Source organism: Thalassolituus marinus, assembly GCF_020320395.1.
Taxonomy (GTDB): domain Bacteria; phylum Pseudomonadota; class Gammaproteobacteria; order Pseudomonadales; family Oceanobacteraceae; genus Venatoribacter; species Venatoribacter marinus.
The window spans coordinates 1-57,671 of sequence record NZ_JAEDAH010000002.1; the positions used below are offsets into that span (position 1 = coordinate 1).

At 54.0% G+C, this 57,671-nt stretch carries 47 protein-coding genes (1 of these 47 running past the window's edge); 25 read left to right on the forward strand and 22 right to left on the reverse strand.

The genetic code is table 11. The annotated features are described in order from the left end of the window. Window positions 1-290 precede the first annotated feature (290 nt). The 6 genes from I9W95_RS00375 to I9W95_RS00400 form a co-directional block, all read right to left on the reverse strand. The gene (locus I9W95_RS00375) at window positions 291-1,061 is read right to left on the reverse strand and encodes an SDR family oxidoreductase (protein ID WP_225670549.1); all 771 of its coding nucleotides are present in this window, start codon (window positions 1,059-1,061) and stop codon (window positions 291-293) included. A gap of 18 nt (window positions 1,062-1,079) precedes the next feature. Further along, window positions 1,080-1,772, reverse strand: coding sequence for a histidine phosphatase family protein (locus I9W95_RS00380; protein ID WP_225670551.1), 693 nt, complete (start codon window positions 1,770-1,772; stop codon window positions 1,080-1,082). Further along, window positions 1,772-2,869 (reverse strand): phosphotransferase family protein, encoded by a 1,098-nt coding sequence (locus tag I9W95_RS00385; RefSeq protein WP_225670553.1) that lies wholly within the window; start codon window positions 2,867-2,869, stop codon window positions 1,772-1,774. The genes I9W95_RS00380 and I9W95_RS00385 overlap by 1 nt, the downstream gene beginning before the upstream one ends. Before the next feature lies 1 nt (window position 2,870). Further along, complete coding sequence (locus I9W95_RS00390) at window positions 2,871-3,707, reverse strand: SDR family oxidoreductase (RefSeq protein WP_225670555.1); 837 nt, start codon at window positions 3,705-3,707, stop codon at window positions 2,871-2,873. Between the two features lie 148 nt (window positions 3,708-3,855). Next, window positions 3,856-5,079: an acyl-CoA dehydrogenase family protein gene (locus I9W95_RS00395; RefSeq protein WP_225670557.1), complete on the reverse strand. Its 1,224-nt coding sequence runs from the start codon at window positions 5,077-5,079 to the stop codon at window positions 3,856-3,858. Between the two features lie 99 nt (window positions 5,080-5,178). Next, window positions 5,179-6,837, reverse strand: coding sequence for a GGDEF domain-containing protein (locus I9W95_RS00400; protein ID WP_225670559.1), 1,659 nt, complete (start codon window positions 6,835-6,837; stop codon window positions 5,179-5,181). Window positions 6,838-7,152: 315 nt separating this feature from the next. Here I9W95_RS00400 and I9W95_RS00405 point away from each other — a divergent pair, with 315 nt between their 5' ends. Then, complete coding sequence (locus I9W95_RS00405; RefSeq protein ID WP_225670561.1) at window positions 7,153-9,069, forward strand: putative bifunctional diguanylate cyclase/phosphodiesterase; 1,917 nt, start codon at window positions 7,153-7,155, stop codon at window positions 9,067-9,069. 81 nt (window positions 9,070-9,150) lie between these two features. On the opposite strand, the gene katG is transcribed toward I9W95_RS00405, so the two are convergent. Then, window positions 9,151-11,364, reverse strand: a complete 2,214-nt coding sequence (gene katG, locus I9W95_RS00410; protein WP_225670563.1) for a catalase/peroxidase HPI — start codon at window positions 11,362-11,364, stop codon at window positions 9,151-9,153. A gap of 779 nt (window positions 11,365-12,143) precedes the next feature. On the opposite strand from katG, the gene urtA reads away from it, so the two are divergent. The 5 genes from urtA to urtE are packed head-to-tail and all read left to right on the forward strand — an operon-like array spanning window position 12,144 to window position 17,742. Next, on the forward strand, window positions 12,144-13,400 hold the full coding sequence (gene urtA / locus I9W95_RS00415; RefSeq protein WP_225670697.1) for an urea ABC transporter substrate-binding protein: 1,257 nt from the start codon (window positions 12,144-12,146) through the stop codon (window positions 13,398-13,400). Window positions 13,401-13,456: 56 nt separating this feature from the next. After that, on the forward strand, window positions 13,457-15,079 hold the full coding sequence (gene urtB / locus I9W95_RS00420) for an urea ABC transporter permease subunit UrtB (RefSeq protein ID WP_225670565.1): 1,623 nt from the start codon (window positions 13,457-13,459) through the stop codon (window positions 15,077-15,079). A gap of 9 nt (window positions 15,080-15,088) precedes the next feature. Then, complete coding sequence (urtC, locus tag I9W95_RS00425) at window positions 15,089-16,255, forward strand: urea ABC transporter permease subunit UrtC (protein ID WP_225670567.1); 1,167 nt, start codon at window positions 15,089-15,091, stop codon at window positions 16,253-16,255. After that, window positions 16,252-17,028 (forward strand): urea ABC transporter ATP-binding protein UrtD, encoded by a 777-nt coding sequence (gene urtD / locus I9W95_RS00430; RefSeq protein WP_225670569.1) that lies wholly within the window; start codon window positions 16,252-16,254, stop codon window positions 17,026-17,028. Before urtC ends, urtD begins: the two co-directional genes overlap by 4 nt. A gap of 15 nt (window positions 17,029-17,043) precedes the next feature. Further along, window positions 17,044-17,742: an urea ABC transporter ATP-binding subunit UrtE gene (gene urtE / locus I9W95_RS00435; RefSeq protein WP_225670571.1), complete on the forward strand. Its 699-nt coding sequence runs from the start codon at window positions 17,044-17,046 to the stop codon at window positions 17,740-17,742. A 48-nt stretch (window positions 17,743-17,790) separates the two neighbouring features. On the opposite strand, the gene I9W95_RS00440 is transcribed toward urtE, so the two are convergent. Next, window positions 17,791-18,030 (reverse strand): accessory factor UbiK family protein, encoded by a 240-nt coding sequence (locus tag I9W95_RS00440; RefSeq protein ID WP_225670573.1) that lies wholly within the window; start codon window positions 18,028-18,030, stop codon window positions 17,791-17,793. 360 nt (window positions 18,031-18,390) lie between these two features. Here I9W95_RS00440 and I9W95_RS00445 point away from each other — a divergent pair, with 360 nt between their 5' ends. From I9W95_RS00445 to I9W95_RS00465, 5 genes are all read left to right on the forward strand, one after another. Beyond that, window positions 18,391-19,032, forward strand: coding sequence for a TorF family putative porin (locus tag I9W95_RS00445; protein ID WP_225670575.1), 642 nt, complete (start codon window positions 18,391-18,393; stop codon window positions 19,030-19,032). Window positions 19,033-19,112: 80 nt separating this feature from the next. Then, a complete protein-coding gene (glnK, locus tag I9W95_RS00450; protein WP_225670585.1) occupies window positions 19,113-19,451 on the forward strand; it encodes a P-II family nitrogen regulator in 339 nt (112 codons plus the stop codon). Between the two features lie 44 nt (window positions 19,452-19,495). After that, entirely contained in the window at window positions 19,496-20,824 is a 1,329-nt protein-coding gene (locus I9W95_RS00455) for an ammonium transporter (RefSeq protein ID WP_225670587.1), read from the forward strand. A gap of 320 nt (window positions 20,825-21,144) precedes the next feature. Next, window positions 21,145-24,372, forward strand: a complete 3,228-nt coding sequence (locus I9W95_RS00460; protein ID WP_225670589.1) for a carboxypeptidase-like regulatory domain-containing protein — start codon at window positions 21,145-21,147, stop codon at window positions 24,370-24,372. A gap of 109 nt (window positions 24,373-24,481) precedes the next feature. After that, window positions 24,482-25,450, forward strand: coding sequence for a hypothetical protein (locus I9W95_RS00465; protein ID WP_225670591.1), 969 nt, complete (start codon window positions 24,482-24,484; stop codon window positions 25,448-25,450). A 48-nt stretch (window positions 25,451-25,498) separates the two neighbouring features. Here I9W95_RS00465 and I9W95_RS00470 read toward each other — a convergent pair whose 3' ends face one another. Both I9W95_RS00470 and I9W95_RS00475 read right to left on the reverse strand, forming a co-directional pair. Then, window positions 25,499-25,672, reverse strand: coding sequence for a PA3496 family putative envelope integrity protein (locus I9W95_RS00470; protein WP_225670593.1), 174 nt, complete (start codon window positions 25,670-25,672; stop codon window positions 25,499-25,501). A gap of 256 nt (window positions 25,673-25,928) precedes the next feature. Then, complete coding sequence (locus I9W95_RS00475; RefSeq protein WP_225670594.1) at window positions 25,929-26,792, reverse strand: SIS domain-containing protein; 864 nt, start codon at window positions 26,790-26,792, stop codon at window positions 25,929-25,931. A 145-nt stretch (window positions 26,793-26,937) separates the two neighbouring features. On the opposite strand from I9W95_RS00475, the gene uvrD reads away from it, so the two are divergent. Both uvrD and I9W95_RS00485 read left to right on the forward strand, forming a co-directional pair. Beyond that, the gene (gene uvrD, locus I9W95_RS00480; RefSeq protein ID WP_225670596.1) at window positions 26,938-29,136 is read left to right on the forward strand and encodes a DNA helicase II; all 2,199 of its coding nucleotides are present in this window, start codon (window positions 26,938-26,940) and stop codon (window positions 29,134-29,136) included. A 28-nt stretch (window positions 29,137-29,164) separates the two neighbouring features. Beyond that, the gene (locus I9W95_RS00485; RefSeq protein ID WP_225670605.1) at window positions 29,165-30,262 is read left to right on the forward strand and encodes a TRAP transporter substrate-binding protein; all 1,098 of its coding nucleotides are present in this window, start codon (window positions 29,165-29,167) and stop codon (window positions 30,260-30,262) included. A gap of 93 nt (window positions 30,263-30,355) precedes the next feature. Here I9W95_RS00485 and I9W95_RS00490 read toward each other — a convergent pair whose 3' ends face one another. Further along, window positions 30,356-31,234, reverse strand: coding sequence for an HDOD domain-containing protein (locus I9W95_RS00490; protein ID WP_225670607.1), 879 nt, complete (start codon window positions 31,232-31,234; stop codon window positions 30,356-30,358). 132 nt (window positions 31,235-31,366) lie between these two features. Between I9W95_RS00490 and I9W95_RS00495 the strand changes: the two genes are divergently transcribed. Next, window positions 31,367-32,563 (forward strand): class I SAM-dependent rRNA methyltransferase, encoded by a 1,197-nt coding sequence (locus I9W95_RS00495; RefSeq protein WP_225670609.1) that lies wholly within the window; start codon window positions 31,367-31,369, stop codon window positions 32,561-32,563. 8 nt (window positions 32,564-32,571) lie between these two features. Here the strand turns inward: I9W95_RS00495 and I9W95_RS00500 are convergent, their stop codons facing one another. Further along, complete coding sequence (locus tag I9W95_RS00500; RefSeq protein ID WP_225670611.1) at window positions 32,572-33,825, reverse strand: imelysin family protein; 1,254 nt, start codon at window positions 33,823-33,825, stop codon at window positions 32,572-32,574. A 15-nt stretch (window positions 33,826-33,840) separates the two neighbouring features. Beyond that, a complete protein-coding gene (locus tag I9W95_RS00505) occupies window positions 33,841-34,503 on the reverse strand; it encodes a histidinol-phosphatase (RefSeq protein ID WP_225670613.1) in 663 nt (220 codons plus the stop codon). 249 nt (window positions 34,504-34,752) lie between these two features. On the opposite strand from I9W95_RS00505, the gene rppH reads away from it, so the two are divergent. Then, the gene (gene rppH / locus I9W95_RS00510) at window positions 34,753-35,244 is read left to right on the forward strand and encodes an RNA pyrophosphohydrolase (protein ID WP_225670615.1); all 492 of its coding nucleotides are present in this window, start codon (window positions 34,753-34,755) and stop codon (window positions 35,242-35,244) included. A 6-nt stretch (window positions 35,245-35,250) separates the two neighbouring features. After that, window positions 35,251-37,527 carry a phosphoenolpyruvate--protein phosphotransferase gene (ptsP, locus tag I9W95_RS00515; protein ID WP_225670617.1) on the forward strand — a complete coding sequence of 759 codons (2,277 nt, stop codon included), beginning with the start codon at window positions 35,251-35,253 and terminating at the stop codon, window positions 37,525-37,527. 48 nt (window positions 37,528-37,575) lie between these two features. Here the strand turns inward: ptsP and I9W95_RS00520 are convergent, their stop codons facing one another. The 3 genes from I9W95_RS00520 to I9W95_RS00530 all read right to left on the reverse strand — a co-directional run bounded on the left by I9W95_RS00520 (window position 37,576) and on the right by I9W95_RS00530 (window position 41,055). Further along, on the reverse strand, window positions 37,576-38,127 hold the full coding sequence (locus I9W95_RS00520; RefSeq protein ID WP_225670619.1) for a DUF882 domain-containing protein: 552 nt from the start codon (window positions 38,125-38,127) through the stop codon (window positions 37,576-37,578). Window positions 38,128-38,302: 175 nt separating this feature from the next. Then, entirely contained in the window at window positions 38,303-40,102 is a 1,800-nt protein-coding gene (locus I9W95_RS00525) for a L,D-transpeptidase family protein (protein ID WP_225670621.1), read from the reverse strand. Window positions 40,103-40,269: 167 nt separating this feature from the next. After that, the gene (locus tag I9W95_RS00530; RefSeq protein WP_225670623.1) at window positions 40,270-41,055 is read right to left on the reverse strand and encodes an NRDE family protein; all 786 of its coding nucleotides are present in this window, start codon (window positions 41,053-41,055) and stop codon (window positions 40,270-40,272) included. 147 nt (window positions 41,056-41,202) lie between these two features. On the opposite strand from I9W95_RS00530, the gene I9W95_RS00535 reads away from it, so the two are divergent. The 6 genes from I9W95_RS00535 to I9W95_RS00560 all read left to right on the forward strand — a co-directional run bounded on the left by I9W95_RS00535 (window position 41,203) and on the right by I9W95_RS00560 (window position 47,242). Further along, the gene (locus tag I9W95_RS00535; RefSeq protein WP_225670624.1) at window positions 41,203-41,991 is read left to right on the forward strand and encodes a sulfite exporter TauE/SafE family protein; all 789 of its coding nucleotides are present in this window, start codon (window positions 41,203-41,205) and stop codon (window positions 41,989-41,991) included. A gap of 73 nt (window positions 41,992-42,064) precedes the next feature. Then, window positions 42,065-42,874, forward strand: a complete 810-nt coding sequence (lgt, locus tag I9W95_RS00540) for a prolipoprotein diacylglyceryl transferase (protein WP_225670626.1) — start codon at window positions 42,065-42,067, stop codon at window positions 42,872-42,874. Beyond that, the gene (gene thyA / locus I9W95_RS00545) at window positions 42,871-43,665 is read left to right on the forward strand and encodes a thymidylate synthase (protein WP_225670629.1); all 795 of its coding nucleotides are present in this window, start codon (window positions 42,871-42,873) and stop codon (window positions 43,663-43,665) included. The genes lgt and thyA overlap by 4 nt, the downstream gene beginning before the upstream one ends. A 172-nt stretch (window positions 43,666-43,837) precedes the next feature. Then, window positions 43,838-45,478: a putative bifunctional diguanylate cyclase/phosphodiesterase gene (locus I9W95_RS00550; RefSeq protein ID WP_225670706.1), complete on the forward strand. Its 1,641-nt coding sequence runs from the start codon at window positions 43,838-43,840 to the stop codon at window positions 45,476-45,478. Between the two features lie 49 nt (window positions 45,479-45,527). Next, a complete protein-coding gene (locus I9W95_RS00555) occupies window positions 45,528-46,043 on the forward strand; it encodes a dihydrofolate reductase (RefSeq protein WP_225670631.1) in 516 nt (171 codons plus the stop codon). 128 nt (window positions 46,044-46,171) lie between these two features. After that, window positions 46,172-47,242, forward strand: a complete 1,071-nt coding sequence (locus tag I9W95_RS00560; protein ID WP_225670632.1) for a patatin-like phospholipase family protein — start codon at window positions 46,172-46,174, stop codon at window positions 47,240-47,242. 5 nt (window positions 47,243-47,247) lie between these two features. Here the strand turns inward: I9W95_RS00560 and I9W95_RS00565 are convergent, their stop codons facing one another. The 5 genes from I9W95_RS00565 to argE all read right to left on the reverse strand — a co-directional run bounded on the left by I9W95_RS00565 (window position 47,248) and on the right by argE (window position 53,262). Continuing rightward, window positions 47,248-48,846 (reverse strand): TonB family protein, encoded by a 1,599-nt coding sequence (locus I9W95_RS00565; protein WP_225670634.1) that lies wholly within the window; start codon window positions 48,844-48,846, stop codon window positions 47,248-47,250. Window positions 48,847-48,963: 117 nt separating this feature from the next. Next, entirely contained in the window at window positions 48,964-49,842 is an 879-nt protein-coding gene (locus I9W95_RS00570; protein WP_225670636.1) for a bile acid:sodium symporter family protein, read from the reverse strand. 142 nt (window positions 49,843-49,984) lie between these two features. Continuing rightward, window positions 49,985-50,758, reverse strand: a complete 774-nt coding sequence (locus I9W95_RS00575; RefSeq protein ID WP_225670638.1) for a spermidine synthase — start codon at window positions 50,756-50,758, stop codon at window positions 49,985-49,987. Next, window positions 50,758-52,056, reverse strand: coding sequence for an amino-acid N-acetyltransferase (gene argA / locus I9W95_RS00580; RefSeq protein WP_225670640.1), 1,299 nt, complete (start codon window positions 52,054-52,056; stop codon window positions 50,758-50,760). Before argA ends, I9W95_RS00575 begins: the two co-directional genes overlap by 1 nt. 36 nt (window positions 52,057-52,092) lie before the next feature. Further along, window positions 52,093-53,262, reverse strand: a complete 1,170-nt coding sequence (argE, locus tag I9W95_RS00585) for an acetylornithine deacetylase (RefSeq protein WP_225670642.1) — start codon at window positions 53,260-53,262, stop codon at window positions 52,093-52,095. 43 nt (window positions 53,263-53,305) lie between these two features. Here argE and I9W95_RS00590 point away from each other — a divergent pair, with 43 nt between their 5' ends. The 3 genes from I9W95_RS00590 to I9W95_RS00600 all read left to right on the forward strand — a co-directional run bounded on the left by I9W95_RS00590 (window position 53,306) and on the right by I9W95_RS00600 (window position 57,112). Continuing rightward, complete coding sequence (locus I9W95_RS00590; RefSeq protein WP_225670644.1) at window positions 53,306-54,718, forward strand: CYTH domain-containing protein; 1,413 nt, start codon at window positions 53,306-53,308, stop codon at window positions 54,716-54,718. Window positions 54,719-54,746: 28 nt separating this feature from the next. Further along, on the forward strand, window positions 54,747-56,513 hold the full coding sequence (locus I9W95_RS00595; RefSeq protein ID WP_225670646.1) for a GspE/PulE family protein: 1,767 nt from the start codon (window positions 54,747-54,749) through the stop codon (window positions 56,511-56,513). Window positions 56,514-56,611: 98 nt separating this feature from the next. Continuing rightward, a complete protein-coding gene (locus I9W95_RS00600) occupies window positions 56,612-57,112 on the forward strand; it encodes a 3'-5' exonuclease (RefSeq protein WP_225670648.1) in 501 nt (166 codons plus the stop codon). Between the two features lie 48 nt (window positions 57,113-57,160). On the opposite strand, the gene lpxL is transcribed toward I9W95_RS00600, so the two are convergent. Then, window positions 57,161-57,671: the 3' portion of an LpxL/LpxP family Kdo(2)-lipid IV(A) lauroyl/palmitoleoyl acyltransferase gene (gene lpxL, locus I9W95_RS00605; RefSeq protein WP_225670650.1), read on the reverse strand. It continues 428 nt past the right edge of the window; the window shows 511 of its 939 coding nt (coding positions 429-939); its start codon lies beyond the right edge, outside the window; the stop codon is at window positions 57,161-57,163.

A 57,671-nucleotide genomic window follows, 5' to 3' on the forward strand; every position in this document is an offset into this window, starting at 1 on the left:
GGGTAAACGAGCCAGAACAGCGCGAAGCGGGGAGATAGCCCGTCCGGCGAGAGGGGTAAGGCCCCTCTATGAGGACAAGGGGCCAGGAATATCTCACAAAAGTTCAAATAAAAATTTGTGGGACAGCAGTGGCGCAGGTGCGGGAAATATCAGAGGAGGAGACGGCAATGGCCAGTTTGCTCTGTCCTGAGTGTCGTCCGCTTGGGAGGGGGCGGGCTCGGTGCAGCGAAGGGAAATAAAAAAGGCGGGCATGGCCCACCTTTCTGTCTTACGTTGGTGCGGCTGCTGGCTTACACCAGCAGATAACCACCGTCGACGTTGATAGCAGCACCAGTGGTGTAGCTGGATGCGTCAGACGCCAGATATAACACAGTGCCGGCCATTTCTTCCGGCATGGCTACGCGCTTCATCGGAATATGCATCATCGCCATTTTCAGGATAGCGTCGTTGCTGGTCAGGGTGCTGGCGAACTTGGTATCGGTCAGGCCTGGCAGCAGAGCATTCACGCGAATACCCAGTTGCGCACATTCTTTGGCAAAGGTCTTGGTCATAGCAATAACCGATGCCTTGGTGATGGAGTAAATACCCTGCATATCACCCGGAATCACGCCGTTAACAGACGCCACGTTGATAATGGAGCCACCACCGTTTTTCTTCATCAGTTTGGCGCCAGCGGAAGACATAAAGAAGTAACCACGGATGTTTACGTCGACAGTTTTCTGGAAGGCACCGAGGTCGGTATCCAGTACGTGGCCGAAGTAAGGGTTGGCCGCTGCGTTATTCACCAGAATATTCAGCTTGCCGTGTTTCTCTTCGATGGTTTTGAAACAGGCTTCGATCTGATCCATTTCACCAATGTGACAGGCCAGTGCTTCAGCACTGCCGCCAGCTTCTTTAATCTCATCCGCGACACGCTGACAGTCGTCTACTTTACGGCTGGATACGATCACGTGAGCACCGCTGGCAGCCAGCAGTTTGGCGATGGCTTCACCGATACCACGGCTGGCACCAGTCACCAGTGCAACTCGGCCGGACAGGTTAAACAGTTCTTGCGGGTTCATAAGGAAGCTCCTGATTTGTTATCGGTATGTCAGAAAATGTTTTCCGGCCTGAGCCAGATGTTGTTGTTCATTAAACGATGCCAGGCTGACCTTGCCACCGCTGTTGTATAACAGCTGGGTAATGCCGCCGTTCAGCAGCGTCCAGTTCATGTCGAAGGCTTTGTCATGGCTAAGACCGAGGCATTGCTGGGCAACGGCGGTAATCGGACCGCCGGAGGTAAATACCACCACATTTTTGCCATCGGCCCGTTGCAGCAATTCCGCCAGCGCCTGGGTTACCCGGCCGGTGAATGCAGTCCACGACTCGATGTAATCACTGTCGTTTTCGCCACGGGTCCAGCGCTCGACGGCGTTGGCGAATAACTCCTGAAACGCTTTGCGCTTGTTCGGCTGCGCCAGAATCCACGCGCCCAGAACCGCTTTGTTTTTAAACTGCGGATAAGCGCAGGCGATGACGTCGTCGGAATCAAATTCATTAAACCCGGCCATTTCGCTCACCGGTCCGAAAGCGTGCCAGTGTTTCTGTGCACCCTGCATGGTCTCGCGGTGACGCTGCATCGCGCCATGAACCACCATACCGGCTTCAACACCGCGCAGCGCCAGTGATTTGCCCACCAGTTCGCCCTGCAGGTGGCCGGTGTCCGACAGCTGATCGTAATTCAGCTTACCGAAGCCGGCCTGACCGTGGCGTACCAGATAAATGCTGGCCATTATTTAAAACCGTTGTTACGCGCATTTCTGATAATGCGGTTGCAGCGCCAGTTCAGGTAATGCACGAAGAACCAGAAATTTTTAAACGCCGGATTGTCGGTTTGCTTGTGGTGATAACGGTAGTAAATCTGCTGCACGATTACCGCTAAGCGGAACAGACCAAACACTTCGTAGAAAGGCCACAGCTTCGCATCAAGGCCCATCTTGTCGCAGTAATAGTCGACAATCTCCTGACGAGTCAGCATGCCCGGCAGATGACTTGGCTGACGACGGATAGAGCGCATTAAGGCATCGTCACCAGCTTCCACCCAGTACGCCAGCGCGCCGCCCAGGTCCATCAGCGGGTCACCGAGGGTGGCCATTTCCCAGTCCAGTATGCCGATGATCTCACCTGGGTTATCCGGGTTCAGTACCACGTTATCCATACGGTAATCGTTGTGGATAATGCAGGTTTTCACATCGGCAGGCATATTGCGCTGCAGCCACGCCATGGTCTTTTTAAAGCCCGGTACGTTCCAGGTTTTCGATTTGGTGTAACGACCGCTCCAGCCTTCGACCTGACGCTGAACATAGCCAGCACCTTTACCCAGATCATCCAGACCATTGGCCTGATAATCCACCTGATGCAGGTCGATAAGTTTGTCGAATACGGAAATGCACAGCTCGCGTGCCTGCTCTTTGCTGAGCGTCATGCCCTTTGGCAGGTTGCCGCGCGGAATAATGCCGCGCATACGTTCCATCACATAAAAGTCGCTGCCGACTACGCTCTGATCGTCACAGAAGGCGATCATTTTCGGTACGAACGGATACACCGGTTTGAGGCGCGCCATGATGCTGTATTCGCGTTTCATGTCGTGCGCACCAGCGGCTTTGTGGCCGGCGGGTGGACGACGCAGAATAAGATCGTTGTTGTCGTACTGGTCGGCGTACTTCAGGTGGTAGGTAAGGTTCGAGGCACCACCGGAAAATTGTTTTACTTCCGGCAGGTCGTCGCCGTAATCATTGCCCTGCGCTTTCAGCCAGTCGTGAACGGCCTGAATATCAAACGCGTCGCTGTCGCGCAGCGTTTTGGCCTGGTCAATAAACTGCTCGCTCATATCAGGCGTCCTTTCCTTCTTTAAAGGCTTTACGCTGATCTTCGCGTTTTTTCAGGCCCTGCGCCATCTGCATCATGCCTTTATCAAACAGGAATGGCAGATATTTCTTGAAGAAATACGCGCGACGGCCAGCGGGGTGCGGGTTGCAGATTTTCTGGTTTTTCTGCACGGCTTTGTAGGCGGCTTCGGCAATATCGTCGGCATCCAGTGCCGACGCTTCGAATACTTTATCCACAAACTTGAGCATATCCGGGTCGGAGGTTTTCATGCCGTGGTTAAGATTGGTGCGGAAGAACCCCGGGCACAGTGCTGTTACGCCAATACCATAAGGCTTCAGCTCGTAATGCATGGTTTCGGAGATCGCAACGACCGCTGCTTTGGTGGCGTTGTACGATGACATGGACGGCGCTTTCAGCAGGCCGGCCAGAGAGGCGACGTTAACAAACGAACCGCTGCCCTGTTGTTTCATCATAGGGGTGAAGGTACGACAACCCAGTGCCACGCCTTTCAAGTTAATGTCGATGATCCAGTCCCACCAGGCCCAGTCCCCCGCGTCGATGCGATCACCCGTGGCAACACCGGCATTATTAATGACGATGTCGATACCGCCCCAGCGGTTGTTAACTTCTTCACGCAATGCATTCCAGGCGTCTTCGCTGCGCACGTCCAGTTCATGGATCCAGCCTTTACCGCCGGCCTGCTCGACCATATTCAGGGTCTCGGCAGCGCCCCCCATGTTGATGTCGGCGATGCAGATATCAGCACCCTCACGGGCAAAGCGGATTGCCATGGCACGGCCAAGGCCGCTGGCGGCACCAGTAATCAGAACCTTCTTCATTGCGTAACCTCAAAAACGTAGAGAGCGGCTTATAAGACCGCTCAATTATTATCTTGTAACTATTGGCCTGTTAAGGGGCTATTGTGACAGGCGTCAGACGTCAGACGTCAGACGTCAGACGTCAGACGTCAGACGGCCGCAGGCAGCCTCATACGTCCTTCATATACTTCTTGTATTTCATCATCTCGATCTTAGCGATCAGGCCACGGTGTACTTCATCCGGACCATCAGCCAGGCGCAGAGCACGGGCGGCGGTAAACAGGCCAGTGAGCGGGAAGTCTTCCGACAGACCACCACCACCGTGCATCTGCATGGCGGCATCAATGATCTGCTGGGCCATGTTCGGTGCGATCACTTTGATCTGAGAAATTTCACTCATGGCACCCATGGCGCCCACTTTGTCGATCATCCACGCTGCTTTGAATACCAGCAGGCGCGCTTGTTCGATGTTCATGCGGGCATTGGCGATGATGTCGCGGTTGCCACCCAGGTTAACCAATGGCTTGTGGAAGGCGGTACGACCAGCGGCACGGATGCACATCAGTTCCAGCGCTTTTTCCGCCATGCCGATCAGACGCATGCAGTGGTGAATACGGCCAGGGCCAAGGCGTCCCTGAGCAATTTCGAAACCACGACCCGGACCGGCAATCATGTTGCTCAGCGGTACGCGCACGTTGTCGAAGCTGATTTCGCCGTGGCCGTATGGCTCGTCATAGAAACCGAACACCGGCAGCATGCGCTCAATTTTTACCCCCGGGGCATCCATCGGGAACAGCACCATGGAATGTTGCTGATGACGTGGTGCATCCGGGTTGGTCAGACCCATAAAAATACCGACTTTGCAGTTCGGGTGACCAATACCGGTGCTCCACCATTTGCGGCCGTTCAGTACCACTTCATCGCCTTCAACGATGGCGGTGGCTTCCATGTTGGTGGCATCGGAAGAGGCGACACCCGGTTCGGTCATGCAGAACGCAGAGCGGATTTCACCGGCCAGCAGTGGCTTCAGCCATTGTTCCTGCTGCTCTGGGGTGCCGTATTTTTCCAGCACTTCCATATTGCCGGTGTCTGGCGCATTACAGTTAAAGATTTCCGGAGCGATAAAAGAGCGGCCGGTCAGCTCGGCAATAGCAGCATATTCCAGCGTGCTCAGGCCTGCGCCGAAGTGCTCATCCGGCAGGAACATGTTCCACAGGCCGGCAGCTTTGGCTTTTGCTTTCAGCTCTTCAATGATTGGCAGCACAACCCATTTGTTGTCCAGGCTATGCAACTCGCGCAGGTAGTCTTCTTCTACCGGCTCGATTTCATTCTTCATGAACTCTTTAACGCGCTTGATGTATTCCTGCGCTTTAGGGGAATGCTGAAAATCCATAATGACCTCATTGGGTGACGTTATGGATCCAGTGTAGAGAGATCTTCTGTATCTATGAAATGAATGGTTTGAATACCAAACTATTATTCTTAGTTATGGTTAATCCGATTGGCGTGGCTCACCATCGTGCTCGCAACCGGGGCAGCTGTGGCAGCTTAAGCCCGGGTGGTACTGGTTACGGCCAGCACCTTTGGCAAAGTAGAGCGCCTTATCGGCGCAGGCGAGTAACTGATTCAGATCCATGTCACCACGCAGAATGCAGCTGCCTGCGCTGACAGTCAGATGATTCGGCTGTGGTAAGCCACTGACGTCAACCGCACGGATGCCTTCACACAGGCGCTGACCAAGGCCGTTGATAATGTCGGGCTGATCGGTGCGTACCAGAATAAGGAACTCGTCGCCGCCCCAGCGCGAGGCGTAGTCGTAAGTGCGCAGGCTGGCGCGAATGTGAGCCGCGGTGGCTTCCAGCGCACGGTCGCCGGTACCGTGACCAAAATCGTCGTTAACCAGTTTAAAGTCATCGAGATCGAGCCAGATAATACCGAACGTATCGCCTTCACGGCGATGGCGCTCCATTTCCAGCTCCAGCCGTTGCATCATACCGCGGCGATTGAGCAGCCCGGTCAATGGGTCAGTCTGGGTTTGTTCTTCCAGCTCCCGGGTTCGCTGACGAACCCGGGCTTCCAGCTCATCGTGGGATTGCTGTACCTGATCGGCCATGGACTGCATATGCCCCATAAGCCGGCCAATCTCATCGCGTCCCTGGTGTAAGCGCTCGTGAGTGGTGTTCTGTCCGGCCCGCAGATCATCCATGGTGGTCGACAGACGTGACAGTGGATAAAGAATGAAGCGGTTGATGGCGATGTTGTACGCCAGCAACGCGAACACCACGCACAGTCCGGCCAGAATGAACACCGGGACAAAGGCGTCGGTCGGCATCAGGGTGTCGAAGCCAACCAGGGTCAGCACATACCAGTCGATTTCCGGCAGATAAATGATGCCGGCGAGATGGTCATCACCGTCGGAGACCAGACGTAAACTGACAACATCCCCGGGCGTTTGCTGAGCGTGACTCATGGCTTGTTGCAGGTTCGCGGCATCCTCTCGGCTGAACATCTGCCAGATGGTTTTCTGCTCCGGAGCGGTTTTGGTAATGCTGGCAAAGTCGATCTGGCTTAGATCATTGGACACCTGCACGGCGCCCAGATGATCAATTAAAAAGTTATGTACACCGGGCTCCGGTGTGGTGGATATCTGGCGGATGTATTCAGTCAGCTCGAGTCCGGTGCCCACCACTCCCAGTATGCGGTCTCCATCGCGCAGCAACACATCAATCCACAGCTTGGTCACCTGCAACGGGATGTCCGGATTGACGTTGAGGTGCATATCGCGGTTCTGAGCAATGATGGAGTAGAACCACTGATCGTCCGGGTTATCTGCTTTCAGTGTGTAGCGGTACTCATTGCCGGCGTATTGGTTGCTGGCATTGTTGTGGAAGTAACGGCCAGAGCCGGCCAGTGCAACAAAGAAACTCTGGTCGGCAAAATTACTGCGGAAGGATTCCATTTCGGTCAGGGCGCGGGCGAGCTTTTCCGGATTATCTTCGTCCCGTGCCCAGTCGCGGATTATCTGTGATTCAGCGAACTGTCGGGCCAGCGCAACCTCACGAATGATGGGTTGCAGTGAGCGTTCTTTTTCCAGCCGCACCTGAGTGCTGAACTGACGGATGGCCCATTGTTCAGCGATGTTCAGTGTCACGCTGTGACCCACAAGCCAGATTCCCGAGCACGCCAGTGCCAGGAGGATCGATGTGAGCAGTAAAAATCGGGGTTTCAGATTCATTCTGGGGGCCTGTCCGTCGTCTCTTAATGATAGACGTGTTTAAAAAGAATGCACTGCCCTCAGAGTAATCCCTTACGAAAAATATTGTTATTGTGATCTTTATCGACAAAGAGTAGCGTTGTTGGGCCCGCTGGAGTGCATAAGCCATCCGTCGTAAGAAAATCAGTCTATGGTTATAGCTCCACAGGTTGAATTAACCCTGACGTTCCGACAGCAAGAATTACGGTAAGTATGGTTAAAGGAAAAGAAAGGTCACCTCTGCTCGAATATGACAATACGGCGCTCAAATCTCGTCGTCTGATGCAGATCAGTGGCATCACTCTGGTGGGGTTGTTGCTGATTATTCTGGTGGCAGACGACCGCATTCGCCCGTTCCTGATGCTTGGTGGGCTGACCCTGATTGCCGTGTTATGGCTGGCTGCACAGCGCAACCCGGAGAAAGCCGCATCGGTGTTTCTCTGGTGTCTGACCATGATGCTGTCGTCCATTGCCTGGGTGTCTGAGGGCGTACGCGATATGTCTCTGCTGGCCTACCCCAGCGTTTTGATTTTTGCTGCCATCCTTGGCTCTAAAGCCTTGTTCTTTTCGTTGCTGACGCTGATGGTTGGCTTTGCCACCATCGTGGGCTTGTTGTCGCTGAGTGGCTGGCACGAACCTTACTACTACGAACTCGCACCGCGCCATATTGTATTTACCGACGTTATTCTGATTCTCACTGGCTTCAGCGTCTACATGCTGCTGCGCGATCAACGTAAGCTGCTGGTCAATCTGAAAGAAGAAAACTTTCGGGTACGAGAGCGGGAGTTACTGATTGGCGATCTGGCGAATCAGGATCAGCTGACGGGGCTGTACAACCGTCGCTTTGCCGAGACCGTGTTCAGCGAGTTATCCGACCAGTGTCAGTGCGGTGACGGGCGTCTGGCGTTACTGTTTTTCGATCTCGATAACTTTAAGCCGGTAAACGATTCCCTCGGGCATGCTGCGGGTGACCTGTTGTTGCGGGAGTTGGCCGATCGTCTGAAAACCGTGGTGGCCAAAGACGATATTCTCTGCCGCTTTGGTGGCGACGAATTTCTGGTTCTGACCTGTTTCTCCAGCAACGATCAGGGCTACGTAACTAACCTCGCTGACCAGCTGATTGCCGCAGCATCGATACCGTTTTACATCCAGAGCACACGCATTGAGGTATCGGGTTCGATTGGTATTGCCATCGCTCCGGAGCATGGCGATGTCTTTTCCGAGTTATGTCGTCATGCAGACGCCGCTATGTATCAGGCGAAAGAAGATGGTCGTCATGTTTATCGCATTTATGACGACTCAATGAGCAAAGCCAGTGCGGCCAAGCTGAGTATGATGGCTGACCTGCGTGAAGCGCTGGTAAATAAAGAATTTCAGGTTTACTACCAACCGCAGATTGATCTGGCATCGCGCCAGGTGTGCGGCGCCGAAGCATTAATTCGCTGGCAACGTCGTGATGGTTCATTTGTACCGCCGGATGAATTTATTCCGCTGGCAGAGAGCAGCGGCATCATTGCCGATATCGGCTGCTGGGTTTTGCGCGAGGCCTGTCGTGATTGTGCGGGCTGGCGTCAGGCTGGTTTTACGCATATGTCAGTGTCGGTCAACCTGTCGTATGTGCAGTTCCGCGATGGTGAACTGGAATGTCGGGTGCGCAAAGCACTGGACAGAGTTGGTCTGCCAGCACAAGCACTGGAGCTGGAACTGACCGAGTCGATGCTGATTGGCGAAAGTCCGCACATTCAGAAGCAGATCGCTGCTATACGAGCAATGGGTGTGAATTTTGCCATCGATGATTTTGGTACCGGCTATTCCAATCTGGGTTATCTGCGTCGCTTCAGCGCCACTCGCCTGAAAATTGATAAATCCTTTGTTATGGATATGGGTGGTGCAGCTAAGGACAAACCGCTGGTGCGGGCGATTATTCAGATGTGCGACAGCCTCGGACTGGAAGCGGTGGCCGAAGGGGTGGAGGACAATGAAACGGTGCGTGAATTACTGGCGCTGGGATGCCATCAGGGGCAGGGTTATCTGTGGTCGAAAGCGATAACCAATGACGCCTTCCTGTGCTGGCTAAGCGAATATGGTAAGCAGGATTTATCCGACCCGTTTGATTACGCTCAGCTTTGACTTTGGCCGGTTAACCGAGCTGCATAAAAAAACGCTGCTGAGGCAGCGTTTTTTCGCTAAAGCGCTAACGCTTTGGCGTTATTAAAGCAGATCGAAACGGTCTGCGTTCATTACCTTAGTCCAGGCAGCAACGAAGTCATTTACGAACTTCTCTTTGCTGTCGTCAGAGGCGTAGAACTCAGCGATCGCACGCAGTTCAGAGTTAGAACCGAATACCAGATCAACCGGCGTTGCAGTCCATTTCACTTTACCGCTGTCGCGGTCACGACCTTCGTAAATACCGGCTGTACCAGACTTCTTCCACTCGGTAGACATATCTACCAGGTTAACGAAGAAGTCAGTGCTCAGCTGGCCAGGACGCGCAGTGAACACACCGTGCTGGCTGCCATCGTAGTTTGCACCCAGTACACGCATGCCACCTACCAGAGCCGTCATTTCCGGTACGGTCAGATCCAGCAGCGCTGCTTTCTCAATCAGGGCTTCCGCCGGTGGACGTGGGAAGCTGTCGCTCAGGTAATTACGGAAACCGTCGGCCTTTGGTTCCAGCAGAGCAAAGGATTTGGTGTCAGTCATTTCCTGAGTCGCATCGGTACGACCAGCAACGAATGGTACTTCTGCTTTAACGCCTGCATCCGCAGCGGCTTTTTCGACTGCAGCAGAACCGGCCAGTACAATCAGGTCAGCCATAGAAACGTTGGCTTTAGCTGATTTGTTGAACGACTTCTGGATGCTTTCCAGTTTGCTCAGCACTTTTTTCAGTTCAGCCGGCTGGTTAACTTCCCAGCTGTTCTGTGGTGCCAAGCGAATACGCGCACCGTTCGCACCACCGCGCATATCGGTTTCACGGAACGTAGAAGCTGAAGCCCAGGCTGTGGTTACCAGCTGCTGTACGCTCAGACCAGAAGACAGAATATCTTTCTTCAGTTTCTTCGCGTCTTTTTCTGAAATCAGCTTACCTTCAACCGCCGGAACCGGATCCTGCCAGATAAATTTCTGAGTTGGTTTCCAGTTGCCCAGATAACGGGAAGATGGGCCCATATCGCGGTGGGTCAGTTTGAACCAGGCGCGAGCGTAGGCGTCTTCAAATTTTTCCGGGTTGTTCAGCCAGTCCTGAGTGATCTTGCGGTACGCAGGATCGACTTTCAGTGCCAGGTCAGTGGTCAGCATCATCGGAGCGTGACGTTTGGACGGATCGTGAGCATCCGGCACCATACCGGCACCAGCACCATCTTTCGGTGTCCACTGTTTAGCGCCGGCAGGGCTCTTAGTCAGTTCCCATTCGAACGCGTACAGGTTCTGCAGGAAGTTGTGAGTCCATTGTGCCGGACTGACGGTCCATGCTCCTTCCAGTCCGGAGGTGGTGGTATCCACGCCATTACCTGTGCCGCATTTGTTCATCCAGCCCAGCCCCTGGGTTTCCAGGCCTGCTGCTTCGGGGTCAACGCCAACACACTTATTCACTTTACGTGCACCGTGTGCTTTACCAAAGGTATGGCCACCGGCGACCAGTGCGGCGGTTTCTTCATCGTTCATACCCATGCGGCCGAATGCTTCACGGATATCACGGGCTGCCAGCAGAGGATCCGGGTTGCCGTGGGGACCTTCCGGGTTCACGTAGATCAGACCCATTTCGGTAGCACCGAACGGACCTTTCAGGCTGCCGTCTTTAGCGCGACGAGCGTCGGTCAGCCATTCGCCTTCTGGCCCCCAGTTCACTTCTTCCGGTTCCCATTCATCGGCACGACCGAAGGCGAAACCAATGGTTTTAAAGCCCATGTCTTCCATGGCGACGGTGCCAGCCAGTACCAGCAGGTCAGCCCAGGACAGAGCGTTACCGTATTTCTGCTTAATAGGCAGCAGCAGGCGACGAGCTTTATCCAGGTTGGCGTTGTCTGGCCATGCATTCAGAGGAGCAAAGCGCTGCATACCGCCGTCTGCACCACCGCGACCATCGATTGCACGGTAAGTACCGGCAGCGTGCCAGGACATACGGATAAAGAACGGACCATAGTGACCGTAGTCGGCTGGCCACCATGGCTGTGAGGTTTTCATTGCATCAGCCAGATCTTTTTTCAGCGCGTCCAGATCCAGGTCTTTAAATGCATCGGCATAGCGGAAGTTGGCACCCATAGGGTCGGCGGATGCACTGGAATCACGCAGTGGTTCCAGACTCAGACGGTTTGGCCACCAGTAGTCGTTGTCGCGCATATCGTCGGCGCTGGCAAACGGAGCAACGCCCGCCGCGCACAGGGTCAGTACCGAAATGGCCTTACCCAGTTTGGTCATCTTTTTCATTGTGCAAGTCTCTTCAGGTTATTGTCTGTCAGCTGTCCGTTGTCCTTCCGGCAGCATCAGCGGGCCCGATTCCGACACTATAAGATCTGGTATAAATGAGACTAATTTAGATTTTTAACAGGGCCGATTGATTCTTTTAAATACGCAGCAGGCTCAGTTGCTGCTAGCTGATAATAAATATAACCGACTGATTTTATTGGTTTTTCTCATTTTATGCCTGTCGTATACGGCATTGGCAGGCGGAGTTGGCCGTCTCGGCGAGCACAAAGGTTAAGACGGTTGTCGCCCTGTTCTTGCTTCTATCCACTGGCTCCGAATGTCTGGCAGAGCACTATCGGCGACGGGCAGATTCAGTCAGGCAGTGAGATACAAATGCTTTGTGGATAAATCCTCATTACCGACAGCCTGGCCTTTGAATTGAATGCTTCGTGACATGCCTTTATGTGCATATTTAAACGACGAATTTATTTTCTGATTTTACCGAATTACGGTTCGGGGAGGATGCGCCCTCAATTGGTGCCTGGTGATTTATATCTGTGCAATTCGGGCGCGGCGATACAGGCCATACTGGCGCTTTTGCATGAGAACCGTGGGTAAAAAGCGGTTTTTATGCACTCTTTTCCAACTTGGTACACCCCTTGCTGAAAGCATGGTCGCAAGCTTCTTCAAATCCCCCAGACCTTGAGTGGCAGTGGGCATAACGATCATAAGTAAGAAGGAAAGACTCCATGAAAACATTCGGAAAAAACTCCCTGAGCAAAGCAGGAAAAGTACTGGCAATGACCGCACTGGCGGCGGGTGTCAGTCTCGCTAATGCAGCAGACACTATTAAAGTTGGTGTGCTGCACTCACTGTCAGGGACCATGGCTATTTCTGAAACCACGCTGAAAGACACCGTACTGATGATGGTGGAAGAGCAGAACAAGAAAGGTGGTCTGCTGGGTAAAAAACTGGAGCCGGTTGTGGTTGACCCTGCGTCTAACTGGCCACTGTTTGCAGAAAAAACCCGAGAGCTGCTGGAGAAAGATAAAGTCGACGTTATTTTCGGCTGCTGGACTTCTGTGTCCCGTAAGTCTGTTCTGCCGGTGATCGAAGAACTGAACGGTCTGATGTTCTACCCGGTTCAGTACGAAGGTGAAGAGTCTTCCTACAACGTTTTCTACACTGGTGCTGCGCCAAACCAGCAGGCCATTCCTGCGGTTGATTACCTGATGAACGAAGTAGGCGTTAAGCGCTGGGTGCTGGCGGGTACCGACTATGTTTATCCGCGTACCACCAACAAAATTCTGGAAAGCTATCTGAAGTCTAAAGGCGTTGCCGAAAAAGACATCATGATTAACTACACGCCTTTCGGTCACTCTGACTGGCAGACAATTGTGTCTGACATCAAGAAATTCGGTGGCGCTGGTGTGAAAACTGCCGTGGTTTCAACCATTAACGGTGATGCCAACGTACCTTTCTATAAGGAACTGGCGAACCAGGGTGTAAGCGCTGAAGACATTCCGGTGGTTGCATTCTCTGTTGGTGAAGAAGAGCTGTCTGGCTTTGACACCAAACCTCTGGTTGGTCACCTGGCTGCATGGAACTACTTTATGAGTGCCGACAGCAAGGAAAACGACGAGTTCATTAAAGCATGGCACGAGTTTACCAAGAGCGAAGATCGTGTAACCAACGACCCGATGGAAGCAACCTACATCGGTTTCGAAATGTGGGCGAAAGCCGTTGAAAAAGCCGGCACCACCGATGTAGCAAAAGTTGAAGCTGCGATGATCGGTATTGAGGTTCCTAACCTGACTGGCGGCATGGCGAAAATGAACAAAAACCACCACCTGAGCAAGCCGGTTCTGATCGGTGAAATTCAGGAAGATGGTCAGTTCGATATCGTATGGGAAACCGACGGTGTTGTGCCGGGTGATGCCTGGACAGACTTCCTGCCAGAAAGCAAAAACCTGATCTCTGACTGGACTGCCCCGGTAAGCTGCGGCAACTACAACGTAGTGACCAAAACCTGTGGCGGCGCGGTAGCGACCGAATAAGGTTGATCTGTCCCCCGCGTTCGCGGGGGATTTCTTTCCCAGATAGGATGTACCTCATGCGGATGTATTGCAGACAGATTTTTCTGGCTCTGGCCCTGCTCGTGTCGTTTACCGGGCAAGTGCTGGCGGCACAGGATGCAGACAATCTCAAAGCGCTGACGTCGCAATTGATTGCGGCAAATTATGCAGAAAAAGAACAACTGGCCGGCCAGATTGCAGCCCTTGATGATGAGCGGGTGTTGCCCATTTTATCGGCGCTGCTGGAAGGTGAGCTTTTCTATAAAAAAGATGATGAACAGATTCTGATTGTTAAGGGCGATGCCATTAACAATGCGTTTTCTGGCGACGCAGTTGATGTGCCCGGCAAACGCGATAAAAAGAAAATTGGTGTAAACAACTCCCTGCGTGGCGAGTTACGCAGCCTGATTGCTCGCGCGCAGATTAACTCGCGTAAAGAAAGTGTGCGCCTGGACGCTGCCGCTAATCTGCTGAAAAACAGTGCCGATGTTGAGCTGACGCTGGTGAACGAAGCGCTGGCGAAAGAAACCAGTAGCGATGTGAAAGATATTCTGTCGCTGGTGCGTGGCTTGATTTTATTAAAATCAGAAGATCAGGCTGAACGCATTACGGCACTTGAGTTGCTGGATGGTTCGCTTTATCCGGAGGTGCGTGCCAGCCTCAATCAATTCATTAGCGGATTCTCTGAAGAAGAAATTAAAACCAGGAAAACAGAATACACCGCCGCGACAAAATCACTGGCTTCTATTGAAACCCTGGTGGAAATGAACGGCTATATCGAAAACCTGTATTTCGGTTTAGCTCTGGGGGCGGTATTGCTGCTGGCTGCCATTGGTCTGGCCATCACCTTTGGTGTGATGGGCGTGATTAACATGGCTCATGGCGAAATGATTATGCTCGGCGCCTACACCACCTATGTGGTGCAACAATTAATGCCTGATCATACAGGCCTGTCGCTGGTGGTGTCGATTCCGGCAGCCTTCCTGGTGGCGGGGGCTGTGGGTGTCGCCATTGAGCGCGGTGTTATTCGTCATTTGTATGGCCGCCCGCTGGAAACACTGCTGGCGACTTTTGGTATCAGTTTAATTCTGCAGCAGGCTGTGCGTTCTGTTTTCAGCCCGCTGAACCGCGAGGTAGCAACGCCGGACTGGATGGCCGGAACCTTTATGCTGAACCCGGCACTGGAACTGACCTGGAACCGTCTGTACATCATTATCTTCAGTCTGCTGGTACTGGCGACGCTGGCGCTGGTGCTTAAGCGCACGCTGTTTGGTCTGCAGATGCGTGCTGTGACCATGAATCGTCCGATGGCGAGTTCTATGGGTATTCGTACCGGCTGGGTCGATGCGCTGACCTTTGGTCTGGGGTCGGGCATTGCTGGTATTGCCGGTGTGGCGTTATCACAGCTGACTAATGTAGGTCCGAACCTGGGTCAGGCCTACATTATCGACTCCTTTATGGTGGTGGTGTTCGGTGGTGTTGGTAATTTGTGGGGAACACTGGTTGCGGCTATGTCGCTGGGTGTTGCTAATAAAATTTTCGAACCCATCGCAGGTGCGGTACTGGCCAAAATTCTGGTGCTGGTATTCATCATTCTCTTTATTCAGAAACGACCACGCGGCCTGTTCGCGCTGAAAGGTCGTGCAGTTGAGAACGGGTAAGGAGGATTTATGACTCGTAATGACAACATGGGACCTCTGACCCGCCTGCTGATGAATGATGCGCAGGGACGCAAATTACTGATGGTGCTGGTAGCTCTGGCGGTGATTATTCCGTTCTGCAATCTGGTGTTTCCGCAGGATTCGTTCTTCCATATTTCTACTTACACTATGACGTTGCTGGGCAAGTATCTGTGCTATGCCTTGCTGGCCATTGCTGTCGATTTAATCTGGGGCTATTGCGGTATTTTAAGTCTGGGTCACGGCGCCTTCTTTGCACTTGGTGGTTACGCCATGGGTATGTACCTGATGCGTCAGATCGGCGATCGGGGTGTATACGGTAATGCCGAGCTGCCGGACTTTATGGTGTTCCTCAACTGGCAGGAATTACCCTGGTACTGGTTTGGCTTTGATCAGTTCTGGTTTGCCATGCTGATGGTGCTGCTGGCGCCGGGCATTCTGGCCTTTGTGTTTGGTTTCCTGGCATTCCGTTCGCGCGTAACCGGCGTTTATCTGTCTATTATTACTCAGGCCATGACCTACGCCCTGCTGCTGGCTTTCTTCCGTAACGATATGGGCTTTGGCGGTAACAACGGTCTGACTGATTTTAAAGATATTCTTGGCTATAGCCTGCAATCGGATAACACGCGCGCGGCGTTGTTTATTGCTTCTGTACTGGCGGTCATCATCGGTTATTTAATCAGCCGCTTTATTGTCACCTCGAAACTGGGGCGAGTACTGGTGGCCATTCGTGATGCGGAATCCCGCGCGCGTTTCCTCGGCTACCGTGTGGAATACTACAAGCTGTTTGTGTTTGTGGTGTCGTCCATGCTTGCTGGTGTCGCTGGTGCTTTGTATGTACCGCAGGTGGGCATTATTAATCCGGGTGAATTTGCACCGATTAATTCCATCGAAATTATTATCTGGGTGGCAGTTGGTGGTCGTGGCTCGTTGTACGGTGCTGTCATTGGTGCGGTGCTGGTGAACTACGCCAAAACCTATTTCACCGGAGCCTTTGCCGAACTCTGGCTGTTTATGCTCGGTGGTTTGTTTGTGCTGACTACCCTGTGGTTGCCTAAAGGTGTTGTTGGCCTGTGGGCGCAGATCAAAGAGAAACAGCAAATCCGCAAAGCAGGATCTGCCGCTGCTAATGCCAGTGCTCAGGGAGACGTATCATGAGCGCCATTCCAAAACATATTGAGAACCCATACGTCCTGTACATGGACGGAGTCAGTGTCAGCTTCGATGGCTTTAAGGCTCTGAACTCACTGTCGCTGGTTATTGCCCCGGGTGAGATGCGCGCCATTATCGGCCCCAACGGCGCCGGTAAAACCACCATGATGGATGTCATTACCGGAAAAACCAAACCCGATAGCGGCACCATCCTGTTCACTGATACTCATCAGCAGGAATACGATCTCACGCGCTTTGACGAAGCCGATGTGGCGAATCTGGGTGTGGGACGTAAATTTCAGAAGCCCAGCGTGATCGAAAGTCTGACGGTATTCGAAAATCTGGAAATGTCGTTAAAAGGCGGCCGCGGTTTGTGGGCAGCGTTAGTGCACAAGCTGACACCTGAACGTGCGGCCAAGCTCGATGAAATACTCGACATGATTGATTTGTCTGACAAGCGCGACTGGATGGCCGGCAGCTTATCGCACGGCCAGAAGCAGTGGCTGGAAATCGGCATGCTGCTCGGCCAGGAGCCGGATCTGCTATTAATCGATGAGCCGGCGGCAGGTATGACCGATGAGGAAACCATGAAAACCGCCGAGCTGTTTAAGCGCCTCGCGCAAAAACATTCACTGGTGGTGGTAGAGCACGATATGGACTTTATTGAAGCGCTCGATTGTAAGGTTACTGTGCTGCACGAAGGTCATGTGCTGGCCGAAGGTTCGCTGGCAACAGTGAAGGCTAATCAGCAGGTAATCGAAGTCTATCTGGGTCGCTGAGTCGGGAGAAATACGATGCTAAGTGTAAATCAACTCGATGTCGCCTACGGTGCCAGTCAGGCGCTGTACGGCGTATCGATGTCGGCTCAGCCGGGCAAGGTAACCTGTGTGCTGGGACGTAATGGCGTGGGTAAAACCACATTAATGAAAAGTCTGTCGGGCCATCTGGAACCCCGTGCTGGTGATATTCAGTGGCAGGGAAAAAGTCTTAAAGGCATGGCGCCCTATGATCGGGCGAAACAAGGCATTGCCTATGTCCCTCAGGGGCGGGATATCTTTGCCCAGCTGACGGTTGAGGAGAACCTGCAGACGGCCTTTTCGGCGCTGCCAAAGAGCCAGCGTTTTATCGACCCCGAGGTGTATTCTCTGTTCCCTGTGCTGCAAAAGATGCTGAAACGCCGTGGTGGTGATTTATCCGGAGGTCAGCAGCAGCAGCTGGCCATTGCGCGGGCGTTGCTGTTGCGACCGAAGGTGCTGATTCTGGATGAGCCAACCGAAGGTATTCAGCCGTCCATTATTAAGGACATTGGCAATGTTATTAAACTACTGCGAGACCGCGGTGATATGGCCATTGTTCTGGTAGAGCAGTATCTGGATTTTGCTGCCGAGCTGGCGGATGAGTTTGTGATTCTTGAGCGTGGGCGGGTGGTCGCCTCGGGTGAGGGGGCAGAACTCAAATCGTCGGAAGAAGCACGACGTTTACTCGCAATCTGAAACAAAAAAGGGCAGCACTGGCTGCCCTTTTTTACAGGTGCCGCTCAATCAATGCTGTGCGGCTTCCAGTCTGGCGACGATCGCCTCCAGTTCTGCCAGACGGGCAGTGGTGCGACGCAGTGCTTCGGCCTGCACTTCAAATTCTTCCCGGGTAACGATATCTGCACTGGTTAACAGGGCGTTGAGCTGGCTACGCATGGCCAGGCGCAGATCATCGGACAGGCCGGCAAAAGGCCCCTGTTGCAGCATCTGTTCAATTCGGGTGCGGATCTGATCGGGTTTTAGCATGGTCTTCTCCAGTCTCTGTTCGCACCATCTTATCACGTTCCTTTCCGCGTTCTGCAGCCGTTGAGAGCACGGCGCCCCAAAATCACGCCACTGCTTTAGTTGTGCCTCAGTGTGGTGCCTCATGTTTTTAGTGTGCGCCCTGGAAAGGTGCATTAAAGTGGTTTGTGCACCATAAAAAGCACGGTTTTTGGCGCCCGAATCCGCATATTTGGGCTAAGTGCATGAAAATCAGTGTTTTTTAAAAGTTGGCACAGGCAGTGCTATAGGTGAGTTACCAGGTTTCATCCGAAATAAAACAGTGCGTAGACACTTAAATCCGAAACCTGAAAAGCTTTCGCTAACTGATGAAGGAAAAGAACGATGAAAAAACTGACTAAAGCTATCGTTGTTGCTGGTGTTATGACTGCAGGCCTGGCTGGTATCCCAGCTGCACAGGCAGAAGTTTCCGCTTCCGCTTCTATCGCGTCTGAGTACCTGTGGCGTGGTACCACTCTGGGCAACGGCGACGCAGCTTTCTCCGGTAGCCTAGACTATTCACACGAGTCTGGCCTGTACGCAGGCACCTGGATTTCTTCCGGTGACTCAGGTCTGGGCACTGAGTACGACCTGTATGCAGGTTACGCTCTGGAAGCCGGTGATCTGGGTGTAGATCTGGGTTATGCAACCTACATCTACCCAGGTGCGGATGAAGATGGCATCGACGACGTTGCTGAATTCTACCTGGGTCTGTCTTACAAGGCAGGCAGCCTGTACGCGTACAAATCAAGCGATTCTGACGTAGATGGCATGTACCTGGTTGCGTCTGCTGACGTTTCTTCTTTCTCTGTAGCTGTAGGTACCTGGCTGGATACCGGCGGTGACTACACTCACCTGGACGTAACTTACGCCTTCAACGACAACGTAGCGTTCACTCTGAGCCAGATCGTTGACGAAGAAATCGAAGACTCCATGGATATGTCTCCGAAACTGGTTGTTTCTTACAGCCTGCCTATCGAGATGTAAAAAGCATACAATGGCCCATGCCCCCGCATGGGCCATTGTAAATAACACCTAATTCCTAGCGTTTAGAAAAGGGGTTTTCTATGAAACTCATTACTGCTGTGGTTAAGCCATTCAAACTGGATGACGTGCGTGAAGCACTGTCTGAGATTGGCGTTCAGGGCATCACAGTGACTGAAGTAAAAGGCTTTGGTCGTCAGAAAGGTCATACCGAACTGTACCGTGGTGCTGAATATGTGGTGGATTTTCTGCCAAAAGTAAAAATTGATGTGGCGGTTGCCGACGACCTGACTGAGAAGGTTATCGAAGCAATCACCAAAGCAGCGAACACTGGCAAGATCGGCGACGGCAAAATTTTCGTTACCAATCTGGAACAAATCATTCGTATCCGTACCGGTGAAACCGGCGCAGACGCGATCTGATTCTTTCACAGTAAATTACTCGAGCCTTATGCGGGGGGCTTAGAATGGAAAACAATATTTTTGAACTCCAGTACGCCATGGACACCTTTTATTTCCTGGTGTGTGGCGCATTAGTAATGTGGATGGCGGCTGGTTTCGCCATGCTGGAAGCGGGTCTGGTCCGCTCTAAAAACACTACTGAAATTCTGACTAAAAACGTTGCCCTGTTCGCGATTGCGTGCACCATGTACCTGGTATGTGGTTACCAGATCATGTACGGCGGCGGTTACTTCCTGGCGGGTATCACTGAAGTTGATTCCGCAGCTGTTCTGGCTGACTTTGCTGCTCGTGAAGACGGTTTCCAGGGCGGTTCTATCTACTCAGGTGCTTCTGACTTCTTCTTCCAGGTAGTGTTCGTAGCAACTGCTATGTCTATCGTATCTGGTGCGGTTGCTGAGCGTATGAAGCTGTGGGCTTTCCTGGCTTTCGCAGTAGTACTGACTGGCGTTATCTACCCACTGGAAGGTGCATGGACCTGGGGTAACGGTGTTGAAGGTTCTATGGGGGAGATGGGTGTATTTGGCCTGTACGCGTTGGGAGATGATATTAAAGATGAGGCTGATAAAGTAATTGTTGCTGGTTTTGGTTTCAAAGACTTCGCAGGTTCCGGCATCGTACACATGGCAGGTGCTGCTGCAGCTCTGGCTGGTGTGATTCTGCTGGGTGCCCGTAAAGGCAAATACGGCCCTAACGGTGAAGTTCGCGCTATCCCTGGTGCAAACCTGCCACTGGCTACCCTGGGTACTTTCATCCTGTGGATGGGCTGGTTCGGTTTCAACGGTGGTTCTGTACTGAAACTGGGTGATATCGCTAACGCTCACGCTGTAGCGGTTGTATTCACCAACACTAACGCAGCGGCTGCTGGTGGTCTGCTGGGTGCCCTGGTTCTGGCTTACATCCTGTTCCGCAAAGCGGACCTGACTATGGCTCTGAACGGTGCTCTGGCTGGTCTGGTAGCGATTACTGCTGAGCCTTCTACTCCTACTCCATTCGCAGCAACCATCATTGGTATGGTTGGTGGTCTGATCGTTGTTCTGTCTATCCTGACTCTGGATAAACTGAAAATCGATGATCCGGTAGGTGCGATCTCTGTTCACGGTGTTGTTGGTCTGTTCGGTGTACTGGTAGTACCAGTAACTAACGGCGATGCAAGCTTCGTAGGTCAGCTGGTTGGCGCAATCACTATCTTCGTATGGGTATTCGTAGCTTCCTTCATCGTATGGATGGTTCTGAAAGCTGTGATGGGCCTGCGTGTTTCCGAAGAGGAAGAGTACGAAGGTGTGGATCTGTCCGAATGTGGTATGGAAGCGTACCCAGAGTTCACCAATAAATAATTGGTCTCAGCCAAAGCTGAAATAAAAAAGCCGGCCCTGATGTGGGCCGGCTTTTTTGTTGGGAGCAATAAACCCGGACGAAAACAGAGTGTGAACTACATCAGACATTCTGTGACAAAAACTAATGCTAAAGTGCTGTATTTGGCATTTGGTATGTCGTAATCGTGACAGTCATTTGCAAGAATACCCGCTCTTGAGAACAGGGATGGTCTCTTTTGCTGCGCAATGGAATCTTCGCATCTGCGTACTCCAGCGTCCTTCCCTGATTTCATTCTGATTCGCCATACCCCATGGCTTACTCTCTGCTTAGGAAGGAACCGATGGAACATTCGATTTTTAAAAAAGCCAAGCTGGCTGCTGCTATTGCTCTTGTCTCCTCTACAACGCTGATGACAGGTTGTTTGGTCGATGGTGATAAATCTACAACAACATCAACTACCGTTCAGGAAGACGCCAGCCGCATTTCGGTTACCGATCAGGTGACCCCTCGAGCTGAAATTCTGGGTATCGTGCAGGATACCAACGGCAATCCTGTTGCGGGCGCCAGGGTAAGTATTGGTAGTGCATCTGCCATTTCAGATGCTAATGGTGCGTATTCGATTCCTAATGTAGCGGTAACAGGATTTACCGGTAATGCAGACACTGCTAATGCGCAGCCAATACAGGTTTCGATTGTGCCGGCTAATAGTGTTGAGGGTGTTAAATATTTAGCGGCAACGGTCTCTGTAACCCCACAGGCCAGCACTATTATTCAAACGGTTGATGGTGATCACACCAATACTGAAGACGCTCTGCTAGCTATTGTTACTACTGATGGCTTAGCAGTGTCTGCGGGTGTGACTGTTATTCCTGCCCTTGAATCCACAGTAACGGGTGTGTTACGTGATAATGCGACCGGTGAGGTTGTGGCGAACGCAGTTATTGGTCTGGAAGTTCTCGAAGTTAATGGTGTAAACCAGCAGCAAGTACAGAATAGTAATGGTGGTGGTACCAGTTACGGTGTAGGTATTTACCAGGCAGCAACTGATGCAGAAGGACGTTTCACATTTGAAAATCTGCCGGTTGATACGGATTTTGATATTGCTATTAACGGCTGGATACTTGATTCATTAACCGGTGGCAATGTCGGTAACAATAATAGCGGTGAGTTTGCCACAACCCCTGAAGTCGCTGTACAGAATATCGGTACTGTGTACGCGGATCTGATCACATCTCAGGATGATATTGAGCCATTTGTTACTTCTGTGACTGGCGTTGTGGTTAACGCAGTAACAGGTCTGTTGAATGATGATCTGGACGGTACTCAGGGCCTGACTGTACATTTCTCTGAGCCTCTGCAGAGCCTCGTCGACAGTAATTCAGTTTATGTTTATAACACGACTGCCAAGGCGGCAGTGGCGTTACAGGGCCAGCCGGTGCTGAGTGCAGATGGTCGTTCGGTTACCATTACTACTGCATCCCCCATTCCGGCTAATAACACCTTTGAAATCTATCTGAATAAAATGGATTTTCAGGACATTGCTGGTAATGCACTGGATGCTGGGGTGGTCGGAACCTTTAAAGGTCAGCCAACTCCCGCATATGATGCGAACGTAACCCTGGGCAACAGCAATTCGCTGAAACTGACCCTGAAAACTTTTGCCGACCCCATTACTGAGGCCGGTGCTGTGGTTGGCCTGACCCAGCAGCTGGAAGACGGTGGCGATAGCGCATTTGAAATTCTGCAGGGACTGAATTCGACCTTTATTGATGTCGATACAGGTACTCTGCGCAGCGGTGATGTCTCGATAGAACAACTGAATGAACCGGAAAGTGAAGACCGTCTCAAAGCATTATCAGATGCTACATACGGTGAAGCAGGCTTAGCTGGCGCCCCGGTTGCAGTGGCAGCCGATGTGGCTCGTGTGCAGTTCACTATTGATGGTACAACTGAGGCAAGTGCCTACAAGTTAGAACTGAAAAATGCCTTGGGCGTTGCTCAGTTCCTGACCCTGGATGTATCTCCGCTGGTCGGCACATTGGCCAACAATGGCACCACGGCAGTAACCCTGACTCTGAACGATGGCTTCCAGGGAGTGGTAGATCTGTTGGCAGAAAGTGTGGAGCCCGGCTGGACACTGAGCATCGCTTCGCTCACCGATTTTGGTTCTGAGGATGGTATTGCCTCTGTGGTTCTGACCGATCAGCTCGCACCGACCACTGTACTGCAAAACAGTTATGGTGCTGGTGATAGTACGACTTCTGTTGTGGGTCTGAATTATGGTAACGGTGGTGAGCTGTCTGACATCACTACGGCAACGGTTGGTACGCCGTTGTTGAATATTACCCCGCGTCTGTTAACGCCTCAGGTGGGTGAAACTCCGGCGCTACCGGTTGGTGATACCTGGACTGCTGTTCGCGATCTGATGGATATCGACTCAAATGGCAACGCTCAGGTCGATACTTCTGGCTTGCCGTTCGGTACCACTGCGTATGACGCCAAAGCGTTTGCTGCATGGGCTGTGGGTGATCGTAAGATTGGTATCGCCATGTCTGAAGATGTCACTCTGACAGGAACCCCGACTCATAATGCCAGCCAGTCTCTGTCGGATTGGAAAGTCCAGAATGATGTCGTCGTTAATGATCAGAATAATCCGGTAACGGCTGATCTGATTAATGTGACGGTTCCTGATGTCATTGCCTTTGCCAATACTGACCATGGCAGTGTGATCGACTTTACCGGTAATATCACCGACAACAGTGGTAATACTGCAACAGCAGCGAACAATCCGAAAGTGGTTGTAAACGATCTGATGCCACCGATGCCGGTATCTGCTGTCTATAACGGTGAGAAGATCATTCTGACTTATAACGAGAACGTATCGGTTGTTGATGGTACCGAGTTTATTCTTGATGGCTTATCAGGCGATAAAACCTTCACTGTTGATACCGCTGATGTCACGGTATCTGGTGCTACTGTTACAATTCCTCGCAGCGTCTTCGGTGATATCGACAGTGAACAACTGTTTGATCGTGGCACGTATGACCATGATGACGATAATACCAATGCAGATGCAGCTCACGGCGTTGTCCTGACTCGTGATGTAGAAGATTTGCGTGGTGTGTCCTGGGCGAACTGGGATGGTGGTGCCGGCTTGGTTGATATTCCGGGTATTGTGATCCGTGATGATGCAGGCGTTTTTGAAACTTCTACCCCGTTACCAACTGGTTTTGCCAACGCTGCAACAGGTTTCTCTGTTGTATATCGGTTCTCTCACCGTATTGATTTGCAGAACTCTTTCGGTGCCGCTTCTGCTTCATCTATGACCGGTGCAGAGGTTGACTTGGCGTTTACACTGACAACAGCTGGCACTGGAATTATTAATACAGCCAATGGGACTAGTGCTTCACTGGATCCAACTGGCCGTGTTTTAACGGTTACCGTTGCTGTGGTAGGCGACCCAATCGCGACTGGCGATACCTTTGGTTTGACTGGTGGAACTATCCAAAGCGAATGGGATAGCAATGATCCTGTCATTACTACACTGAATGACATTACTGCTCAGTAAGGGAGCTTATGAAAAGCGGTCTTTCAGACCGCTTTTCTATTTTTTGTAAAATATTTTTCAGAAGAATATTTTGCAAAGAATGGATATATAACGGAACAGGACTTTCAATATGCTAAGAATAGTGGCCTTAGTTGTGCTGATTTTTGGTTTTTCAGCCCAGGCAGAAATAATTACTAATGGTCACCTTACCATTACTATCAGAAATGATAATGGAGCAATAGATTCTTATGTAATGGATGGTGTGGATTATTTTGGGCAGGGAGCACATGTATCCGACTGGGGGGTTCAGATTGGCAGTGATACATCCACTTTCCGGATTAACTATACAAATGGCGGTACTGCTATTCCTGTATCGGTAACGAAGGTTTCTGCTAATCAGGTTGATGTTACCGGTATTATTAATTGGGCGGGGAAGAACGTTAGCTTCGTACGTTCAATAAAAGTGTCTGATAGCCAAAATGCGATGTTGTTTTCTTATGTTCTGACGAATAACGATCTTTTCGATCCTGTTGAAATATCCGTCTTTGAAACCTTCGACCCTGATCAGGGGATCGTTTCTGGTGGAGGATATGAAACTTATAATGATGTTGTGACATTTAGTGGACTTCGTGTAGCACAGGCTGTAAGTGAATCAGGTTTGACGTTTATGATTGGCACAACAGATTCTCGTATGACGCTTGCTGCAGGTAGCCCTTTCCGTATTAGTTCTGGAGCAGGATTAAACAGTTTTTTTGCTTCACCTTATGATGGTGAAGGCACGTTTGATGATGAAGGGGTTCATATTGGCTTGAGGGTGACACTTGAAGCTGGTGAAGAAACGACCAGCGTCGCTGCCGCAGGCTCTGCACAGAATACTGATGCGACGGTTGCCGGAGATGCTATTTCAGATATAGCGACAGGACTAGTTGCAGACATATTAGAAACAGATCTCGTTAACCGGATTATAAAAACTGTTCAGGATGAAGGTCCTTCAGTAACGACCCAGGAAGTAACAACAACAGACACTGGTGGTGCTGTTGAATATTCTTTCTTATTGGTCTTGTTTGCATTTGGATGGGGCATGAGGCGCTCGAAATAAAAAAGCCGGTCAGGAAACTGACCGGCTTTTTTATTGGATTTTTTTTAGTCAGATTTCTTCGGCGTAGAAATCTTCCAGATCGCGTTCCAGTCGCTTACGTTCCAGGTGGGCTTCAATAGCACGGCGTGCCATCAGTTTCTTTGACATCTGGGAGTCTTTATTAACAACGACTTTGCCTTCCTGATCAAAGGAGACAACTTCTTCGTGGGCTTCGAATTTCATTGCTGCTTCCATTATCTTTCCCTCTGGTTGATCACAGTAAATCCTGCTGCGATTTTTCTTTTTATTCGTTGCAAAAGAATGACACTTCGTAAGGTCTTAACCAAGATGCTTTCACTGGCCAGCAGATGCCGATGTCCGCCTGCAGGCCGCGAACTTTGTGCCGTGTGGCCGTATAGGACAATGTTGGCGATAAAATTAATAAAACTATCCATTGGCCAGAATGCTCTGATGGCGCAAATGGTCCGGTTACTTCAGACTAATTGTGCCGTCCGGAATCGACCCGCAGAGATTTAATGCTGCGCTTGATGGCATTGAGGTGCTCGGCAAACTCCGGTCCGCGACGCTGAGTGACGGCAACGGCCAGCATATCGATGACCATCAGGTGAGCGATGCGGGAAGTCATCGGCGTGAATTGCTCGGTGTCTTCTTCGATGTTAATGAAGATAGGCATATCGGCGGCCTGGCTCAGTGGCGTATTCGCTGGCGCCAGACTGACTACTTTTGCGCCGTGCTGTTGTGCGAACTCGACTGAATGCAGCAGATCTTTGGTGCGGCCACTCTGGGAGATCGCTACCACGACATCCTCATCGCTGAGTGTCACGGCAGACATGGCCTGCATATGCGGGTCGCTGTAGGCTGCGGTGGCCACCTGCAGACGGAAGAATTTGTGCTGAGCATCAATGGCCACAGCACCGGAGGCACCAAAGCCATAGAACTCTACCCGTCGGGCAGAGCTGATGGCGTTAGCAGCAGCAGCAACCTGAGCATAGCGCAGTTGTGTTTTCACCTGATGCAGGCGCTGAATGGTGGTGTCGGCAATCTTGTCGCAGATGTCTTCGATGCTGTCGTCTTCGGCGATAGCGAACTGACCAATGTTATTGGCAATGGCCATTTCCTGCGCGATACGGACCTTGAATTCCTGAAAGCCGTTGCAGCCAATGCCGCGACAGAAACGGACGATGGTGGGCTCACTGACCTGCGCTTCCTGAGCCAGGTCGACAATACGCATGTGCATAACCTGCTGTGGCGCCTTGAGTACATACTCGGCCACTTTAACTTCCGATTTGCGCAGGCCGGGAATGGCCGCAGCGATCTCGGAGAGAATAGGACTGTTTTTCACAGCAGGTTTCCTTGTGGGACACAGCCGCTGATTATAAAAGCGTTTTCATTGAGAAGGCCATCTCAGTCCTCGACTGGCCCGCTTTGCTGCTGACTACTGTACAAAAAAGCAGTCTTTTCCTGCGCCCTTTGGTAGACTGCGGCGCATGGATATTTCATTGCTTCTTGATCAACTGAATGATGGTCAGCGCAACGCCGTGGCGGCCAGTTCCCGTCATCAGTTGGTGCTGGCCGGGGCCGGTTCGGGTAAGACCCGTGTACTGGTGCATCGTATTGCCTGGCTGCTGCAGGTTGAGGGTGTGTCGCCCTTCGCGCTGATGGCGGTAACCTTTACCAATAAAGCGGCGAAAGAGATGAAAGGTCGTCTCGAACAGCTGCTGAATATTCCCGCCAATGGTATGTGGGTGGGGACGTTTCACGGTCTGGCCCATCGCTTTCTGAAACTACACTGGCGTGAAGCCGGTCTGCCGCAGCATTTCCAGATTCTCGACAGCGATGATCAGCTGCGCCTGATCAAGCGCGTAATGAAAGAAAACAACATCGACGACAGCCGTTATCCGCCAAAGCAGATTCAGTGGTACATCAGCGAGCAGAAAGACGAAGGCCGTCGTGCGGCGCACGTTATTCCATCCGCCGACCCGTTTGCCCGTACCCTGCGCGATGTTTACGAGCTGTATGAGCAGGCCTGTCAGCAGAATGGTCTGGTGGATTTCGGTGAAATTCTGCTGCGCTCCCATGAGCTGTGGCTCAATCATCCGGATCTGCTGGCGCACTATCAGCAGCGCTTCCGCCATATTCTGGTGGACGAGTTTCAGGACACCAACAATATTCAGTACGCCTGGATTCGTATGCTCGCGGGCCAGCATATTTCGGTGATGGCCGTAGGCGACGATGACCAGTCTATTTATGGCTGGCGCGGTGCCAACATCGGCAATATTCGTGATTTCCAGCAGGATTTTCCCGGCGCCGAATTGATTAAGCTTGAACAGAATTACCGCTCGACCAAAACCATTCTTGGTGCGGCTAACGCGGTGATTTCCAACAACGGTGGCCGCCTCGGTAAGAACCTGTTTACCGAAGGCACGGAAGGCGAAACCATCAGTCTGTACAGCGCCTTTAACGAGCAGGATGAAGCGCGTTATATCGCCGATCAGGTCGATGCCTGGGCGCGCGACGGACGCGAACGCCGGGAAATGGCCATTCTGTATCGCTCCAATGCACAGTCACGCACGCTGGAAGAAGCGTTACTGCGGGCGGGCATTCCTTACCGTATTTATGGCGGCCAGCGTTTCTACGAACGGCTGGAAATTAAAAATGCACTGGCCTATCTGCGCCTGCTGCTGAACCGCAATGACGACGGCTCGGTAGAGCGTGTGATAAACGTACCGGCGCGTGCTATCGGCGAAAAAACCGTCGACCTGCTGCGCACCTTTGCCCGTGATCAGGGTTGCTCCCTGTGGGACGCTGCGCACCTGGCGGTGCGCAATGGCGCACTACCGAAACGGGCAACCACCTCGGTGCAAAGCTTCCTCGATCTGGTTGATGAAATGAGTGTCGGCATCGACGAGCTTGAACTGCACGAGATTGTGAATCACGCCATCGAGCAAAGCGGCCTGATTGATCACCACCGTAAGGAAAAAGGTGAGAAAGGCCAGGCGCGCATCGACAACCTCGAAGAACTGGTAAACGCCGCGCGTCAGTTTGATGCGGATGAAGTGGCCGATGACGGTGACGACGAAGACAGCCCATTGTATGAACTGGCGATGTTCCTCGATCGTGCCGCACTGGATGCCGGTGACGCCCAGGCCGATGAATACGAAGATGCGGTGCAGTTAATGACCCTGCACTCGGCCAAGGGGCTGGAGTTTCCGCAGGTGGTTCTGGCGGGTCTGGAAGAAGGTTTATTCCCGCATAAAATGTCGATGGACGATGCCGATGGTCTGGAAGAAGAGCGTCGGCTGGCCTATGTCGGTATTACCCGGGCAATGGAAAAACTGATCATCACCTATGCTGAAAGCCGCCGTCTGCACGGTCAGGAAAACTTCAGTACACCATCGCGTTTTATCCGCGAAATTCCGTCGGAGCTGATCAGCGAAGTACGACTGAAAAACACCATCAGTCGCCCGCTTAGTGCGCGCACGACACCAAAGATTATGACTGGTCGTCAGCTGTTACAGGACAACGTGCCATATCAGCTGGGGCAGCGTGTGTATCACGAAATGTTTGGCGAAGGCACAGTGCTGCAATATGAAGGCCAGGGTAACGGCCTGCGTGTGCAGGTGAATTTCGATGACGCCGGCAGTAAATGGTTGGTGGCGAGCTTCGCAAAACTCGACGCTTTGTAATTACGTTAACAATAAAAAGGAACCTGAAATGAGACGTTTTTCACGCTGGCTGCTGGCTCTGACCGCCACCGCTATGCTGGCTGGTTGTCAGCAGGACTGTGATACCACCACCGCGACAGCAACGGCTGCTCCTGCGGAAACCATTAAATGGAAACTGGTGACTTCATGGCCGAAAAACTTTCCGGGTCTGGGCACCGCACCTGAGCGTTTCGCTACCCTGGTGAACGACATGTCCGGCGGTCGTCTGCAGATTAAAGTGTATGGAGCGGGCGAACTGGTACCGGCTCTGCAGGTGTTTGATGCAGTGTCACAGGGTACTGCTGAAATGGGCCACAGTGGTGCTTACTACTGGAAAGGTAAAACGGCAGCATCGCAGTTTTTTACCTCAGTTCCGTTCGGTCTGACCGCACAGGAAATGAATGGCTGGATGGAATACGGCGGCGGCCAGCAGTTGTGGGAAGAGGTGTACGCTCCGTTCAACCTGCTGCCAATGCCGGGTGGCAATACTGGCGTACAGATGGGCGGCTGGTTCAATAAAGAGATCAACAGCGTAGAAGATCTGAAAGGTCTGAAAATGCGTATTCCGGGTATTGGTGGTGAAGTGCTGGCGCGTGCTGGTGGCACACCGGTGACTCTGCCGGGCGGTGAAATTTTCACCTCACTGCAGACCGGTGCTATCGACGCCACCGAATGGGTTGGCCCATACAACGATCTCGCGTTTGGTCTGTATAAAGTGGCGAAGCATTACTACTACCCGGGTTGGCACGAGCCGGGCTCAATGATGGAATTCGTGATTAACAAACCGGCATTCGAAAAACTGCCAGCGGATCTGCAGGCCATCGTGAAAGTAGCGACCAAAGCGATCAATGAAGACATGCTGTCGGAGTTCACCATGCGTAACCAGAATGCACTGGTTGAACTGAAAGAAAAACACGGCGTGGACGTTCGTCCATTCCCGGATGAAGTGCTGAAGAAGCTGCAGATGCTGTCTGATGAAGTGGTGGCAGAAGTAGCACAAACCGATGACATGACACGCAAGGTGTATGAATCCTTCCGTACTTTCCGCGATAAAGTCCGCGCCTATCATGCGGTGAGCGAGCAGGCTTACATTAACGCCCGCGATTGATGTGGTGAACGTCTGACGTCGGAGGTCTGACGTCAGACGTTCAGCTTCCGACGTTCAGCTTCCGACATCCGACGTCCGACGTCCGACGTCCGACTAATACCGATAATTCTGATAGCCGATGCCCATTTCGGCGAAGTTCATTTCCATCTGTTCAATATCGTATTCACCCAGCCCCAGATAGGTCATTACCTCGGCACTGATGTTTTGCCACTCCAGATCTTCGGCCTGCTTGCCGAGAATACGGAAGTTGCCACAAATATGTTCAGCCAGTTTCAGAATTGCCAGCAGGGTTTTGCCTTCTGAGTCGCGATGATCGTTGGTGGCGAAGTAGCGGGTGGCGCTGTGGTGTTCGGCAATCACATCACACAGCAGCTTCGGCAGGTTCCAGGACTTGGCGGTGTAGTAGCCAATCACCGCATGGTTGGTGTTCATGCGCTGATTTTCGACATCGACCACACGCAACTCCGGGTGGGCGTAGGACTCTTCCATTATCTCGAGGTAATTATCGAAGCGCGCCATCAGTAGTGGAATGCCGCAGTTGTGAAACAGCCCCAGCAGATAGGCCATATCCGGGTTGGGGTAACCCACCTGTTTAGCAACCGACATAGACACCTGAGCAATGTCGTTGGCGGTGTCCCAGAAACGGTTCATGTTAACGATGGTTTCATCGCTCATCTGGCTCTTGATGGATAAGCCATTGATGATGTTAATGACACTGTTCAGCCCCATCAGACTGACCGCTTGCTGCACTGACGTAATACGGTTTTTCAGTGCGTAGAAGGGTGAGTTCACCACTTTCAGAATGGTACCGGCGAGGCCAACGTCCTGACTGATCAGTTTGGAGATCCGGTTCATATCCGGGTTCGGCATGATCTGCTCCATTTGCAGGTCCACCAGTATCTGTGGCTGCGGAGGGATCTTAATGCCCTGCAGGATGCGGTTTACCTGTTCTTCGGATAGCTCTTGAGTCATAGGCAGTCAGTTGGGTAGATAGCGGCCGGGTAATGAAAGCAACTCACTAAGAATAGCAGCTGATTTTCAGTATGCCGGGCGCATAATGCGTATAATGCGCTTCTTTTGTAACCATCCCCGGGGAATCTCCAGATGCTGCCTGTCCTGCGTTTAAAAGCCAAAGCCGAACGTCGCCTTAAAGGAGGGCACCTCTGGGTCTACAGCAATGAGGTGGATACCGCCCAGACGCCGCTGAAGAGCGTGTCGGCCGGCAGTGAAGTGATCATCGAAACGTCAGCCGGTAAAGCGCTGGGCGTGGCGGTTGCCAGCCCGGAACAGCTGATCTGCGCACGTCTGTTCAGTCGCGATGCCAGTGCTCGTCTGGATGGTTCGCAGATTGTTCACCGTCTGAAAATCGCCCTCAGCAGCCGGGAGCTGTGGTACCCGCATGGCTGCTACCGCTGGGTCTATGGCGATAGTGACGGCCTGCCGGGTCTGGTCATCGACCGTTTTGGTGATGTGGTGGTGGTTCAGATTTCCAGTGTGGCGATGGAGTTGCGCCGTCAGGACATCGCAGACGCCATCAATAAAGTGGTGAAACCTGAGTGCATTGTTTTCAAGAACGACGGCAAGTTACGGGCGGTGGAAGGTTTACCTGAGTACGTCGACGTTATTCAGGGGGAGCTTGAAGATGACTGCGCCCCACTGGTGGAAAACGATACGCGCTTTATGGCTCCGGTCATCCATGGTCAGAAGACCGGTTGGTTCTACGATCACCGCGAGAATCGTGCGCAGCTTAACCGCCTGGTAAAAGGTAAGCGTGTGCTGGACGTGTTCAGCTATATCGGTGGCTGGGGTGTACAGGCTGCCAATCACGGTGCTGCTGAAGTGCATTGTGTGGACGCGTCTGGCCAGGCGCTGGACTGGGTTGAGCAGAACGCGGCACTGAATGGCGTTGAGGAGAAAATGCACTGCTGGGAAGGTGATGCCTTCACCGCGTTGAAGCAGCTGCGCGATAACGGTGAACGTTTTGATGTCGTTGTCGTTGATCCGCCAGCCTTTATTCCTCGTCGTAAGGATATCAAGGCTGGTGAACAGGCGTACAAGCGCATCAATCAGATTGCTATGCGCTTATTGAGTAAGGACGGTCTGATCGTCAGTGGTTCCTGCTCGATGCACCTGGCGGAAGATCGTCTGCCGGATATGCTGCGTAATCTGGGACGAGAGCTGGATCGCGAAGTTCTGATTCAGCACGTGGGCAGTCAGGGGGCAGATCACCCTGTGATTCCGGCTATTCCGGAAACCCGCTACCTGAAAGCTGTCTTTGCCCGCGTACTGCCGACCCGTTAACGGCTGGCTCAGTCGCCAGCCAATGGGATATTCAGTTGGCTGGCGGTCTTCTTCACTACCGACATCAGCTCAATCAGACGCTCACGGCATTGCTGACGGTTGCTCTGATTGTCTTCTTCGCTCCAGGCCTGCAGAGCACTTTCGATCGCGACAAAACGGTCCTGCCATTCCTGCTGTAATGGCGCTCCGGCATCGTCTGGTAGTAACAGCGACAGGCCGGATGGCAGATCATCAGTGCTGGCCAGAAACAACTGACGAATGCCTTCAGTAAGGGCGCCAATATCCTGCGAGGTGGTCTGGCTGAACTCGCTGCTGTTTCCCTGCAGGCGTTTGCCCAGCAGTTCCTCTGACAGCAGTGACTGGGCTGCCATCAGGGTCGCGGCCACCACCTGTTGCGGCTCTGAGCGCTGTACCAGAGTGGCGTAGTAGCCATTGCTTGGTTCCCAGCGGCGCTGCAGGCGATGCAGGTGTTTCTGGACCTGCTCACTGATCAGCTGTGTGTACTGACGGCGGCGATTATGGTTCTGCACCTCGACGGTTAATGCGGCAGCAGCGGAATCAGCGACATCGCCTGACTCCCCTGCGGTTTGCTCTGCATCGTCTGCTATGTGGCCACCTTCGCTGGGAATGACCACAGGTGCGGAGTTTTCCTGCGGGAAGAAATCACGCGGTGAGCGTTTGCCATCGGCGCCCCACAGCATGAATTCGTAGGCGTGATAACCCAGGCTGGCGTAGCTCGGATCGGAAAAACCATGCTGGGCCAGCATTGACTCTTCATTCAGCTCAAGGGTCAGGTCATTGACGATGCCGCTGAACGGGTAGCCCGGCAGGTAATCAATGTAACCGCCTTCAATTGGCCAGCTGTCGAGCAGCACCAGAGTGTGCTGCAGATCGATGTTTTGCTTGAACCAGTCCGGTGGATCATTAATCGGCAGAAAGGTGAAAACCAGGGTGTGCAGATAGGCGCTGTAAGCGTCGCGCCAAGCCTGCTGCACTTCTGCCTGGGACATCGGGTTCGGGTGGTACAGGTAGGACTGCAAGCGACTGTCCAGAGCCTGAGCTTTCTGCGCCGCCGCTGAGTAACTGGTGTAAGCACGCAGGCCAAGCTGCGCGGTGTAGGCGCCAGCTTCATCGGAATCCAGCGCCGCAGTGGTTACCGGTGTCTTACTGCTGGTCGTGACCGGGGTCATCGTTTGCTTATTCTGGTCACAGGCCGTCAACGCCAGCAGTGCGGATAACAGAATAATGGATTGGTGCTTCACGCCAGCGTCTCCCTGTTACGCGTCGTCTCGCAATGAAATAACCGGCCAGCCTCGCTGTCCGGCAATCGTCCGCAACTTGTCATCCGGATCGACGGCGACCGGATGGTCGACGATCTCCAGCAGTGGCAGGTCGTTGTGCGAATCACTGTAAAACCAGCTGTCTTGCAACTCGTAGCCCTGCTCGCTTAACCAGTCATTGAGGCGAACTACTTTTCCACCCTGAAAGCTTGGGGTGCCGACGGTTTTACCGGTATAGCCACCATCAATGAATTCAGGGTGCGGAGCAATAATGTGATCGATACCCAGTAACTCAGCAATCGGATAGGTGACAAAGCCGTTGGTCGCAGTAATGATCAGCAGGGTATCGCCAAGGCGTTTGTGGTGCGCGATCAGATCACGGCTTTTCTGTGAAATCAGCGGGACAACACGCTGCTGCAGGAACTTCTCCCGTTCCGCCAGCATGGCTTCAAGTGAGTACTGTGTCAGTGGCTTCATAGCGAACTCCAGGTACTCATGAATATTGAGCGTGCCGGCTTTGTATTGTTCGTAGAAGTGGTCGTTACGGTGCTTGTGCACCTCAGCATCAACCAGACCAGCATCGACCAGATACTGCCCCCACGCATGATCGCTGTCGCCATCGAGCAGGGTGTGGTCAAGATCAAAAATCGCCAGTGCCACGGCAGTCCGCCTTAGTGTCAGAATCGTTAGAAATTTAGTCGCTATTCTAAGGGCAACAGCGCATACTTTCCTTATAATTCTGAGTTTTGACTACAGATAAAAAGCAGACGATTGGTTCTAAGTGCTAAGACCGGAAGCGTAACTTCCCGGCTGTGGACCAGTCAGACAGCCGCAGTGCGTTGCTGTCTGCTTGACCTTTTGCCTGAAATCGGCAAGGTTTGAACCAGAAACAAGTTAGTGGACGGCATTGTGATTGACGAACATGGTTACCGCCCCAACGTCGGAATCATCCTTTGTAATGACAAAGGACAGGTACTTTGGGCACGGCGGATTGGTCAGGATGCCTGGCAGTTCCCCCAGGGGGGAATCAAACAGGGGGAGTCCCCTGAGAAAGCTCTGTATCGCGAGCTGATGGAAGAAATCGGACTGGAAGCCAGGGATGTTCAGATCCTTGGCTGTACCCGTGGCTGGCTGCGTTATCGCTTGCCGCGGCGTATGATACGTCATGACAATAAGCCGGTTTGTATTGGTCAGAAACAGAAATGGTTTCTGCTCAGACTGGTCAGCGATGAGTCGCGGATTAATGTAAAAGCCAGTGATAAGCCGGAGTTTGATGGCTGGGACTGGGTAAGTTACTGGTTCCCGCTGGGTCGCGTAGTGGCTTTTAAGCGGGATGTATACCGTCGCGCCATGACTGAACTGGCACCTCGGATAGCGAAACTGCAACGAAGGGCGGGCTGATAACGAATGCTCGATATTCTCAGACGGATCGTACAGGAGGTCAGTGCTGCCACTGATCTCAGCGATGCACTTAAAGTGGTGGTGGCGCGTATTCGCGAAGCCATGGCCACTGAGGTGTGTTCGGTCTACCTGTACGATTCGGATGCCAAGCGCTATGTGCTGATGGCAACTGAGGGTCTTAAGCAGGAGGCTGTTGGCCGTGTGAGCCTCAGCTCTTCGCAGGGTCTGGTCGGTCTGGTCGGCTCCCGTGAAGAGCCTATTAACGTCGATAATGCGCCGGAGCACCCGCGTTTTCACTTCCTGTCAGAAACTGGCGAAGACCCGTTTCTCTCTTTCCTCGGTGTGCCCATTATTCATCACAAGCGTCTGATGGGCGTGATGGTTGTTCAGCAGCGTGACAGCCGCCAGTTTGATACTGGCGAAGAAGCGTTTCTGGTGACGATGTCGGCGCAGCTGGCGGGGGTTATTGCCCATGCTGAAGCGACCGGCAATATCCTCGAAATTCCTGAAACCACAGAGCGTAAAAAGAGCACCCGTTTTGCCGGTGCGCCGGGTTCCCCCGGAGTGGCACTGGGCCGCGCTTTTGTTATTACGCCAGCGGCCGATCTGGGGGCCGTCGTGGATAAAGAAGCCGAATCTATTGACGAAGAGATCGAGCGCTTTGAGGCCGCACTGGAAGCGGCGCGTAACGAGATTCGCGTACTGGGTAAAAAACTGTCCAGCGAACTGCGTCCGGAAGAAATGGCGCTGTTCGATGTTTACCTGAATATGCTCGATGATCAGGCGCTGGGCGCGGAAGTGCGGGCACGGATCGAAGAAGGCAACTGGGCACAGGGTGCGTTGCGTCAGGTGGTGATGCAGTACGTTGGGCATTTCCAGATGATGGAAGACGTCTATCTACGTGAGCGTGCCACCGACATTATTGACCTCGGTACGCGTATTCTGGCGCACCTGCAGGGCAATGATGAGGTCGCTGAGGAGTATGACTTTCCCGACGACACTATCCTCATCAGTGAGGAGCTGACACCGGCGATGCTGGGTGAAGTGCCGCCGCAGAAACTGCGTGGCCTGATCTCGGTGAAAGGTTCGTCTAACTCCCACGTTGCCATTCTGGCACGGGCGATGGGTATCCCGACGGTTATGGGGGTGGTCGACGTCCCGTATGCGCAGTTACACGGCCTGGATATCATTGTTGATGGCTATCGCGGGCACATGTATTCAAGCCCGAATGATGAGTTGCGAGAGCAGTATCAGGCGATTTACGAAGAAGAACAGGCGCTGCAGAAAGATCTTGAGGGCCTGCGTAACCTGCCGGCAGAAACATCCGATGGTCACCGTATCCCACTGTGGGTAAATACCGGCCTGATCACCGATGCGGTGCGCAGTCTTGAGCGCGGTGCCGAGGGCGTAGGCCTGTACCGCACCGAAGTGCCGTTCATGATGCAGGATCGTTTTCCCAGTGAAAGCGAGCAACAGAATATTTACCGTATCCAGCTGGAGACCTTTGCACCGGCACCGGTGACCATGCGCACCCTGGATATTGGTGGTGACAAAGCCCTGACTTACTTCCCGATCAGCGAAGCGAACCCATTCCTTGGCTGGCGTGGTATTCGTGTCACCCTGGATCACCCGGAAATTTTCCTGGTGCAGGTGAGGGCGATGATGAAAGCCAGTGAGGGTCTTAACAACCTGCGCATTATGCTGCCGATGATCACCAGCGTTGGTGAGGTCGATGAGGCATTGCATCTGGTTTATCGTGCCCATGCGGAGCTGCTGGAAGACGGATATAAGATTGAAATGCCTCAGGTCGGGGTGATGATTGAAGTCCCTGCGGCGGTATATCAGATCCGTGATCTCGGTCAGCGCGTAGATTTTCTGTCCGTTGGCAGTAACGACCTGACTCAGTACCTGCTGGCGGTAGATCGCAATAACCCTCGCGTAGCTGACCTCTATCAGGCATTCCACCCGGCGGTACTTAATGCACTGAAGATGATTGCCGATGCTGCCAGCAGCATCGGTAAACCGGTGAGTGTCTGTGGCGAACTGGCGGGTAATCCGCTGGGAGCGGTACTCTTGATGGGGATGGGCTACGACATGCTGTCGATGAATGCCACCAACCTGCCAAAAGTGAAGTCAGTGATTCGCGGCGTCAGCCAGCAGTGGGCAGAGACGCTGGTGGATGATGTGTTGCGTATCGACAGTGCGCCGGTTATTGCTTCTATGGTTCAGCTGGCGCTGGAGAAGGCTGGCTTCGGGCGTATTATCGGACCATTGCGTACCTGACGCGGGTACTTAAAAAACAGGCTCCTGAGGGAGCCTGTTTGCGTTCTGTCAGGCAGTCCAGTGACGGACGCGGCCGGTGTCTATGTGAATAAAACCACTCTTCGGGTAGTAGCCTACGCCACCACTTTCCATGGCCAGTGCGGCCCGGTGTAAGTGACGGTGCGAAACGCCGGGAATGCGGATATCAATCGCCCGGCCCTGCATATGCAGACTGTGCTCCGCAACGCCGGCACTGTGTTCCCGCAGGCTGGAGTTTGACGCCGGTGCCCGGTAGCCGGAGATCACATACAGTGGCTCATGGCTGTCAAACAGGGTCTGCAACTGGTACATGTTCTGATACAGCTGTTTCTGCATCGCCATCGCCATATCGGTGCGGTGATCGCGTACCAGGAAGTCCAGTGCCTGTAATCCATCGTCCAAATACTGACCTTCAGCCCAGAAAGTGCTGGTGACAGTTTCGCCGGTATGAATGTTGTAAACACGCAGGGTGCGTTCTCCCTGAGCTGGTGCTGCGCTTGCGACGGGTGACAGCAAAGGGGCTGTTACGCCAGCTGCTCCCAGTGTGGCAGCCTGTTTCAGAAAGTGACGTCGGTCCAGCATGACTCAGTTCCCCAATGACTATTTATTGTCTGTTTCGTGATCATTGCGGGGAGTATGCCAAAACGTTGCCAGAAGGAATTGGCAACAGTTCCGCTTCGTGCAATTCGTTACATAAGTCATACAGATTTATGTAACGCCGACTTTTTGTGGCGTGAAATGAAGGAAAGATGTGCCGTCAGAGGCTGACGGCAGGGTTTACCGGCGGCAAACCGGCAATCAGATCGCGGCTGTAAACGTCTTCACGCACCTGAAGAGAGCCTTCTTCGTCAACCCAGGTGGTCCAGTACATAAGGTAAACCGGTACTTCATCCTGCAGTCGGATGCGTGTGGTGCGATTCTGGTCGATGGCCGAATCGATATGATTACGTGTCCAGCCCTGCTGGCCACGCAGTAATTTCTCGGCCAGTAATCTCGGTTTTTCAACACGTACGCAGCCTGAACTCAGCGCTCGTTTGTCCAGGTTAAACAGCTGAGGCTGAGAGGTGTCGTGCAGGTAGATATCCTTGTCGTTCGGGAACAGGAATTTGATGGTGCCCAGTGCGTTATCTTCGCCCGGCTTCTGCACCAGCCGGTATGGGAAATAGGATGCACTGAGTTTCTTCCAGTTAATGTCTTTCGGCGAAATGTACTGGTCTACACCGCCGACACGGCCAATCACCTGATAACCTTTCTCGTCCAGATAGCCCGGGTTGCGGCGAATCTTCGGTAGCAGGCTGGATACGGCAATACGGCGTGGCACTGACCAGGTCGGAGCCAGCTCCAGGGTACTGATCTTCTGTGCCATTACCGGGGTACGGCGCTGCAGGTTGCCGATGATTACTTTCATATCCAACTCAGCGGAGTTGCCATTCATCAGCTGCAGACGGTAGTCCGCCATGTTAACCATGATATGGCGCTCACCCAGCTCGGATGGCAGATGACGCCAGCGTTTCATATTAAGCGCTATCTTCTGAGCCATCTGGTAAGGCGGAATGTTCAGCCAGGTCAGGGTCTGTGTATTCAGGCTGCCGCTGACTTCCAGATTGTGGCGTCGCTGAAAATGACGCAGCGCTTCTGCAAGGCTGTCATCGAACAGGAATTCGGCCCGGTTCAGGTCATAGGTTTCATGTTCCGCAGGTGCGCGAGTGCGTTCTTCGGCGTCCTTGAACAGCCACGACAGTGCACCTTTCTGCAGATCGCCGTACTGGCTCAGCATCCAGCGCAAATGTGGCACCAGACGGTGACGCTCGCCCTGGCTGATGGTCATCTCATCCGGCAGTGGGTACCAGTTGCCCGAGTTGGCAATGCTGAGATACCGGTTGAGTTCCTTACGCAGCTTGCGATAGCCGGGGTGAGATGGTGTCAGCTTCTCGACCAGAGCTGACAGCTCGTTGCGGCGTACCGAGTCACTCAGCAGGCGAACAATGTCTTCTTCATTGATCTCGCTGATGTCTTTACCAGAATGGGTCGCTGCTACTTTACGAATCGATGGGTGATCACCTTCTCCGGTATCCGGTAACAGCTCAGCGTTCAGCGCTTGCTGGGCGTAAGTAATGAAGGCGTCAGTCAGCAATACTTCAACTGCGGTAGCCTGCTTGGGAATATTGGACAGACGATTGGTTTCGCGTTCCAGCGTGGCCAGCTCGTAACCATAGTTACGCCAGTCATCGGCGGCGGTTTCACGCAGCACCTGCAGTAACTCATGGCCCGCTTCCGTCAGCTCATAGCTGTTCATCCACACCGGCTGGTAGTCGCGGCGCAGGTAGAAAGGCTCAATGGCCTGAACATGCTTGAGTCGCACTTCGCCGGCAACGTGGCGGGCAGATTCAATTAACCACTGCTCCATATATTTCTGCGCCACCTTGGGCGGCATATACGGCTTGGTATTGATGCTGGCAGCCAGAGCGGCGAACAGCAGACCGATGCAGACCAGGGCGATGACGCTGGTCATAGTCAGTACGCGTTGCGGCTTCTGAGACGGATTTACTCTGTTCATGCAGAAAAGTATGGACGCCGATTCGCAAAAATGTGACGCGAATCGCGCTACCTTTCTAAGAATTTTGTAAACGAGTGCAACCAGAATTGGCGTCGGAAAACAGACTGTAAATAAAACAGTAAGTTATCGCGTTTTATTGTAACTGGCCGGGGGCTGACGGCTTTTTGTCAGCCCCCGGAATCGGCGTGATTGTCGCGTTTTAACAGTGCCAGCTGCTGCTCATTGCTGGCCTGTTGTTCGCCAGCGGCATTCCAGCTGATTTCATGCAGGGTGATCGACTGTTCTGTTGCCACCAGGCCGGTGGAGCAGCGAGTACCGTACGCCGGCGAAACGATAAATTGTGCCGACAGCATGCGTTCCCATTCCGGCGGTACTCCTGTTGCGGGCAGTTCCTGATCTGGCCATGGCTGGCGCCGGTCAAGCAGATGGGCAAGAGTTTGTGCTGAACACTGGTCGAGCTGCAGTATCTGTTTACTGGCAAGGCGAGTTTTCGGCCATGGTGTATTGAGTGCGGCGTTACTCATGGTGTGTACGCCGGGGCTGACGACCTGCCAGTGTGGCTTTGGGTAGTTGGTGACATATAGCAGTTGCTGCTGATCACCAATTAACAGATTGAACGGCGCATATTCTCCGGCGTTATCGATCAGTTCGCTGACGAATGTTTCGGCGCTGCCGTGGCCGCCAAGCCAGCGGCTGGCTAGCAAGCCCCGCGACAGCGGCTGTTGGGGGCCGGCTCCCGGTGCACGGACGTTGGTCAGTGCGGCAATCCGGCCCTGATGAGACGCGCCCAGCCAGGTGCCACCCTGCTCCAGATCACGTCCGGCGACGATGGCAGGATTATCCTGCCAGGGCTGTAATGGTGCTGTCGGACGACGGTGGAATTCATCCCGGTTGGCGGCCATTCGCAGCCAGCAGGGCTGACCCGGCTGCCAGTCAAAAACGATCAGGCACACTCTGCGGTTCTCCAGTTAATGCTTGTGCACCGCTTCCGGTGCAGGAGCGGAGACGGTAGCCCGAAAGCAGAGGTGGGTAAAGGCAGCCTGCTTTCCGCTCGCGATTGGGTCATAATGCCTGCCCGGAAATTTAACGCGGCAGAGTGAATGCTTACCTTTCTTATTTTCCTCGCAGTGGGTGCACTGGCTGGCGTGCTGGCTGGTTTGTTTGGTATCGGGGGCGGCATGGTGATCGTACCGGTACTGGTTCTGACGTTCACTGCGCAAGGGATCAGTGAAGCCGTGCTGACCCATATGGCTGTCGCTACTTCGCTGGCGACCATTGTATTTACCTCAATCAGTTCGGTACGCGAGCATCATCGCAATGGTGCTGTCGACTGGTCGCTGGTGGCGATGCTGAGTATCGGTATTGTGGTTGGTACGGCTATCGGCGTATCTCTGATCACCTCGGTGCCGGGCCCTGTGCTGCAGAATATTATCGGTGTGTTCGCCTTGCTGCTGGCCGTGAAAATGTTCTTTGGCATTGAACCTGGCAGTGATGGCAAACGCCCGGGTACGACGGGGCTGGTGACTGCAGGTGGTGTGATTGGCTTCGGTTCATCCTGGTTTGGCATCGGTGGAGGCACCTTTACGGTGCCGTACCTGACCTGGATGAAGGTGCCTATGCGTCAGGCCGTCGCGACCTCGGCTGCCTGTGGCTTACCAATTGCGATTACCGGTGCAGTCAGTAACGTGTTTGCTGGCTGGAGCGCTGAAGGTTTACCTGCCTGGACGACCGGCTTTCTCTACTGGCCAGCGATTGCCGGTATTGTGCTGACCAGCGTGCCGTTCGCGAAAGTCGGCGCTCGTCTGGCCCACCGACTGGATCAGGCAAAACTCAAAAAAGGCTTTGCTTTGCTGTTGTTCGTTGTGGGCCTGAAATTTTTACTGTTCTGACGTTGTCATACGGCATTAATCCGGGCGTGGTATCCCTGCGCCCATCACGTAGTAACCCAAGGAAGAAGACCGGATGCTTACCTATCCCGATATAGACCCCGTTGCCATCAGCCTCGGACCGCTGCAGGTTCACTGGTATGGCCTGATGTATTTGCTGGCGTTTGGTACGGCCTGGGGCCTGGGCAATTACCGCGCGTCACAGCCGGGGTCTGGCTGGACCAAAGAGCAGGTCTCCGATCTGATTTTCTTCGGCGCCATGGGGGTCATTCTGGGGGGCCGCTGTGGCTACGTGTTGTTTTACAACTTCCCACAGTTTCTGGAAGATCCTCTGTGGTTGTTGCGGGTCTGGGAAGGTGGCATGTCGTTCCACGGTGGTCTGCTCGGTGTCGTGCTGTCGATTGCCTGGTTCGGCCATAAGTACAAAAAGAGTTTCTTCCAGATCGCCGATTTCGGCGCGCCGTTTGTGCCGCTGGGGCTGATGTTCGGACGCCTCGGAAACTTTATCGGTGGTGAGTTGTGGGGGCGTGTGGCCGATCCGGCGTCAGTGCCCTGGGCCATGGTGTTTCCGCGTGCCGGGGAGTTGCCTCGTCATCCGTCACAGCTGTATCAGGCAGCGCTGGAAGGCTTCCTGCTGTTTGTCATTGTGTGGTTTTACTCGTCGCGTCCACGCCCACAGAAGGCTGTCAGCGCAATGTTTTTGATCGGCTATGGCGTTTTCCGTAGTATTGCGGAGTTCTTCCGCGAACCGGACGCTCATATTGGTTTCGATCTGTTCGGCTGGATGAGCCGCGGTCAGCTGCTGAGTCTGCCGATGATTATTTTTGGTGTGGTGCTGCTGGTCATTGCCTATCGCAGCCCACAGAATGGGGAAAGCAAAGCATGAAACAATATCTCGATCTGATGCGCCATGTGCGCGAAAACGGCATCTTCAAGGAAGACCGTACCGGAACCGGCACCTACAGCTGTTTCGGTTATCAGATGCGCTTTGACCTGAGTGAAGGCTTTCCGCTGGTGACCACCAAGAAACTGCACCTGCGCTCGATTATTCACGAGTTGCTGTGGTTCCTCAGTGGCGATACCAATATCCGTTATCTGAAAGAAAATGGCGTTTCCATCTGGGACGAATGGGCCGACGAAAACGGTAACCTTGGTCCGGTGTACGGCTCTCAGTGGCGCAGCTGGCCAACCCCGGACGGTGGTCATATTGATCAGATTACTCAGGTGGTTGACCAGATTAAGAACAATCCGGATTCCCGCCGTCTGATCGTTAGTGCCTGGAACGTCGCAGAAGTGAACAACATGGCACTGCCTCCATGCCACGCGTTTTTCCAGTTCTACGTTGCCGATGGCAAACTGTCCTGCCAGCTGTATCAGCGCAGTGCTGATATCTTTCTTGGCGTGCCGTTTAACATCGCCAGTTACGCATTACTGGTGCATATGGTGGCGCAGCAGTGTGATCTGGAAGTGGGTGACTTTGTCTGGACCGGCGGTGACGTGCATCTTTATGCCAACCATCTGGAGCAGACCGATCTGCAGCTCAGTCGTGAGCCGCTGCCACTGGCGAAGCTGGTAATTCAGCGCAAACCGGACAGCCTGTTTGACTACAAATTCGAAGACTTTGAAATCGAAGGCTACGAGTCTCATCCGCACATCAAGGCGCCGGTCGCCGTCTGAATCCGGCCAATCAGGGCACTCCGGCAGGGAGTGTCCTTTCCTTTCTTGCCATTTATTATGAATTCCCTCTGACCTGAGCGACCTTTGGCCGCGGCTGACTATACTGAGTCTTCATATCTTCATATCTTCATGAACGGTCGCTATGCCAGACAATCAGGTGCTTCCCGTGGCTATGCCGCGCTTGCTGGTTCTGACTCAGAATACCGCTGCAGGAGTGACTTGCAGTGGCTTCGAGGTATGTCTGTGCGCGTCTGTCGATGATCTGGTGCATCGCTGGCTGGCGGATGAACAGGGGGTTGTCGTTGTTGGTCGCCAGCAAAGCGGTGACTACGCAGCGCTGATCGGCCAGATACGGGCGGTTATCCCCCAGGCTGCGCTGATTGCAGAAGCCAGTGAAGCGCAAGAGCTGATGCTTATCGGCCTGGGCGTACAGGAAGTTGTGGTGAACCTGAATGACGACCTGCAGCGCACGGCTGAGCGTGCGCGTATTCGCGCCAGCAGTGAAAAAGACCGTAATCGTGGGCTGTATCACGACCCACTGACCGGTCTGGCCAATCGCAGCCTGTTTCTCGACCGACTCGACCACGCACTGGTGCAGGGCTTGCGCCATAAAACTCATACCGGTCTGCTGTACATTGGTATGGAGCGTTTTCGTGTGGTGAATGAGCTACATGGTTACGCCGCCGGCGATGAGCTGCTGATCGCCTGCGCCCGCCGTTTACAGGGGACTTTGCGACGTTCGGACACGCTGGCCAGAATCGGCGGCGATGTGTTTGCCGTCGTGCTCGACAATATTCCTGATGAAGAGATTCTCAGCCGCACCGCCGATAAAGTACGCCAGGCGTTTCTGCAGCCCTTTCACTGTGCCGGGTCCGAGATCTTTCTCAGCCTGAGCATTGGTATGGAGCTGTCGTCCCGGGTCAGTAGTGACGCCGCCGATATGCTGCGCCATGCCGAGCTGGCGATGCATCAGGTGCGGCGTGATGATCACCGCAGTTATCTGCTGTATGACGATCAGCAGGCCCCGGTCGACCGCGTGCGGGCCGGGCTGGAAAGTGCACTCTACCATGCACTGGAACGCGACGAACTGAATCTGGTATATCAGCCTCAGGTGGATATCAGCAGTGGTCACTTTACCGGTGTTGAGGTGTTGCTGCGCTGGCATCATCCGGTACTGGGGGATGTGTCTCCGGTGGTGTTTATACCGGTACTGGAAGAAACCGGGTTGATCGCCAGTTTCGGTCGCTGGGTGCTGGAGCATTCGGTGCAGCAGTTTGCAGACTGGTTGCAGCAGCAGGAGATTCCTTCCACGGCACGTTTATCGGTGAACCTGTCGCCGCGTCAGTTCGGCCAGCCGGATCTGGTGGCACAGGTCAGTGGGGCGTTAAGCCGATCCGGATTACCTGCCAGTCAGCTGACGCTGGAAATTACTGAAAGCACGCTGGTGCACAATATGCAGCAGAGTGTGGAGCAGCTGCATGAACTGCGGGCTCTGGGTGTGTCGATTGCCATCGACGACTTCGGTACCGGTTATTCATCGCTGGCCTATCTGAAAGATCTGCCCATTGATTACCTGAAAATCGACCGCGTGTTTGTTAAGGATATCGTCAGCAATGCCCATGATGCGGCCATTGCCAGCTCGATTATCAGCCTTGCCCATAATCTCGGCCTGAGTGTGGTTGCCGAGGGGGTTGAGAACACCGAAGTGCTCGATCTGCTGAATCTGCTGGGCTGTGATCAGTACCAGGGTTTCTTTTTCTCCCGTCCTCTGCCGCCAGCTGAACTACCCGCTGCGGCGCAACGCTGCGCCTGACTCCGCGGATTTGTTATCATCGGGTCTTTAAACCTGATGGATAACCGCTGTGAAACTTTCCCTGATTGTGGCGCTGGCCCAGAACCATGTGATTGGTATCGACAATAAGCTGCCCTGGTATCTGCCTAATGACCTGAAGTATTTCAAACAGGTCACTATGGGTAAGACCATCATCATGGGACGTAAAACCTACGAGAGTATCGGTAAGCCCCTGCCGGGCCGTATCAATATCGTTATTACCCGTCAGGCGGATTATCAGCCACCGGGCGCCAACGACAGTGTGAAGGTCGTGTCGTCACTGCAGGCGGCGCAGGAGCTGGCTGGCCATCTGGCGGTGATCAATGGCCAGGATGAAGCCATGATCATCGGCGGTGCGGAAATTTATACACAGGCTTTGCCGCTGGTTGATCGTATGTACCTCACCGAGGTGCATGCCGAGGTGGATGGTGATGCATATTTCCCGCAATTCGACCGTAGCCAGTGGCAGGCCGTTGCGCGTGAAGACTTCGCCGCGGAAGGCGGTAACCCTTACGATTACAGCTTTGTTGTCTATCAGCGCGCCTGAGCTCTATCGCCGTAAAAAAAAACCGGCGCTGTTGAGCGCCGGGCAATGAAGCCTTGATAGCACCTTTGCCCCTTATTTCTGCCCTGCAGACAAGGTAAAAAGCCCTTTTCCACCGCAGCGGAGATGGCATGCAACCTGCCCTGAAAATTTTTGCCGGTGCTGATGCACTGGCCCATATTCGTGAAAACGGCCTCAGCCCGAACGATATTGAAATGGTGCTGGGTGCGTCCGGTGGTCCGAAGTGGCTGTCTCTGGCGGCTATCGACCGCTACCTGATCAGCGAATGGTTTCAGCAGCGCCAGCGACCTCTGCATCTGCTTGGTACATCAGCCGGTGGCTGGCGTCTGGCCTGCTATGCCCAGAATGAACCACTGAAAGCGCATGCCCGTTTTCAGGAAGCCTATATGGGCCAGAACTATTCTGAAAAAGCCGACGCACTCGAAGTCGGGGCAGGCTGTCGGCATATCCTCAGTGAGATTCTTGGCGCAAACGGTGCCCATGAAATTATCCACAACCCGGTGATGCGCTATAACACGCTGGTGGCACGCTGCCGCGGATTGGGTGGCTCTGAGAATAAGGTGCTGCAGGGCATTGGCATGGCGGGTGCGATGGGGTCGAACCTGATTGCTCGCTCAGCAATGCGCCCGTGGGTCGAGCGGGTCTTTTTTCACCATCCGCAAAAGCCACCGATTGACCATTTTCCTCACTTGCCAGCTAAGCATGTGGCACTGACTGAAGAGAATATCGGGCCGGCGATACTGGCCACCGGTGCCATTCCTCTGGCGATCAGTGGGGTGCGCAATATTCCGGGAGCGCCACGCGGTACCTACCGTGATGGCGGTATCACCGACTACCAGTTTGATTTGCCGGTGATGCCGGAGAACGGCTATGTGCTGTATCCGCATTACTTTGCCCGACCACCGATCGGCGGCTGGTTCGACAAAAAGCTGAAATGGCGTACAGCATCGCGCGAGTATTACCGTCGCACCATCATTGTTGCGCCGTCATGGGAATTTGCTGCGACGCTGCCGGGTGGACGTATCCCTGATTTGCAGGATTTCTATGATCTGCCGGACTACGGCCAGCGTCGAACGCGCTGGAATACGGCGGTGGCAGAGTGTGAACGCCTGGCTGACACGCTGGCAGATATTCATCAGCGTCAGGCATGGGCAGAGGTCGCCGAGCCTCTGCCCTGGTGATGTAACTACAAGCGGAAGGTATGTTTGACGGTTATCGTCATCTGCTTATCGTTCAGGCCGTCCGCAAACGGTGCGAACGGAGCAGAGCGCTGAATAGCGTCGCGCAGGGCGTCGTTCAGCTCACGATGGGATGACGGATGCAGAGGGCGGATGGCTTTCAGTGAGCCGTCGCGGGCGATATCCACTTCCAGTTCGACCTCGCCCTGTTTGCGCAGGATACGGGCCGCAGCAGGGTACTCAACCCGCGCAGTAATTTCCTTCTGGCGCTCGGCGATGTACTCCGCCCGGGCTTGTTCCTGTTGCTGCGCAGACAGCGGTGCCGCAGAGATGGACTGCGGCGGTTCCGGCATCGCCGCCAGGGGCTGCTCAGTTGCCGCCAGTGCGAAGCGGTATGACACTGACAGAGGCCATTGCTCGCCGTTCAGCGCAGGTGGAATATTGGTCTGCGCAGCGGTTTTTTCCAGCGCGCGCTGTAGTTCACCGGTCAGCAGATCGGATACCAGTTCATCGCGGATTATCACGTTACTGACTTTGCGTTCCCGGTTAAGGGTGAAGTCGATCTGGGCGGTCCCTTCCTGACCAAACTGGCGCGCCCAGGCGGGGTAACTGACTTCCGCGTTTACCTCACGCTGCAGGCGCCATTGCAGCAACTCCAGATAGTAGCGTTGTTCTTCTGCCAGAATCGCCGCGGTTTTACGCTGACCAAGAGCATTGCTGGTTTTACCAACCAGGGTTTTCGCTTGCGCCTGAGCGGCTTTTTTCTGGGCTTCACGCAGCGCTTTTGCGCGCTCTGCCGCTTTACGTTCCGCTTCATTGCGGGCAGAGATCAGGCGTTGCTCTTCTGCCTGCTGGCGCGCCTGCTCGCGTTTTCTGGCTTCTGCTTCAAGGCGAGCCATCTCAGCCTGATGTTGTTGTTCCTGCTGTGCTCTGGCTCGCTGTGCGGATGCTTCACGCTCAGCCTGCAGGCGTGCTTCCTCCACTGCCCGGTCGGCTGCCAGCCAGGAGGTATACACTCCACGCCGCGTAACCGGGACGGAGTGATTGCTCAGGCGTGCGGCAAGGCTGCCATCGGACTGGCCAAGCATCTGCTGGCGGAATTCGCGCGACGGTGGCAGCTTACCGATCCAGGTATTCACCAGTGCATTGAATAACTCACTGCCCGGCGTTTCGATGATCAGGTCACCATTCAGAAGGACCCGGCTGTTACCTCCGGGCTGGTAGTCGATGATAATTTCATCGCCCTGCACGATGTCGTCTTTGGGAAACTGGGTAAAGGTCATCAGCGCTTGCTGAACGGCGCTTGAAGTGCTGCCAATATCGTTGTTGATGGAGATGTTGTTCTGCCATTGGCGTGACCATTTGCGCGGTGACCAGCGGTTGATAGTAACCACCAGTTGCATCTTTTTCGCTGTCGATGGCGCGAGGATGTAGGCCGGGTCGCTGCTGGGCTGGGGCAGGTAGAGGCCGCCGGTGTAAAAATCACGGGTCAGCTGACGGTACTCAGCACTGCCGTTCAGCTCAAGCGCCAGCGCAGGCGTAACGCTGCACATGAGCAGCAGAGTCAGAGCAAGCTTTGCTCGTAAATAAGGAAACAGCGCAATCATGGATGGCAGAACCTCTCACCCGGTGTGGCAGGCGTCGGAATTCAATTCCGGCGCAATCTGCCCTAACTATAGCAAGGGGTTGGCGGCTCTGCCCGGAGACCTGTCTGAGTCTTGATCTCAGGCAGTGGCTTCGTTCTGTTTAGCGCCCTTGCGACCCACCCACAGGGTGAACAGGGTCGCGGTCGCGAACATAATCAGGCTGTATACGCTCGGTGCAACTGACATGGCTGCGTTATTGAGCAGGCCGGTGGTGATGAGTAGCGCCAGAGTACCATTCTGTAATCCGACTTCCAGACTGATAGTACGAGCCTGCGCTTCGCTGTGCAGCAGCCAGCGGCCAACCACATAACCCAGGCCCATGGTGGTCAGGTTCAGAATCAGTGCTGCCGGTCCGGCTTGCATGGTGTAATCAATCAGACGGCTACCCAGGCTCAAGGAGATAGAAACAATCACCAGTGCCAGAACGATTACCGAGAAACGGCTGATAATGGGCTCCATACGCATGGCAAAAGCCGACCATTTCGCGCGAATAGCCATACCGACCATCACCGGAATAACCGTAATAATGATCAGCTGCAGCCAGGTTTTCACCAGCGGTAATTCAAAGTGGCTGCCTGCGTCGCTGTAGTAATTGATGGCCCACACGCCCAGCAACGGGATAGTGAACGGGGTGATAAAGCCAATCACAGCGGTCAGGGATACGGACAGACCAACGTCGCCTTTGGCCAGCATGGTATAGAGGTTGGAGGTCACTCCTCCCGGGCACAGGGCGAGGATAAACAGGCCGATCGCCAGTTCACCATGCAGACCGGTGGCAGCAATAATGGCCATGGCAATCAGTGGCAGAAAGGCCATCTGACAGATAAAACCGATAATAAACGCGCGGGGTTGGCGGAACACCCGGCGGAAGTCATCCGGAATAAGGCCCAGTCCGACACCCACCATAATCAGGATAAGTGCGACCGGCAGTCCAATCTTAATAAGGCTGAGTAGCATAGCGGATATCTCTTGTTGTTATTGTTTTGCTGGCGAGGCGGATGTCGGGGCTCGACACCGCCGCAGCTGTACCAGTTGACAGATACCTTAACAGAAATCAGGAATGGGCAAGCAGGCCATTGTGCCAATTGTTAAGCGTGTATCACGCGTGGCGATAGAAGCCTTTGCTGGCATTCCACAGGTTATAGCCGCACTGAGGCGCCAATTGCTTACAGCGTGCACGGGCGTCACTGCGGCTTATTTGCCGCGATTCGCGACTGGCCCAGATGACCCAGTTACCGTCGTGCGTGGTGCTGTGCAGCAGCTGCGGAAAGAGTGTTTTCAGTACATTGAGGCAATCGCTTTGCTCGCGGTGTTCTTTCCACAGATTGAGTACCAGCCAGCCGCGCTCGCTCAGATGACGGGCGCAGGCCTGCAGGAAGTCGGCTTGCAGAACCAGCGGGTCGAGGCCATCGGCCAGATACAGGTCGCAGATCAGCAGGTCACACTGACCAGGCTCCGAGTTGCGCAGGAATGCGCCGGCATCGGCAGTATGGGTGGTAATAGACGGTGTGCGTGGCAATGCAAAGTACTGATGGGCGAGCAGAAATACCGCCGCACGAACATCCACCGCCTGAATCTGGCTGGCTGGCAGCTGCTGGTGCAGCGCTGTTGCCAGGGTTCCCGCACCGGTACCGAGCAGCGTGATCTGCTGTGGCGGCGCGGTGTCCGGGAACTGGATCAGCACCGCCGCCATGGCACGCGCATATTCATGCTGCAGAACGGTGGGAGCTGACTTCAGCTGACAGCTCTGTTCGTCGGCGGTACCGAAGCTGAGGTACCGCTTATTGCCATCGTCGAACACCAGCAAGGGACCGAATTCGTCATAACGACGATGCAGTTCCCGGCCCAGATGGGCCAGTCCGGCGAGATCCATCAGAGCGGCTTAAAGAAGACTTTGGAGTTACGCTGCCAGTTATACAGACGCTGACGCTCCTGCGGTAAGGCTTCCACTGCACCGGCGACAAAGCCATGCTCAACAAACCAGTGAGCGGTGCGGGTGGTCAGCACAAACAACTGTTTATAGCTGCGGCGGCGAGCCTCCTGCTCGATCTGCTCCAGCAGGCGCTGGCCGCGGTTGGTGCCACGGTAATCCTGATGCACCGCCACACAGGCGAGCTCGGCCTGGTCATCGGAATACGGATACAAGGCAGCACAGGCGGTGATCATGCCGTCGCGTTCGATGACATAGAAGCGGTGAATCTCGTTCTCCAGCAGCTCACGCGAGCGGCGCACCAGAATGCCCTGTTCTTCCAGTGGACGCAGTAACTCCAGAATGCCGGCAACGTCGTCGTTGCGCGCTGCGCGTAACTGATCGTAGGCGTACTGGCTGACCAGAGTGCCGGTACCTTCCCGGGTAAACAGTTCCTGCAGCAGAGCTCCGTCGTTCTGGTAACCGAGCAGATGTACTCGCGGCACACCCTGACGCACGGCCTTGAGCGCGGCATCGGCATGATGGCGCGGCTCCCCTTGAAGACTGTGAATATGCTGTTCGAGGTCTACACAGGTAAGTTCTTTAATGGTGTCATTATCGGCGTCCGGCAGGCCAGCGCGAGCGCCCATAATGATCAGTTTGTCGGCGCGCAGGCTGACCGCGGCATGCTGAGCCACATCTTCCACCGACAGGTTGAACATCTCGCCGGATGGCGAATAACCGACGCAGGACAGCAGCACGATATTGCGCTGCGCCAGCAGCTCAGCAATGGCCTGATGTTCAATACGACGTACTTCGCCTGTGTGCTGGAAATCGACACCGTCGATCACGCCCAGCGGTTTGGCGGTAACGAAGTTGCCGCTGACCACACGGATACGGGCGCCATGCATTGGTGAATTAGGCAGGCCGACCGACAGGCGGCTTTCGACATCGGCTTTGACCATGCCAACGGCGGCTTTTACGGCGTTCAGCGCCTGGGCGTCGGTGACGCGCAGGTCGTTGTGAAACTGACTCTGAATATTCAGCGTGCTCAGTACGGAATCGATTTGCGGACGTGCGCCATGCACCAGCACCAGCTGCACGCCGAGGCTGTTCAGCAGTGCGATGTCCTGCACCACGTTGGTGAAGTTGTCATCGGCAATGGCGTCACCTTCGAACATGATGACGAAGGTTTTGCCACGATGCGCATTAATGTAGGGCGATGACTGGCGGAACCATTGTACGTAGTCGGTCGGGTTCACGCGTGTTCCTTATGCTGGGCTGAATAACAGGTCGATTTAATCACGGGCCGGGGCCAGACAGAAGTCTTCGATCAGCTGACGCAGAATGTGCACGCAGGGATCTATCTGATCGGCAGCGAGAAATTCATCCGGCTGGTGTGCCTGATCGATACTGCCGGGGCCGAGGACGATGGTTTCCATCCCCAGTTTCTGCAGAAATGGCGCTTCTGTGGCGTAGTTAACCGCCTCGCTGCTAACGCCGGTCAGCCGCTCGGCAGCCTGTACCAGTGGGCTGCTGGCTTCGGTGGCAAAGGAATCGACGCCGGGAAACAGCGCTTCGTATTCCAGTGATACCCGGTTCTGTTCGGCAATCGGGTTGATGCGGCGGCGAATCTCGTCACGCAGGTCATCGTTGCTCATGCCGGGTAAGGTGCGCAGATCAAATGCCAGCTCACAGCTGCCGCAGATGCGGTTGGGGTTGTCGCCGCCATGAATACAGCCAAGATTCAGAGTCGGAGACTGAACCGCAAAGTGGGCATTCTGATAGCGTTGCGACAGGTCCAGGCGCAGTGCCTGCAGCTCCTGCATCACCGGAATCATGGCGTCCATAGCGTTAATGCCCAGCGCCGGATCAGAGGAATGTCCCGCCCGGCCGATCAGGCGGATGCTCTCCATCATGATGCCTTTATGCATACGAATTGGCCGCAGACTGGTGGGCTCACCAACCACGGCATAGCGTCCTTTCAGGGCTCCCTGCTCGGCCAGCGCACGGGCACCACACATAGAGCTTTCTTCGTCGGCGGTGGCCAGCACAATCAGCGGCTGTTTAAAGTCCTGATCGAGGTAATGGCTGACGGCTTCGATCACCAGCGAGAAAAAGCCCTTCATATCGCAGGTGCCGAGGCCATAAAAACGACCGTCCCGTTCTGTCAGGGTGAACGGATCTGACTGCCAGCGTTCCGGGTTGCAGGGTACGGTATCGGTGTGTCCGCTCAGTACCAGGCCGCCATCGCCCTGGCCGAGGGTGGCAATCAGGTTGGCTTTACCAGGAAAATCAGCCACTGGCACCACTTCCGTTCGGAAGCCCAGCGCGCTGAACCATTCGGCCAGCAAATGGATGACAGGCAGGTTGCTTTCATCGTATTCCGGGATAACGGCGCTGATGCTGTTAAGAGCGATCAGTTCGCGCAGGCGTTCGGTCAGATTGGGCAGTGCTGGATGACTCATAACTTTCCTTGCTTAATGACAGACGCCCCCGGACAATGACGCCATGACTAAAGAAACCGAACTCAAACTCAGGCTCCATCCGGAAGATATTCCGGCGCTGGTCAGCCGTCTTAATGCGGATGCCGTTCCGCAGACTCATTCTACGCTGAAAAACTGGTACCTCGATACGCCTGACGCTGCACTGTCGACGCACCGTGCAGCGCTGCGCATTCGTCAGAAAGGCGATGGCTACGAACAGACCCTGAAAACCCGCGGCAAGAGCGTGGCGGGTATGCAGGTGCGCGGTGAGTGGAACTGGCCACTGACCAGTCCGCAAGCCGATCTGTCGTTACTGGCGTCAGCAGAGGTAGCCGAGCACTGGCCCGCTGCCATCGCCACGGATCAGCTTGGTGAGGTGTTTACCACCCATTTCGAACGTCAGAGCTGGATCTATTCCGCTCATGGTGGCGAAGCGGAAATCGTAATCGATCAGGGCCGTATTGAAGCCGCTGGCCGCTCGCTGCCGTTATGTGAAGTCGAACTGGAACTGCGCAGTGGTGATGCCGCCTGTTTATGGGCAATGGCTGCAGAGCTGTCGCAGAGTGCTGCTTTGTGGCTGAGCGATATCAGCAAAGCAGAACGTGGTTATCGTCTGGCCGGTCTGAGTAATGCCTGGCAGGTTCGCCCGGCCATCAAGGGCGATGCCGATGTCAGCGAAGTGCTGCCAGAGCTGTTGCACTACGAGTTGCTGTCGATGAAGCGCATGCTGGAAGCCAGTCTGTGGGACGGAGAACCGTGTGCGCAGGATGCAGCGGAACATGCGCAGGCGTTAAAAACCCTGCCTAATCTGGCGGGCAAAGTAATTAAGCGTCGCCAGACGCGGGAACTCCGTACAGCACTGGATGCTCTGATAGCACCGCTGCAGGCTCTGGCTCTGGCGGAGCAGCTGCAGGGCTATCTGCAGGCGGCTGACGATGCGGGCATGGTCGGGGCGGAGCTTAAGGTTCTGCGTACTCAGGCGGAAACCCTGCGTAAATCGCTGCGCAGTGATAAGTCGCTGGCACAGGCGGTACTGGCTGCAGCCAGCGCTCTGTTCGGACTGCAGGAATTCAGCCATGGCAAAGAATCGGCGCTGCATTGGTTGCGTCATCTGCTGGCTGAGCGCGCCGGTCTGATGGAAGAGATTAAGCGTCATCGTCCTCAGGAAGCTGAGCAATGGCGTGGGCGTATGCCAGCGATTACGCAACTGCGTCAGTGCGCGGATTACGCACAGGACCTGCCTGCGGCAGCTCGTGGACTGGGTGTGCAGGGTGGTGGTATCGCCGCCGGTAGCGTGCGCGTACTCAGTGATATGCTGGGTGCGGGACTGGTGTTGCAGCGTCCGTGGATGCTGGCTGCTGATCAGGCTCTGCGTTCACCGGACGAATATGGTGAGTGGGCGCTGGAACACCTGAAATCGCTGGGACATCAATTATAAGTCGCTGAATCATCGAGGACTTCTGAATATGCAGGCACAGGCAGAACGTTACTTATCGCTGCAGACTCTGATCGAAGGGCTGCGCCGCGACGGTATGCTGAGTGATGATGATCACCAGCAGGCGATGAGCATCCGCCGCAAAGCGGATGAGAACAAACTGCATGTGCTGACCCTGCTCGGACGGCAGAACTATGCCAACGCACTGAAAAGTGGTCAGGCGCTCACCGAACACGTGTTAGTTGAGTGGCTGGCAAAACAGCGAAGCATGGGTACCGTGCAGATCGATCCGCTGGAAGTGGATGTGACGGCGGTCACTGATGTGATGTCCTATGCCTTTGCTGAACGTCACAGCATTCTGGCCGTGGAAGTGACTGCCGATACCGTGATCGTTGCCTGTGCCGAGCCCGATATCGAAGCCTGGGTGCCGGACCTCGAACACGTCACCCGGCGTCAGGTAAAGCGTGTACTGGCTGCACCGGGTGACATTGAGCGTTACCGCGTTGAGTTCTATCAGCTGGCAACCTCCGTCAACCGTGCGCGTCAGAGCCATAAGGGCGCATCCGGGGTTCAGAATCTCGAATCTATGCTGGAGTTGGGGAAGGCGCGGGCGCCGGATGCCAACGACGAGCACATCATCAATATCGTTGACTGGCTGCTGCAATACGCTTTTGACCAGCGTGCCAGTGATATCCATGTCGAGCCACGACGCGAAGTCGGCCATGTGCGTTTCCGTATCGATGGTGTGCTGCATAACGTTTACGACCTGCCAGCACAGGTGGCGATCGCTGTGATCGCGCGGATTAAGTCGCTGGGGCGCATGAACATTGCCGAGAAACGCCGCCCACAGGACAGTCGTCTGAAAACCAAGACACCGTCTGGCCAGGAAGTTGAACTGCGTTTGTCGACCCTGCCAACTGCGTTCGGTGAAAAGCTGGTGATGCGTATTTTTGATCCGCAGGTGCTGGTGCGCAGTTTCTCTGAGCTGGGTTTTGGCAAGGAAGATCATCGTCGCTGGAACGAAATGACGCGTAATAATCACGGCATCATTTTTGTTACCGGGCCGACCGGCTCGGGTAAAACGACCACGCTGTATTCAACGCTGAAACAGCTGGCGACGCCGGAAGTGAACGTTTCCACCATCGAAGACCCGATCGAAATGGTGGAAGGTGCGTTTAATCAGATGCAGGTGAACCACGGTATCGATCTGACCTTTGCCAGTGGTGTTCGCGCTCTGCTGCGTCAGGACCCCGACATCATCATGGTGGGCGAGGTGCGGGATCTGGAAACGGCAGAAATTGCGGTGCAGGCTGCACTGACCGGGCACCTGGTGCTGTCGACACTGCACACCAATGATGCACCATCGGCCTTCACCCGCTTACTGGAGCTGGGCTTGCCTGCGTATCTGATTCGTTCCAGTGTGCTGGGGGTGATGGCGCAGCGTCTGGTACGGACCCTGTGTCCGCACTGTAAAGTGCAGGAAGCTGTGGATGAAAAACTGTGGAAGCAGCTGACCGCGCCGTGGCTGGTGAAAGCGCCAGAGCATGTGTATTCAGCCAAAGGCTGTCTGGAATGCCGTGGTACCGGATATCTGGGGCGGATGGGCATTTATGAAGTGATGCCGGTGACGGAATCACTGGAGCCGATGATTCACGATCAGATGGACCACACCAAGCTGCGTCAGGCAGCAATGAAAGAGGGCATGCACAGCCTGCGACTCAGCGGTGCGCATAAAGTCGCAGCGGGCATGACCACCATTGCTGAGGTGATGCGCGTGGCGCCGTTGGGGCGTGGCTGACGTCCGGTTGCAAATTCTGACAACTGGTACATAGAGTGCATGGCCGGGAACGGCTAAACTTACTGCAGAATGAATAAAAACCGATAAGGGCTCAGAGTTTGAATACCAGCGTACCTCCCATCATTGACCTCGAAGCGTCGGGCTTTGGCCGCGGCAGCTACCCTATTGAGGTTGGCTTTGCGCTGGAAGATCGGGAAGTGCACAGTTTTCTTATCAAACCGGCAGCGACCTGGCTGCACTGGAGCGATGATGCCGAGAAGATTCATGGTATCTCGCGCGAAATGTTACTCAACGACGGGCTTACACCGCGCGAAGTGGCTCTGAAACTGAATGATATTCTGCGTGGTAAGACTCTCTATTCCGATGCCTGGAGCTTCGACAGTTCATGGATTGGTCGCCTGTTCGACGAGGCGGAGCTGGTACAGCGTTTCCGTATCGAGACCATCAATAAATTACTGACGGCTGAACAGATGGAAGCCTGGCACGACACCAAAAAGTCGCTGTGGTCAGAAATGCACATTGATCGTCATCGCGCTGCGAACGATGTGCAGGTGCTGCAGGAAACCTATGTGCGGGTCGCTCAGCTCTCGGGTGTCTGAATGCTGAACGAACAAGCATAAAAAAACGCCGGCAATTGCCGGCGTTTTTTATTTCCGCTTGTAGAGCAAGCCTTTCTTTTCCGTCACATCAGGTCGTGTCTTAAAGCGCTTGTGCAGCCATAAATACTGACTCGGATGCTGGCGCAGTTGCTGTTCGAGAAAGGTGTTGGCAATCCGGGCATCGGCTTCGTCGCTTTCTCCGGGAATCGCTAACGGCTCGTGAATGGTGATGTCATAACCTGAAAGGTCTGCGCGGCGGAAATAGGTGATCGGCATCACCAGTGCCTTGCCTGCCTTAGCAATACGCGAGGTGGCAGTAATGGTGGCTGTGGGAATACCAAAGAAATCAACAAATATGCTGTTTTTGCGGCCAAAGTCCTGATCCTGGGCATACCAGAGGACATCTCCGTTTTTAAGGGTGCGGATAAAGCTGCGGATATCCTTTCGAGTGAAGCACTTGTCGTACAGACGATCACGGCCACGCTCCATGATGTAGTTCATCACCGCATTGTTCTGTGGTCGATAGCTTACGTTTAGGCGTAAACGGTTACTGATCAGC

Excerpts from the sequence above, each read along its gene's own strand:
- I9W95_RS00375 (WP_225670549.1), bottom strand. The coding sequence starts at position 1,061 with ATGAACCCGCAAGAACTGTTTAACCTGTCCGGCCGAGTTGCACTGGTG.
- I9W95_RS00380 (WP_225670551.1), bottom strand. The coding sequence starts at position 1,772 with ATGGCCAGCATTTATCTGGTACGCCACGGTCAGGCCGGCTTCGGTAAG.
- I9W95_RS00385 (WP_225670553.1), bottom strand. The coding sequence starts at position 2,869 with ATGAGCGAGCAGTTTATTGACCAGGCCAAAACGCTGCGCGACAGCGAC.
- I9W95_RS00390 (WP_225670555.1), bottom strand. The coding sequence starts at position 3,707 with ATGAAGAAGGTTCTGATTACTGGTGCCGCCAGCGGCCTTGGCCGTGCC.
- I9W95_RS00395 (WP_225670557.1), bottom strand. The coding sequence starts at position 5,079 with ATGGATTTTCAGCATTCCCCTAAAGCGCAGGAATACATCAAGCGCGTT.
- I9W95_RS00405 (WP_225670561.1), top strand. The coding sequence starts at position 7,153 with ATGGTTAAAGGAAAAGAAAGGTCACCTCTGCTCGAATATGACAATACG.
- katG (WP_225670563.1), bottom strand. The coding sequence starts at position 11,364 with ATGAAAAAGATGACCAAACTGGGTAAGGCCATTTCGGTACTGACCCTG.
- urtA (WP_225670697.1), top strand. The coding sequence starts at position 12,144 with ATGACCGCACTGGCGGCGGGTGTCAGTCTCGCTAATGCAGCAGACACT.
- urtB (WP_225670565.1), top strand. The coding sequence starts at position 13,457 with ATGCGGATGTATTGCAGACAGATTTTTCTGGCTCTGGCCCTGCTCGTG.
- urtC (WP_225670567.1), top strand. The coding sequence starts at position 15,089 with ATGACTCGTAATGACAACATGGGACCTCTGACCCGCCTGCTGATGAAT.
- urtD (WP_225670569.1), top strand. The coding sequence starts at position 16,252 with ATGAGCGCCATTCCAAAACATATTGAGAACCCATACGTCCTGTACATG.
- urtE (WP_225670571.1), top strand. The coding sequence starts at position 17,044 with ATGCTAAGTGTAAATCAACTCGATGTCGCCTACGGTGCCAGTCAGGCG.
- I9W95_RS00440 (WP_225670573.1), bottom strand. The coding sequence starts at position 18,030 with ATGCTAAAACCCGATCAGATCCGCACCCGAATTGAACAGATGCTGCAA.
- I9W95_RS00445 (WP_225670575.1), top strand. The coding sequence starts at position 18,391 with ATGAAAAAACTGACTAAAGCTATCGTTGTTGCTGGTGTTATGACTGCA.
- glnK (WP_225670585.1), top strand. The coding sequence starts at position 19,113 with ATGAAACTCATTACTGCTGTGGTTAAGCCATTCAAACTGGATGACGTG.
- I9W95_RS00455 (WP_225670587.1), top strand. The coding sequence starts at position 19,496 with ATGGAAAACAATATTTTTGAACTCCAGTACGCCATGGACACCTTTTAT.
- I9W95_RS00460 (WP_225670589.1), top strand. The coding sequence starts at position 21,145 with ATGGAACATTCGATTTTTAAAAAAGCCAAGCTGGCTGCTGCTATTGCT.
- I9W95_RS00465 (WP_225670591.1), top strand. The coding sequence starts at position 24,482 with ATGCTAAGAATAGTGGCCTTAGTTGTGCTGATTTTTGGTTTTTCAGCC.
- I9W95_RS00470 (WP_225670593.1), bottom strand. The coding sequence starts at position 25,672 with ATGAAATTCGAAGCCCACGAAGAAGTTGTCTCCTTTGATCAGGAAGGC.
- uvrD (WP_225670596.1), top strand. The coding sequence starts at position 26,938 with ATGGATATTTCATTGCTTCTTGATCAACTGAATGATGGTCAGCGCAAC.
- I9W95_RS00485 (WP_225670605.1), top strand. The coding sequence starts at position 29,165 with ATGAGACGTTTTTCACGCTGGCTGCTGGCTCTGACCGCCACCGCTATG.
- I9W95_RS00490 (WP_225670607.1), bottom strand. The coding sequence starts at position 31,234 with ATGACTCAAGAGCTATCCGAAGAACAGGTAAACCGCATCCTGCAGGGC.
- I9W95_RS00495 (WP_225670609.1), top strand. The coding sequence starts at position 31,367 with ATGCTGCCTGTCCTGCGTTTAAAAGCCAAAGCCGAACGTCGCCTTAAA.
- ptsP (WP_225670617.1), top strand. The coding sequence starts at position 35,251 with ATGCTCGATATTCTCAGACGGATCGTACAGGAGGTCAGTGCTGCCACT.
- I9W95_RS00520 (WP_225670619.1), bottom strand. The coding sequence starts at position 38,127 with ATGCTGGACCGACGTCACTTTCTGAAACAGGCTGCCACACTGGGAGCA.
- I9W95_RS00525 (WP_225670621.1), bottom strand. The coding sequence starts at position 40,102 with ATGAACAGAGTAAATCCGTCTCAGAAGCCGCAACGCGTACTGACTATG.
- I9W95_RS00535 (WP_225670624.1), top strand. The coding sequence starts at position 41,203 with ATGCTTACCTTTCTTATTTTCCTCGCAGTGGGTGCACTGGCTGGCGTG.
- lgt (WP_225670626.1), top strand. The coding sequence starts at position 42,065 with ATGCTTACCTATCCCGATATAGACCCCGTTGCCATCAGCCTCGGACCG.
- thyA (WP_225670629.1), top strand. The coding sequence starts at position 42,871 with ATGAAACAATATCTCGATCTGATGCGCCATGTGCGCGAAAACGGCATC.
- I9W95_RS00550 (WP_225670706.1), top strand. The coding sequence starts at position 43,838 with ATGCCGCGCTTGCTGGTTCTGACTCAGAATACCGCTGCAGGAGTGACT.
- I9W95_RS00560 (WP_225670632.1), top strand. The coding sequence starts at position 46,172 with ATGCAACCTGCCCTGAAAATTTTTGCCGGTGCTGATGCACTGGCCCAT.
- I9W95_RS00565 (WP_225670634.1), bottom strand. The coding sequence starts at position 48,846 with ATGATTGCGCTGTTTCCTTATTTACGAGCAAAGCTTGCTCTGACTCTG.
- I9W95_RS00570 (WP_225670636.1), bottom strand. The coding sequence starts at position 49,842 with ATGCTACTCAGCCTTATTAAGATTGGACTGCCGGTCGCACTTATCCTG.
- I9W95_RS00575 (WP_225670638.1), bottom strand. The coding sequence starts at position 50,758 with ATGGATCTCGCCGGACTGGCCCATCTGGGCCGGGAACTGCATCGTCGT.
- argE (WP_225670642.1), bottom strand. The coding sequence starts at position 53,262 with ATGAGTCATCCAGCACTGCCCAATCTGACCGAACGCCTGCGCGAACTG.
- I9W95_RS00590 (WP_225670644.1), top strand. The coding sequence starts at position 53,306 with ATGACTAAAGAAACCGAACTCAAACTCAGGCTCCATCCGGAAGATATT.
- I9W95_RS00595 (WP_225670646.1), top strand. The coding sequence starts at position 54,747 with ATGCAGGCACAGGCAGAACGTTACTTATCGCTGCAGACTCTGATCGAA.